The following is a 56,248-nucleotide window of genomic DNA, read 5'->3' on the forward strand; positions in this document are numbered from 1 at the left end:
GAGAACCCGCCGATACGCCGGCCTGCGGCATCCGAGAGGCCGACCAGGTCGAGCACCTCGTCGACGCGGGTCCGCGCGATGCCGGCCGCCTGCGCGTAGACGGTGAGATGGTTCGCGGCGGTGCGGCCCGGGTGGAAGCTCGAGGCCTCGAGGACGGCTCCGACGCTCTGCAGCGGATGCCGGAGCCTGCGGTACGGCGTGCCGCCGATCGTGGCGGTGCCCGACGTCGCCTTCACGAGGCCCAGCAGGATGCGCATCGTCGTCGTCTTGCCGGCACCGTTGGGGCCGAGGAAGCCGGTGACGCGTCCTGGTTCGACGCGGGCGGTGAAATCCGACACCGCGGTGATGCCGCCGAATCGCTTGGTGACTGCGGAGAACTCCAGCACCTGTCCTTCGGGCATGCCGAACCTCTCGTTGTCGTGGCCGTTCACCCTATCCTGACCCACAACGGCCGTCCGGCCCGGGATTCACGGCGGCCCGGTGGTGCAGCCGGGTAACGTGGCGGGGTGACCGCGAACGACGAACCCCGCGTGCTGGCTCGCACCGGCGACGGGGTCGGGCATCTGACACTCAACCGGCCGCGTGCGATCAACGCCCTCGACCTGGGGATGATCCGCGACCTCGCCGATGCGCTGAACCGGTGGCAGGACGACACCGAGGTGGATCTCGTGCTGCTGGACGGCGCCGGTGAGCGCGGACTGTGCGCCGGCGGCGACGTGCGTGGCCTCGCCGAGCAGATCCGCGGGGGCCGCCCCGAGGCCACCGCGGAGTTCTTCCGCGCCGAGTACGCGCTCAACGCCCGGATCTCGGAGTACCGCAAGCCCATCGTCGCCCTCGCCGACGGCGTCACCATGGGGGGCGGCATCGGGCTGGCCGGACACGCGACCATCCGCATCGTGACCGAGCGCTCGCAGCTGGCGATGCCCGAGACCCGCATCGGCTTCACGCCCGACGTCGGCGGCACGTGGCTGCTCGCGCACGCCCCGGGCCGGCTGGGGGAGTACCTCGCCCTCACCGGTGCGGTCATCGGCGGCGCGGACGCCGTCTACGTCGGACTTGCCGATCACGTCGTCCCCTCGGATCGCCTCGCGAGCCTCGCGGACGCCCTGCGCACCCGGGCCGATCCGGCGACGCCGACCGAGCTCGTCCTGCTGTTCGACGAGACCCCCGAGCAGGCGCCGCTCGAGCGCGCCCGTTCGTGGATCGACGACGCGTTCGCCGCCGACACCGTGCCCGACATCATCGCGCGACTGCGCGAGCACGGAGACGCTGCTGCCGCGGATGCCGCATCCACCCTCGAAGAGCTGTCGCCGACCGGGCTGGCCGTCACGCTCGAAGCGGTCCGACGTGCGCGGACCCTTCCCGATCTGCGCGCGGTCCTCGCGCAGGAGTACGGCCTGGTGATGTGGTTCGCGGCCACTCAGCCCGACCTCGTCGAGGGGATCCGGGCGCAGTTGATCGACAAGGACCGCACCCCGCGGTGGCAACCGGCAACCTTCGCAGACCTGGATCCGGCGACCGTCGACCAGGCCTTCGGTTTCGTGCCCGACCAGCCGCTGTGGGCGGACGACTGACCCGTGTTCGACAGTCCGCTCTCGGCATCCGCATACGACGTGCTCGGCGTCGCGCCCGACGTCGACGACGAGGCGCTCCGCAAGGCGTATCGGCTGCGGCTGCGCCAGACCCACCCCGACACCGGCGGGGACGCCGCCGTCTTCGTGCAGGTGCAGCGGGCGTGGGAGCTCGTCGGCACTGCCGAGGCGCGGGCGGCCTACGACCGCGGCCACGGGTTCGGTGCGAGTGCGCCCCCGGAGTGGTCGGAGTGGTCGCCGCCGCGCACGGCGACGCGTGACACGCGCCCCCGCGCCCGCTCGTTCGGGCACCCCGGCGGCTGGCGCCGGGAGCGCTACCTGTCGCTCATCCGCGAGTGGGCGGGCCGCGGGGTGACCGTGGCGGATCCGTACGACCCGGCGCTCGTGCGCTCCGCGCCCCACGCGGTCCGGCGCCTGCTCGCCGACGCGCTCGCAGAGGAGGCCACCGCGCGCATCGTCTCCGACCTCGGCATGGGCTACACCGTGTGGCACGACGTCGCGGCCGCCGGGCGCGGCGGCCACGCCGACGACAAGCTCGACCACATCGTGCTGGGCCCCAGCGGGCTCTATGCAGTGCTGTCGGAGGACTTCGGCGGACCGGTGCGCTCGCGCCGGGGCGAGCTCGTCGGCGAGGGTGTCGGCGAGCCGCCGGTGGCGACCCTCGTCGCGCGCATGCGGGTGATCGCCCGCGCGGCCGGCGTGCGCTTCAGCGGCGCGATCGTGGTGCTCCCCGACGAGGACGTGCTCGACCCGATCGACGAGATCGGAAAGGTCCGGGGGATGCCGGTGGCTGTGGTGTCTCGCAGCGCGCTGTCCACCGTGCTGCGACGGGGGATCACCGGCGCCCGTGACGTGGGCGGCAACGAGGTCTTCGACATCCGCACGCGCCTCCAGCGCGCCGTCGTCTTCGTCTGAGCCGGCTCGCCGTCAGCCGTCGAGGCCGAACAGCTCGAGCGGGTGCGTCAGGCGCCACCACGCGCTCGGGTCGTCGACGTCGTCGGTCAGGACCAGATCGACGGTGGTGTCGTTGAGGGGCCCGTCGACGGTCAGGGTTCCGACCGTCGCGCCGTCGGCGCGCGCGTCCCCCAGATCGAAGGTCGTCGAGACGATCCCCGCCGCGCCGTTCCACAGCACCACGTCGGCGTCGGCGTCGGCCACGATCTCGACGCGCTCGCCCCACACGGTCTCGACGGTGCCGACGACCGAACCGGCGGCCACCGTCGGCTCGGTCTGCAGCTCGCGCTCGACGTCCGCGTACAGCGTGCGGGTGGCCGCGTTGCGGGCGTCGTCGTCGGCCTGGCCCAGAACGGCGGCGTAGACGCGGACGGGGGTGTCGTCGACGGTGATGTCCTTCGCCGACAGCAGGTTCCACGCGGCGAGCGTGCCCGTCTTGATCCCGACCACGCCCTCGTCCGCCAGCAGCGCGTTGGTGTTCTCGACGCGGCCGGCGCCGGGGAGCTCGATCACCCGCTGCGACACGATGTCGGCGATGACCGGATTCGCCATGGCCCTCTGCGCGAGGGTGATCAGCGCGGCGGGGCTCGCCCGGTTGCCGGCATCCATCCCCGTGGGCTCGACCACCGTGACACCGGGCACGCCGTGGGCGCGCAGCCATTCGTTCGCAGCATCGGCGAAGACCGCATCCGAGGGCCACAGGTTGCCCGCGAGCCGGTCGGCGTAGTTGTTCGCCGACCCGACGAGCATCCCCGCCAGCAGCTGTCGCTGGGTGAGGACGCCGTCGACCGGGACGTCGAGGGCCGACTCGCCCCGGGAGCGGTAGTTCCAGTAGTCCACCGAGTCGGCGTAGGTGAACCGGAACTCCGGTCCGTCCTCGCCGGCCGGAAGCGGCATCTCGTCGAGGACCACCAGGGCGGTGACGACCTTGGTGATGCTGGCGATGGCGTCCGCGGTGTCCCCGGATGACGTGGTCCCGTCCGCGGCAGCGGGAGACACCACGGTGCCTCCCGCGCCCGCCACGGCGACGGCGGCGCTTCCCTCGCTCGGCCAGCTGAGCTCGGCCGCGGCCGCCGGGACCGGGGCGACCTCGACGTCGGCGATGGTGGGCTCGACGGCCGACAGCGGCCACAGCAGGGTGGTCGCGGTGTAGACGAGGGCGACGAGCACGGCGATCGCCAGCGGCACCAGCACCCCGGCCCGCAGGGGCGACCGCCACGGCGGACGATCCAGCAGTCCCGACGCGACGAGGGTGGGCGTGGTGATGGGTCGGGGCGTGACCGTGCGATCGTCGAGCCACGTCAGGGCGATGCGCCCCGAGGTCGAGACCACCGGCCCCCCGTCGCCGGTCGCGCCGGTCGCGGCATCCGGGTCTTCGTCCGCCGGCCACTCCGCCTGGTTCTGTGCGCGCGCGTCACGGCGCGACAGCAGGGAGGCGTCATCGACGGTCACGCGACAAAACTACCGCTCCCGTACGCCGGTATACTCATCGCCACAACCACGGGAGTCCGGTGAGCCGGGCTGAGAGGAAGCGATCCACGCTTCGACCGTCGAACCTGATCCGGATCATGCCGGCGCAGGGAGGAGAGAAGATGCACACGTCCACGTCCGCATCCACCGCCGAGAAGGCGACCACCGCTGGGAAGCGGAGCCTGCGTTGGCGCGTCGTCGACATCGTCGTCGCCAGCGTCATCGGCGTCGCTTCGGGCCTGATCTTCCTGGCCTGGAACGTCGGATACCTCGGGCCCAGCGCACTGCTCGAACCGCTGCTGCCCGGCCTGCAGGGTCTGCTCGACGGTCCGTGGCTGTTCGCCGGAGTGCTCGGCGCGCTGATCATCCGCAAGCCCGGTGCCGCGATCTACACCGAGACCCTCGCCGCCGTCGTGTCGGCGCTCGTCGGCAACCAATGGGGCGGCTTCCTCACCATCGAGGCCGGCCTCGTGCAGGGGCTCGGCGCCGAGCTGATCTTCCTGCTCTTCCTGTACAAGCGCTGGAGCCTGCCGGTGGCCGTCCTCGCGGGCGCGGGTGCGGCGCTCGCCGGCGGCATCAACAACCTGGTGCTGTGGTACGCCGGCGCGGACACCACCTTCACCCTCGTGTACCTCGCCTCGACCATCGTCTCGGGAGCGGTCATCGCCGGTGCCCTCTCGTGGCTGCTGGCGCGCGGGATCGCCGCCACCGGCGCGCTCGACCGGTTCGCGTCGGGGCGCGATGTGCGCGCCCGTGTCTGACGCGTGAACACCGCCGGGCTCCGCGCGGCCGCCGTCCAGGCGCGAGGGTGGGGCTGGCGGCACGCGTCGCGGCGCGCGTGGGCGGTGAGCGGTGTCGACCTCACCATCGAGCCGGGGGAGCGCGTGCTGCTGCTGGGCGCCTCGGGGGCCGGCAAGTCGACGCTGCTGCACGGCCTCGCCGGCGTGCTCGGAGGCGACGAGGAGGGTGAGCAGGCGGGCGAGCTCCTCATCGACGGGATGCCGGCCTCCGGCGCCCGCGGGCGCGCCGGGCTCGTCCTTCAGGACCCCGATTCGCAGGTCATCCTCGCGCGCGTCGGCGACGATGTGGCCTTCGGGTGCGAGAACCTCGGCGTCCCGCGGGAGGAGATCTGGCCGCGGGTGCGTCACGCGCTCGACGCCGTCGGTCTCGACGTGCCCCTCGACCGGCCGACGAAGGCGCTGTCCGGCGGTCAGAAGCAGCGCCTCGCGCTCGCCGGAGTCCTCGCCATGCGCCCCGGGCTCGTGCTGCTGGACGAGCCGACCGCCAACCTCGATCCGCACGGCGTCGTCGAGGTGCGGGAGGCCGTGCGGGCGATGCTCGATGCCCACCCGGCAACCCTCGTGGTGGTCGAGCACCGCGTCGAGGTGTGGCTGCCGCTGATCGACCGCGTGATCGTCCTCGGTGCCGGAGGCGGTGGCATGGTCGCGGACGGCACGCCGGATCAGGTGCTGCGCGGAGAGGGGCCGCGGCTGGCCGAAGCCGGGGTCTGGGTGCCCGGCATCCGCCCCCCGCTTCCGCCGCCGCCCGCCCGCGCGCCCGGCGAGCCCTTGCTGGTGGCCCGTGACCTGGCCGTCCAGCGGGTGACCGGAAGGCCTGTCGCCTCGGGGATCGACGTCACCGTCGACGCGGGCTCCGCGCTGGCGATCACCGGACCCAACGGCGCGGGCAAGTCCACGCTCGGCCTCACCCTCGCCGGACTCATCGCCCCGGCATCCGGGGACGTGTCGGCGGCGGGCGCGCTGGGCGACGGCGTCGCGGCGGCTCCCATCCGGTGGTCTTCCCGCCAGCTGCTCACGCGCATCGGCACCGTGTTCCAAGACCCGGAGCACCAGCTGCTGACGACGACGGTGCGCGCCGAGCTCGAAGTGGGTCCCCGCGCGCTCGGGCTCGACGCGGACGAGACGTCGCGCCGCGTGGACGAGCTTCTCGAGCGCCTCCGCCTCGCACCGCTGGCGCGGGCGAATCCCTACACGCTGTCGGGCGGCGAGAAGCGGCGGCTGACCGTGGCCGCGGCGCTGGCGACCCGGCCTCGCGTGCTGATCCTGGACGAGCCGACCTTCGGTCAGGACGCCCGGACGTGGGCGGAGCTGGTGGCCATCCTGGCGCGCCTGCGAGACGAGGGGTCGGCGATCGTCACGATCACGCACGATCTCGACGTCGTGACAGCGCTGCATTCCCGGCGGTTCGAGCTGCCGGCATCCGCGGCGGAGGGGGCGTCGTGACCCTGCTCGACTCCCGCGCTCGCACCGGTGTGGTCGCGGGCATCAACCCCGTCGCCAAGCTCGCTGCCGCGGCGGTCATCGCCATCCCCCTCGTCTTCACCCTCGATGTGGTCTCGGCAGCGGTGGCGCTCGTGCTCGAGCTGCTCCTCATCCCCTTCGCCGGCCTGGCGTGGCGGGAGTTCTGGACGCGGACGTGGCCGGTGTGGCTGGCCGCGCCGCTCACCGCCCTCACGATCGCGCTGTACGGCGAGACCTCGGGACAGATCTACGCGGAATGGTTCGTCGTGCGCATCAGCGAGGGCTCCCTCGCCCTCGCCGCCGCCACCCTTCTGCGGGTCCTCGCGATCGCCCTCCCGTCGGTCGTGCTCTTCGTCACCGTCGACCCGACCGATCTCGCCGACGGGCTGGCGCAGGTGCTGCGCCTGCCGGCGCGTTTCGTGCTGGGTGCGCTGGCGGGGCTGCGCATGGTCGGGCTGTTCATCGACGACTGGCGCGCGCTCGAACTCGCCCGCCGCGCCCGGGGCGTGGCGGATCGGGGACGCCTGCGCCGCTTCTTCGGCATGGCGTTCGCGCTGCTGGTGCTGTCGATCCGGCGCGGCTCGAAGCTCGCGACCGCCATGGAGGCCCGCGGGTTCGGCGCGGACGGGACCCGCACGTGGGCGCGTCGCTCCCGATTCGGCGCACCGGAGTGGGCGCTCATCGGGCTCGGGGCCGCCATCGCTGCGGTCGCCGTGGTCGCCGCAGTGGCGGCGGGCACGTGGAACTTCATCCTCGGGCCCGGCTGACCTACCCTGGGGCGAGCACCCCGGCACCCGCAACGCGTGAGACGCGGTCCCGCGTATGCTGGAACCGGATTCCGTTTCGCGCCGGTTCGGCGGTGGTTCGAAGGAGAACAGCATGGAGCTCACGGGCGCATCGGCCCTCGTCACCGGCGGGGCCAGCGGCCTCGGTCTCGCGACCGCGCAGCGACTGGCGGCCGCCGGCGCCGCCGTCACGATCGTCGACCTGCCCTCGTCGGCCGGTGCCGAGGTCGCCGGCGAGTTCGGCGGGTCCTTCGCCGCGGCCGATGTCACCGACCCCGGACAGGTCGCCGGCGCCGTCGCGCACGCCGCGGCATCCGGGCCCCTGCGGGTCGTTGTCAACTGCGCCGGGATCGCCCCGCCGGCGAAGGTGCTCGACCGCGACGGCGAGCCGACGCCGCTCGCCGACTTCGAGCGCATCGTGCGTATCAACCTCATCGGCACCTACAACGTCATCGCGCAGGCCTCGGCCGCCATGGCGCGCACTGAGCCGACCGCCGGCGGCGATCGCGGCGTCATCGTCAACACCGCCAGCGTCGCCGCCTTCGACGGGCAGATCGGGCAGCCCGCGTACGCGGCGAGCAAGGGCGGAGTGCACGCCATGACGCTGCCGATCGCGAGGGAGCTGGCGCGCCACGGCATCCGCGTCGTCACGATCGCCCCCGGCATCATGGAGACCCCGATGCTGAAGGGCCTGCCGCAGGCCGCGCAGGACTCGCTGGGGCAGCAGGTGCCCTACCCGCAGCGTCTCGGCCGACCCGACGAGTACGCACGACTGGTCGCGGCGATCGTCGACAACGGCTACCTCAACGGCGAGACCATCCGCCTCGACGGCGCGATCCGCATGGCGCCGAAGTAGCCGCCACCCCCGTCCCCCTTCACCCCACCCCGAGGAGCACCGCCATGAGCGAATCGATCCTGGTCTCGCGCGAGGGCGCCCTCGCCGGCGTCACCTTCAACCGGCCGGCCTCGCTGAACGCGATGGGGTTCGAGATGGGGCGCCGCTGGCGTGACCTCGCGCACGAGCTGACCGCCGATCAGTCGGTCGAGGCGATCCTGCTGGATGCCGCCGGTCCTGCTTTCTGCGCCGGAGGCGACGTCGTCGAGATGTCGACGTCGGGCGCGTCCGGCGCGGACGTCACCGCCGCAGCCGACGTCATCCACGACGGCATCCGCACCTTCGTCGAGTCCGACAAGCCGATCGTCGCCGCCGTTCAGGGCGCGGTGGCCGGCGGCGGGCTCGGGCTGATGCTGACCGCGGACTACATCGTCGCCTCGGAGCAGGCCCGGTTCGTGAGCAAGTACGCCAACATCGGGCTCACCCCCGACCTCGGCGTCTCGACGCTGCTGCCTGCGGCGGTCGGGCAGCGGCGGGCGCTGCAGCTGCTGTTGCAGGACCTCACGATCGACGCCGCGACGGCCCTCGACTGGGGGCTTGTGACCGAGGTCGTCGCCGCGGATCAGGTGGCCGACCGCGCCCGCGCGGTGGCGGACTTCTGGCTCGCCGGTGCCTCGGCGGCGTTCGGTCAGGCGAAACGTCTCGTCCGATCCGGCGCGGGACGGACCTTCGCCGACAATCTCGCGGACGAGGCGCGCTCGATCGGCGCCGCGTTCGACACCCCGCAGTCCCGTGCCCGCGTCGCCGCGTTCGCCGCGGCATCCACCACCTCGAGGAGACCCGCATGAGCGAGAAGCACCTTGCCGGAAAGACCATCCTGATGTCGGGCGGCAGCCGGGGGATCGGCCTCGCGATCGCCCTTCGCGCCGCCCGCGACGGTGCGAACATCGCGCTGCTGGCGAAGACCGACACGCCGCATCCGAAGCTCGAGGGCACGGTGCACTCGGCCGCGGACCAGATCCGCGCCGCCGGCGGTGACGCGCTGCCGATCGTGGGCGACGTGCGCAACGACGACGACGTCACCGAAGCGGTGCTGAAGACCCAGGGCGAGTTCGGCGGCATCGACATCGTCGTCAACAACGCCTCGGTGATCGACCTCTCGCGCTCGCTCGACCTGCAGGCCAAGAAGTACGACCTCATGCAGGACGTCAACGTGCGCGGCACGTTCATGCTCTCGCGCGCCGCCGTCCCGATCCTGCGGGATGCCGCCAACCCGCACATCCTGTCGCTGTCGCCGCCGCTGAACCTCTCACCCAAGTGGCTCGGCGCGCACACGGGCTACACGCTCGCGAAGTACGGCATGACGATGGCGACGCTCGGGCTCGCCGCGGAGTTCGCGAAAGACGGCATCGCCGCCAACACGCTGTGGCCGCAGACGACGATCGCCACCGCCGCGGTGCGCTACGCGCTGGGCGGCGAGGCGATGATGGCCGCGAGCCGCACGCCCGAGATCTACGCCGACGCCGCTTACGAGGTCCTCACGCGGCCGGCCGGCGAGCTCACGGGGCAGACCCTCATCGTCGAGGAGGTGCTTCGGGAGGCGGGGGTCACCGACTTCTCGCGGTACGCCGCTGTCGCCGGCACCCCCGACGACCAGCTCTTCCCCGACATCTTCCTGGACTGACCGGCTCGGCGCCGACCGGTCACGGGGCGAGCGACGTGCCGACGGACACCGTGACCGTCGCGTCGGCATCCCACCGGAAGGCGAGCTGGTCGCCGGGGCTCATCGGCTCGGGCCGCTCGCGTGGATCCACGAGGCTGTAGGGCACCGAGACGATCAGAGTGCCCTGCGCGCGCTGCTGCGCCGAGACGCAGCGCGCACGGACGATCAGCTCCTGTTCTATGAGCAGGCAGTACTCCCGCTCCGAAGCACCGTCCGCCCCGGCGATCCACATCTCCCAGCCGTAGTAGTCCCCGAGGGCGGATGCCCACTGGACCGACCCGGTCGTCGGGAAGTCCGGGACGTCGCTCGCAGAGTCGACGTCGACGTCGTTGTCGAAGAAGCCGTCGAGCGGGATCCGAAGCGCCACGGCGTCGTCGTCATCTGCAGCGCCCGCGCCGGAGTCCGGGGGAGCGGCCGATTCGCCCGCGGCCGGGGGGCGCTCCGCGACCGGCTCGTCGAGGGCGTCGAGCGCCACCCCCGCCGCGCCCGCGCCCACCACGAGCGCGCCCGCGATCGCGAAAGCGACCGCCACTCGACGGCGAGGACGGCGCGACGGAGCGAGGGAGGCGGAAGCGGCGTCCTCCGCCCGTTCGGCGGTGGGCGCCCCGCGCTCGAAGGCGGCATCGGGTGCCGTGCGGCCGACGGCGGAAGCACCCGGGACACGGCTCTCGCCGCCTGCAGATCCCGTGGTCGCCGACTCCGCGCGCAGCGACGCCTCGAGTTCTTCCAGCCGCGCCATGGCGGCGACATCCTCGGCGATGTCCGCGCGGGGGCCGTAGGCGCGGCGCCTCAGCTCGTCCAACTCGGCGCGGTCACCGGCGTCCATCACGTGCTCACAGGGGCTTTCGCAGGCGGACCTGCTCGATCGCGAGGCCACATCGCCCGCCCGTTCACCGTACCGCCGCGGCGAGGGCGTCGGGCTGCCGTCCAGGCGCGTCCCCTACCCTGAGGGGGTGACCACCGAATCCGAGCGCCCTCGCGCGGGCGCCGTCCGCGCGACCGGCCGGCAGGTGCGCCCCGCGACCGAGGGCTGGTCGCAGAAGAAGGACGCCGAAGGCCGCCCCCTGCTGCAGTTCGCCTCACCCAAGCGGGGCAAGCCTCCCGTCCACCTTGCCGACCTGACGCCGGAGGCGCGCGCCGCGAGGATCGTCGAGCTCGGCATGCCCGCCTTCCGCGCCAAGCAGCTCGAGAAGCACTACTTCACCCATTACACGACCGACCCGGCGCACATGACCGATCTGCCGGCATCCACGCGCGACGAGGTCGTCCACGGGATGCTGCCGCCGCTGCTGACGCTCGTGCGCAAGCTCGAGACCGACCGCGGCGACACGATCAAGTTCCTGTGGAAGCTGCACGACGGTGCGCTCGTCGAGTCGGTGCTCATGCGCTACACCGGACGCATCACGCTGTGCGTGTCGAGCCAGGCAGGATGCGGCATGAACTGCCCGTTCTGCGCGACCGGGCAGGCGGGCCTCACCCGCAACATGTCGGCGGCCGAGATCGTCGACCAGGTGGTGCGCGCCAACCGGCTCATCGCCGAGGGCGGACTCGGTGACCCCCGTCGCGTCGGGCACGAAGGCGAGCGCGTCACAAACATCGTCTTCATGGGGATGGGCGAGCCGCTGGCCAACTACGCCCGCGTCATGCAGGCGGTGCGCGTCATGACCGACAAGAAGCACGGCATGGGCATGAGCGCCCGCGGCATCACGGTGTCGACCGTCGGGCTCGTTCCGGCGATCACGAAGCTCGCCGACGAAGACATCCCGGTGACCTTCGCACTCTCCCTGCACGCGCCGGACGACGAGCTGCGCGACGAGCTCATCCCGGTCAATTCCCGCTGGAAGGTCGACGAGGCGCTCGACGCCGCCCGCGGGTACTTCGAGCGCACCGGACGACGCGTGTCGATCGAGTACGCGCTCATCAAGGACATGAACGACCACGGCTGGCGCGCGGACCTGCTCGGCGACAAGCTCAACGCGCGCGGGCGCGGCTGGGTGCACGTCAACCCGATCCCGCTGAACCCGACGCCCGGCTCGATCTGGACCGCGTCCGACCCGGAGGTGCAGGACGAATTCGTCCGTCGCCTCGAGGCGAAGGGCGTCCCCACCACCCTCCGCGACACCCGCGGCAAAGAGATCGACGGCGCGTGCGGTCAGCTCGTGGCCACCGAAGAGGACGAGGCCGTCGCGGCGGCCACTCCGGCCGAGGTGTGAGAAAGCGGATGCCGCACCCGCCGGCATCCGCGACGAGCGCCGAGGCTGCATGACAGCGCACGGCCCCGTCGTCAAGACCCCGCCCGCCGTCGCCTCGCGCGTCTAGCCTGGTCCGATGGTTGAATATCGATACCTCGGCAACAGTGGTCTCAAAGTCACGGAGATCACCTACGGAAACTGGGTGACCCACGGCTCGCAGGTCGAGAACGACGCGGCGATCAAGACGGTCCACCGCGCGCTGGATCTCGGCATCACGAGCTTCGACACCGCGGACGTGTACGCCAACACCGCGGCCGAGTCCGTGCTGGGCGAGGCGCTCAAGGGGCAGCGCCGTGAGGGTCTCGAGATCTTCACGAAGGTCTACTGGCCCACCGGGCCCGGCGGCCCCAACGACCAGGGCCTCAGTCGCAAGCACATCCTCGAGTCGATCAACGGCTCGCTGAAGCGGCTCGGCACCGACTATGTCGAGCTGTACCAGGCGCATCGGTACGACTACGAGACGCCGCTCGAAGAGACGATGCAGGCCTTCGCCGACGTCGTGCGCTCGGGGAAGGCCATGTACATCGGCGTCTCGGAGTGGACCGCCGAGCAGCTGCAGGCCGGGCACGAACTGGCCAAGGAGCTGAAGTTCCAGCTCGTCTCGAATCAGCCCCAGTACTCCGCGCTGTGGCGCGTCATCGAAGGCAAGGTCGTCCCCACGTCGGCCGACCTCGGAATCTCGCAGATCGTCTGGTCGCCGATGGCGCAGGGCGTGCTCAGCGGAAAGTACCTCCCCGGACAGGAAGCGCCGGCCGGTTCGCGCGCGACCGATGAGAAGAGCGGCGCGAACTTCATCAAGCGGTTCATGTCTGACGAGGTCCTCACCGCGGTGCAGAAGCTCAAGCCGGTCGCCGAGCAGGCGGGGCTGACGATGCCGCAGCTCGCGATCGCCTGGGTCCTGCAGAACGACAACGTCGCGGCCGCCCTGGTCGGCGCGTCGCGTCCGGAGCAGCTCGACGACAGCGTCAAGGCCTCGGGCGTGAAGCTCGACGCCGACACCATGTCGGCCATCGACGAGGCGCTCGCCCCCGTCGCGGTCACCGACCCCGAGGAGACGTACTCGGTCTCGCCCAAGTCGCGCCCGGCCTGAGTCATGCCGACGACCAGCGCCGGCATCCTGCTGTACCGCCTGTCACCCGGCCTCGAGGTGCTCATCGCGCACATGGGCGGGCCGTACTGGGCGAAGAAGGATGCCGGCGCCTGGTCCATCCCGAAAGGCGAGTTCGACGCGGACGCCGAGTCGGCACTCGACGCCGCCCGGCGGGAGTTCCGTGAAGAGCTCGGCGTGGACCCTCCCGAGGAGGACTACGCCGAGCTCGGGACGTTTCCCTACTCCTCCGGCAAGCGCGTCACGGTGTACGTCGCCGACGGCGCCGGACTCTCGCTCGAGGGCCTGTCGTTCGGTGAGTTCGAGGTCGAGTGGCCGCCCCGCTCGGGACGGACGGCGCGCTTCCCCGAAGTGGATCGCGTGGAATGGATGAGCGCGGATGCCGCACGCGAACGACTCGTGAAAGGACAGCGCGCGGCCCTCGACGCGCTGACCGAGCGTCTGGCAGAGGCCGCCGCCCCCTCTTGAGGCCGTCGCCGTTCACGGCCAGACTGGCGGCGGATCGCGCCCGGATGGAAGCCGGGTGCGGAAAGGACGGCGATCATGGCGCACGGCGACATCACCCACATCGACATCCCGGTCGCGGACATGGAGAAGGCGAAGCAGTTCTACTCCTCGCTCTTCGGCTGGCAGATCGCCGAGGTGCCGGGCTACGAGGGCTACCCGATGTGGCAGGCTCCCAACAAGATCTCGGGCGGGGGCCTCGCCCCGCGTGAGGACGGCTTCACCCAGCCCCGCTCGTACGTCGAGGTCGACTCCATCGACGAGACCGTCGCGGCAGCGACCGCGGCAGGTGCCACGGTGCTGATGGAGAAGTCGCCGATCAGCGAGTCGAGCTGGTGGGCCGTCATCGCCGATCCGGACGGCAACGCCATCGGCCTGTACGAGGGCGCTGAGCCCGGCGAATCCTGAGCGGGCTCGCGCGTCACCGCTGCGCGCGCCACTCCTCCACGAGTTCCGGCATGCGCGTGGCGAGGAACCGCAGGAAGTCCGCGGTGTCGCGCGCCCGCGCGACCGACAGCGGAGCGTCGACGTTCTCGTCGGCGATGCGCTCCATCAGCTCCGCGAGACGGCCGTAGAGAGGCGCGTTGCCTGTCACGACGCCCCCGAACGCGTCGTCGGCGAGGTCGTAGCGGTCCCGCCGCTCGCCGGGCCGCGACAATCGCTGCGCGATGTGCATCGACTGCAGGTAGCGCACGGCGCCCGACACGGCTCCGGCCGATACGCCCAGCCGCTCCGCCAGGTCGGCGGCGGTGTAACCGTCATCCGGCGAGCCGATGAGCGCCATCATCACGCGTGCGGGCATGCGCGCCATCCCCGCGGCCGCCATGAGCGCCGCCGCCTGTTCGGCTGCCTCGGCACCCGGATGATCCGAACCCATCTCGTCCCTTCCCCTCGAACCTATCCGGCGGGCGCGAGCTCGCGGCGGCGCATCAGCGTCAATGCGGTGACGCCGCCCACCAGCACCACGGTCGCGAGTGCCCACACGCCGCCGGGGTCGATGCCGTCGCCGTCCGGCGTGGGGACGGCGGCGAACGGCGACAGCTGGATGAGCGCCTCATCGAGACCGAAGATCGTCCCGAACAGCGCCAGCGCGGCCGCGGCGACCACCAGCGCCCAGCCCGACGCGATCGTGGCTCGCGGCAGCAGAGTGAACACCACCGCTGTGAGCACGACGAACACGGATGCCGCCGCCACCTGCCCGGCACCCGACACGATCGCATCGCGCAGCCGGTCGGACTCGCCACCGGTGACGGCCAGGGCGATCGCCGACGCCGCGACCGCCGACGCCACGATGACGAGGATGCCGCACACCGCGGCCACCAGGAACGCCGCCAGCCATGTCGAACGGTGCACCGGTGTCGCGAGGGTCGGCTCCGCCGTGCCGTGGATCTCCTCCTGGCGCGCCCGTTGCACGGTCTGCACGCCGAAACACGAGGCGAGGACGCCGACCATGACGTAGAACGTGACGAGCACCCCCTGGTCCATGGATCCCTGCGCGGCGATGCGGCGCAGGATCTCGGCGACGGCGGGGTTGTCGGTCGCCATCTCTCCGACGACCGAGCCGAGCGACGTCGACAGGCCGCCGACGACCGCCGCGCCGATCGCCCAGGCGACGACCGACCCCGCGCTCAACCGCCAGGCGAGCCCCCACGGGGTCGACAGGAGCGCGCCGGCCTCGGCGCGAGCGGCGCGGGCCTCGACGACGCCCGCGCCCACGTCGCGTCGGGAGTGGATCAGCGCGGCGGCTCCGATCAGCAGCGCGGCCACGACCACGCCGGGGACGAGGGGACGCAGGTCGTCATCGGCGAACGGGCGCACGTTCTCGGCCCACCCGAACGGCGATGCCCACGTCAGCGGCGAACTCTGCATGCGGGTGAGGTCATCGCTCGGAGTGCCCAGCGCGTTGCCGATGCCGGCCAGCAGGAAGGTCGTCAGAAGCACCGCCACCGTGAGCGAGTTCGCCGCCCGAGACGAGCGCACCAGCTGCGCCCAGAAGGCGCCGAGCGAGAAGAAGGCGAGGCCCGTCGCCAGAAGGGCGAGCCCGGTCGTCGCCGCACCCGAGGCGGGCAGCCCCGTCGCCATCAGTGCCAGCGCGACCGCGACGGCGAACAGCACGCACGCGATCACACCGTGGATGCAGGTGGCGATCAGCGGAAGGGTGCGCGCCGCCGGCGTGGCCGATACGAGGTCGGCGCGCTCGGTCTCCTCCTCGGCGCGGGTGTGCCGCACGGCGAGGAAGCCCGCCATGATCGCGATCATGAGGCACAGGAACGGGAGGATGAGGAAGATCAGGAAGGCCCCCTCCTCCGCGCCCGAGGGAAGCCCGCGGAAGAGGAGGATGACGGGATTGGCCAGGGCCAGAGCGAGGAGCGACCGTCGCTCCTCGTCGGTGCCGAACGTGTCGGCCACGCCGAACGCGGAGCCGTACGTGAGGAGCGCCGCCGCGGCGGCCCACACCGCCAGCTGCACGGCGTCGCGGCGCAGTCGCTGATCGAGCAGAGAGACCAGCATCGCCGTCACCGTCGCCGCAGTGCGGGGGCGGATGCGGCATCCTCCCCGTAGTGGCGGAGGAACAGCTCCTCCAAGGACGGCGGCGCGATCCGGAGCCCCGCCGCCCCGCGCTGGGCGAGCGCGGGCAGAACCCCCGCGAGGGCATCGCTGTCGACGGTGAAGCGGACACGTCCGTCTGCGGAGGCCACATCGTGTACCCCCGGGATGCGCGACAGACCGTCGAGATCGCCGGGAGCGGCGTCGAGCGAGACCTCCGTGCGGGTCAGGTGGCGCAGCTCGGTGAGCGTCCCGGTCTCGACGATGCGCCCTGCGCGGATGATCGACACGCGGTCGCACAGGTGCTCGACTTCCGAGAGGATGTGGCTCGAGAGCAGGACGGTCGCACCGGCATCCGTCGCCCGTTTCACCTCCTGGCGGAAGACGACGTCCATGAGGGGGTCCAGGCCGCTCGTCGGCTCGTCGAGCACGTAGAGCTCGGCGGGAACGGCGAACGCGCTGATGAGCGCCACCTTCTGCCGGTTGCCCTTTGAGTATGCGCGACCCTTCTTGCGCGGGTCGAACTGGAACGCCGACATCAGCCGCTCCTTGCGCTCGCGGTACGCCGCGTCGTGCCGTGCGACGCCGCGCAGGCGTGCGAGGAAGTCGATCGCCTCCCCACCCGAGAGGTTGGGCCAGACGCTCACGTCGCCGGGCACGTACGCGATGCGCCGGTGCAGCGAGGACGCCCGTCGCCACGGATCCTCGCCGAACACGGCGACCTCACCCGAGGTGGCGCGCGCGAGGCCGAGCAGGATGCGAATGGTGGTGGACTTGCCGGCCCCGTTCGGACCGAGGAAGCCATGAACCTGACCAGCGCTCACGCGAAGGTCGAGGCCGTCGAGGGCCTGGACGCGGCCGTAATGCTTGGTCAGGCCGCGGGTGAGGATGACATCGGTCATGACGGCGAGGCTACGCCTGTTTCACAAATTTGTGAATACTCATGCCGACGACCGTCCTCGCGGCGCAGTGTATACGGTCTCAGGTGCAGATGGCTTCGAGTATCGACATGGGCGGGTTTGTGTATACACTGGCGCGGTCGGCATCCTGAGACGACCAACCCAGCGGGACGGGGGAACGCGTGCGAGCCAGTGACCGTGCCTACGCGACACTCCTCGACGAGATCCAGCGCGGCGCGCTGCCGCCCGGCGCCGTCCTCGGCGAGGTGGAGCAGGCGGCGCGCCTGGGTGTCAGCCGCACACCCCTGCGCGAGGCTCTCGGGAGGCTCGCGGCCGACGGCCTGGTGGTGCAGCAGTCACCTCGTGTGACCGCCGTCAGCGATGTCGACGCCGACGACATCCGCGAACTGTTCGAGGTGCGTCGCGCTCTCGAAGAGGCCGCGGTCCGGCTCGCCGCCGAGCGCGGCGATGCCCGGGTGTTCGCGGCGCTCGCCGCTGATCTCACCGACGATCTCGTCGCGGACGGCGAGCAGCGGGACGCGTACTACGCGCTCATCGCCCGCTTCGACGCCGCCATCGACGCCGCCGTCGCCAACGATTACCTCGTCGGGGCGCTGCGCACCGTGCGCACGCACCTCGTGCGCGTGCGCCGGCTCGCCCGCGACAACCCCGCACGTCTGGCCGCGTCGGTAGCCGAGCACCGGCTCATCGCCTCGGCGATCGCCGCCGGGGCTCCCGACCTCGCGGCCCACGCCACCCACGTCCACCTCCACCACGCGCTCGAGAGCATCCTCTCGTCCCTCGAAGGCCAGGCGCACTCGGCGCCTGCGCCCCGTCCGGCCTCTTCCGCCCGCAGCCGCGGATCCGCAGCAACACAAGGAGCAGCATGACCATCACGCATCACCTGCGCGTGCACCGCAGCGACGAGAGCCTCCCCCGCGAGGGGCAGCTCGCGTGGCACATCGCCGAGGTCGCCGCCGACGCGGTCGAGGTCGAGGCGGATGTCGTCGACATGATCATCAACCGCGTCATCGACAACGCGGCCGTGGCCGCGGCATCCCTCACCCGCGCCCCCGTGAGCGCGGCCCGGCAGCAGGCGCTCGACCACGCCGTGTCGGTCAGCGGCACCGGCGCGACGATCTTCGGCTGCGCGCTCGAGCGGCGCACGTCACCGGAGTGGGCGGCGTGGGCCAACGGCGTCGCCGTGCGTGAACTCGACTACCACGACACCTTCCTCGCCGCCGACTACTCGCACCCCGGCGACAACATTCCGCCCATCCTCGCGGTCGCCCAGCACGTCGGCGCCGACGGCGCCGCCGTGGTGCGGGGCCTGGCCACCGGGTACGAGGTGCAGATCGACCTCGTGCGCGCGATCTGCCTGCACAAGCACAAGATCGACCACGTCGCCCACCTCGGTCCGTCGGCGGCGGCCGGAATCGGCACCCTGCTGAACCTGCCGGTCGAGACGATCTACCAGGCCGTCGGTCAGGCGCTCCACACCACGACGGCGACGCGCCAGTCGCGCAAGGGCGAGATCTCGACCTGGAAGGCCCATGCTCCCGCCTTCGCCGGCAAGATGGCGATCGAGGCCGTCGACCGTGCGATGCGGGGCGAGACATCTCCGTCGCCGATCTACGAAGGCGAGGACGGCGTCGTCGCATGGATGCTGGACGGGCCGGACGCCTCGTACGACGTGCCGCTTCCCGCGGCGGGCGAGCCCAAGCGCGCCATCCTCGACTCGTACACGAAGGAGCACTCCGCCGAGTACCAGGCGCAGGCCTGGATCGACCTGGCCCGCAAGCTCCACGGCGAACGACCCGACCTCGCCGACCCCGCCAACGTCGAGTCGATCGTGCTGCACACCTCGCACCACACCCACTACGTCATCGGCTCGGGCGCGAACGACCCCCAGAAGTACGACCCGACGGCGTCGCGCGAGACGCTCGACCACTCGATCCCGTACATCTTCGCCGTCGCGCTGCAGGACGGCGGCTGGCACCACGTCGACTCCTACACCCCGGAGCGCGCGGGTCGCGGCGACACCGTCGAGCTGTGGCACAAGATCACCACCGCCGAGGATGCCGAGTGGACGCGCCGCTACCACTCGGAGGACCCGGACGAGAAGGCCTTCGGCGGCCGGGTGGTCATCACCCTGACCGACGGGACCACGGTCGAGGACGAGATCGCGGTCGCCGACGCGCATCCGCTCGGAGCCCGCCCGTTCGCGCGAGCGGATTACGTCCGCAAGTTCCGCATCCTGGCGGAGCCGGTGCTCTCGTCCGACGAGATCGACCGCTTCCTCGCTCTCGCCGAGCGACTGCCCGAGCTCACCGCCGAGGAGGTCCTTCAGCTCACGATCGTCGCCGCCCCCGGCATCCTGGCCAACGCTCCGGCACCCAAGGGCCTCTTCTGATGCTGTATTCGACCGTGCCCGCGCACGAGAAGCGCCGCCGGTTGCGCGAGCGCCTCGCCTCGGGCGAGCTGCTGCGCTTTCCGGGCGCCTTCAATCCGCTGTCCGCGCGGCTCATCGAGGGCAAGGGCTTCGAGGGCGTCTACATCTCGGGCGCGGTGCTGTCGGCAGACCTCGGACTGCCCGACATCGGGCTGACGACGCTCACCGAGGTCGCCGGCCGGGGGCAGCAGATCGCACGGATGACCGACCTGCCCGCGATCATCGACGCCGACACCGGTTTCGGCGAGCCGATGAACGTCGCGCGGACCATCCAGACGCTCGAGGACGCGGGTCTGGCGGGCATGCACATCGAGGACCAGATCAACCCCAAGCGCTGCGGCCACCTGGACGGCAAGTCGGTCGTCGACGAGGACACCGCCGTCAAGCGCATCCGTGCCGCCGTCGACGCCCGCCGCGATCCGGATTTCCTCATCATGGCGCGCACCGACATCCGCGCGATCGACGGCCTCGATGCAGCCGTGGATCGTGCCAAGGCGCTGGTGGATGCCGGAGCCGACGCGATCTTCCCCGAGGCGATGCGCACGCTGGACGAGTTCGCCGCGGTCCGCGCGGCCGTCGACGTGCCGATCCTGGCGAACATGACCGAGTTCGGGAAGTCCGACCTGTTCAGCGTGGACCGGTTGCGGGACGTCGGTGTCAACATCGTCATCTGGCCGGTCTCGCTGCTGCGGCTGGCGATGGGCGCGGCATCCCGGGGGCTCGATACGCTCCTCGACGAAGGGCATCTCACCTCGCGACTGGGTGAGATGCAGCACCGCGCCGATCTCTACGACCTGCTGGACTACGAGCAGTACGCCCACTTCGACCAGGACGTCTTCACGTTCACGATCACCAAGGAGTGACATGACCGCCACCGAGATCAGGAAGGGCCTTGCCGGCGTCGTCGCCGACGAGACCGCCGTGTCGAAGGTCAACCCCGAGACGAACTCCCTGCTGTACCGCGGCTACCCGGTGCAGGAACTGGCCGGAACCCAGCCTTTCGAGGCGGTGGCATGCCTGCTGTGGCACGGCGAGCTGCCCACGCCCGACGAGCTCGCCGCGTTCCGCGCGACGGAGCGGCAGCACCGCGGCCTTCCCGACGACGTCCGCGCCGCGATCGACCTCGTCCCGCTCGATGCGCACCCCATGGACGAGGTGCGCACGGCCCTCAGCCTCATCGGCGCCCGCGACCTGGCGGGCTCCGGGTCGGTCATGGATGTCAGCGGCAGCGCCGAGGACAACCTCGAGCGCAGCATCCGTCTCTTCGCCGTCCTGCCCGCGATCGTCGCCTACGGGCAGCGCCGACGGCGGGGCGAGGACCTCGTCGCGCCGCGGGACGACCTGGACTACTCCGCGAACTTCTTGTGGATGGTCTTCGGCGAGGAGTCCCACGATGTCGTCGTCGACGCGTTCAACCGCTCGATGATCCTCTACGCCGAGCACTCGTTCAACGCCTCGACCTTCACCGCTCGCGTGATCGCGTCGACCCTCAGCGACCTGTACTCGGCGGTGGTCGGCGCCGTCGGCGCGCTGAAGGGTCCGCTGCACGGCGGCGCGAACGAGGCGGTGCTGCACATCTTCGACGAGATCGGCTCGGCGGACCGCGTCGACGAGTGGCTGGACACCGCGCTCGCGCAGAAGCGGAAGATCATGGGGTTCGGCCATCGCGTCTACAAGCGGGGCGACTCGCGTGTGCCGACGATGAAGGCGGCGCTCGACACGCTCGTCGCCCACTACGACCGGCCCGACGTGGCGGACCTCTACGACACGCTCGAGAGCGCGTTCGTCGAGCGCAAGGGCATCTACCCGAACCTCGACTATCCGTCGGGACCGGCGTACAACCTGATCGGGTTCGACACCCTCACCTTCACGCCCCTGTTCGTCGCCGCCCGGGTGACGGGGTGGACCGCCCACATCATGGAGCAGCTCGCCTCGAACGCGCTCATCCGGCCGCTGTCGGCGTACAACGGACCCGACGAACGCCACGTGGACGGCTACGTGCCCGACACCGCCGAGTTCGAGGTCGCCGAGCGTCCCGAGGAGGCCGCCGGCTGACGGCGGTCCGACCATGCGATCCGCCGTCATCGTCGACGTCGTCCGAACACCGGCCGGGCGAGGCAAGCCCGGGGGCGCGCTCAGCGCAGTGCACCCGGTCGACCTCGCCGCCGGGGTGCTCACGTCGATCCTCGAGCGCAGCGGACTGGAGTCCGTCCAGGTCGACGACGTGCTCCTCGGGTGCGTGAGCCAGATCGGCGATCAGGCGATGAACATCGCCCGCCAGGCGGTGCTCGCGGCCGGGTTCGACGAGCGGGTCCCCGCCACCACGATCGACCGGCAGTGCGGCTCCAGCCAGCAGGCGGCGCACTTCGCCGCTCAGGGGGTGATGGCCGGCGCGTACGACATCGTGATCGCGGGCGGGGTGGAGTCCATGAGTCGGGTTCCGCTCGGCTCTTCGCGCCAGGGAGGGACGCCGGCCCCCGGCATCCGTCATCGGTACCCGGACGGGCTCGTGAACCAGGGCGTGTCGGCCGAGCTCATCGCCGCGCGCTGGGGGCTCGGTCGCGCCGAGCTCGACGCCTATGCCGCCGAGTCGCATCGGCGCGCGGCCGAGGCGTGGGCGGCGGGCCGGTTCGACAGTCAGGTGCTGCCCGTCCAGGCGGGCGAGGAGGCGGTGGCGTTCGACGAGACCGTGCGCGAGGGCACCACGGCGGAGCGTCTCGGCGGTCTCGCGCCGGCCTTCCGCACCGACGAGCTCGCCGCGCGCTTCCCCGAGATCGGCTGGCACATCACCGCCGGCACGTCGTCTCCGTTGACGGATGCCGCTTCCGCCGTCCTCATCATGTCGGAGGAACGGGCGACCGAACTCGGGCTCACCCCACGTGCCCGGTTCCACGCGTTCGCGGTCGTGGGAGACGACCCGCTCATGATGCTCACCGGGCCCATCCCCGCCACGCGTCGGATCCTCGAGCGCAGCGGGATGGGACTGGACGACATCGACGCGTACGAGGTGAACGAGGCGTTCGCCTCAGTGCCCCTCGCCTGGCAGCGCGAGCTCGATGCCGATCCCGACCGGCTGAACCCCTGGGGCGGCGCGATCGCGCTCGGCCACGCGGTGGGCGCATCGGGCACGCGGCTGCTCGGCACGCTCGTCGCACACCTCGAGTCCACGGGCGGACGCTACGGGCTGCAGACGATGTGCGAAGGCGGCGGCATGGCCAACGCCACGATCATCGAGCGTCTCTGACCTCGGGGCCTCCCACCGCCGGTGTCCTCCCGTCGACGCGGCCGGGGGAGGGCTTGTCGGCCACGGGAGGACGATTCGCCCGCCAACCTCCTCCCTTCGCCGACATCTCCCCCCTCGACGCGGCGGGCGGAGGGTAGGGGATGCGTGCGCACGCGGCACCCTGGCCGCGGAGGCCGGGATGTGTGCGCACGCGGCACCCTGGCCACGAGGGCCCGGGATGCGTGCGCACGCGGCACCCTGGCCACGGGGTCGGGGATGCGTGCGCGCGCGGCACCCTGGCCACGGGGGTCGGGGATGCGTGCGCGCGCGGCACCCTGGCCGCGGAGGGCCGGGGATGCGTGCGCACGCGGCACCATGGCCCGCATCGACCGGGCGCGTCAGTGCGCGTCGATCCGCCGCGCGAGACCCGGGTAGTCGCGGACGATGCCAAGTTCATCGACGGTGAGCTCGGCCTGGAATCCCGCGCTGCGGTAAAGCACGCGCCCCGGTGAGACCGCGCGGTAGATCTGCTCGCTGCGTACGACGCGCAGCGACGGGACCTCGACCCACGCCATGGCCAGGTGCACGTCCCGCGGTTCTCCGAAGCCCACTTCGGCGAGCGCGTGCCGCCGGATGGGCATCGTGTTGGTGACCGGGCACAGTCCCAGGTCGCAGTCGAGTGCATCCTCGAGGGATGCCGGGTCGTGCAGTCCGGCCAGCGGCAGGGTCCTCCCGCCCTGAGACCGCGCCTCGGCCGACCAGGAGCCGCGCGCGTCACGGCCGAGGCGCAGCGCGCGCGACCAGCCGTCGGCGTGGACGGCCACCTCGATCACACGCGTGCGCCACCCCCGACCCGGGCCGGAACCGTCGGCGGTCTCCACGCCCGTCGCATCGAGTCGCCACGACAGCGAGTACTCATCGGTCATCGACGTGCCGTGACCCGCCATGCCGAGATCGCCCACCTGCAGCACCGCGCGGTCCATGCGGGACGGATCGTCCTCTCCTCGCCACGCACAGGACACGGATGTCATCCCGACATGCTCTCCGCACCCTCCGACACCCGCCGTTCAGCGCACGACGACGATCTCGGTGGAGGCCTCGTCGAGATGCGGATGCCGGAACCCGCAGCCCGCGCACTCGAGCGCCTCCGGGTGCGCCGACCCGCTCTTGAGGACGAGCTGGGGTTCCGTGCGCAGCATCCACATTGTCGGCTCGAGGCTCGGGCGATCCTGCGCCGGTCGCGACGAGCGGAGGTGATGTCGCCCGGGGGAGGATGCGGGCCGCGAGATCGCCCTCCGCCCGGCGCACCCTCCTCCCGTGGGTGCGGCGGGCGGAGGGCCGGGGATGCGTGCGCACGCGGCACCCTGGCCGCGGAGGGCCGGGGATGCGTTGCGCACGCGGCACCCTGGCCGCGGAGGCCGGGATGTGTGCGCACGCGGCACCAGGGCCCGCATCGGCCGGGGACGCAGCCGCACGCGCGGAACGCGGCGGCGCCCCGCGGGTTCGACCGGGGACGCGTGCGCACGCGCGGAACGCGGCGGCGCCGCGCGGGTGCGGCTGCGGCAAGATGCTGCAAGCGTTTGCGCTGCGGGGCCCCGCACACCGCGCCGGCCACGCCGCAACCGGCAGATGAGAGCCTTCTCATGATGTAAGCGCTTGCATTAACCGCTGACGCCCCCGTAATGTCGGCGGAACACCGCAGACTCGGCACGTTGTCGTGCCACCGCGCCACCAGGAGCACCATCCGTGTCGAAGACGACTCACTCACGTGTCCGCCGAGCTGCCGCAGCGCTGGCTGCGGTCGCCCTCATCGTCACCGGGGGCGCCGTCGCTGCGGCCCCCGCCTCGGCCGCCGAGCGGTCCTTCGCCCTCGTCGGCAGCCTGCAGAGCGAACTCGGGTGTCCAGGAGACTGGCAGCCCGACTGCGGCGCCACCGAGCTGGCAGCCACCGACACCGCCGGCCTGTACGCGGCCGAGTTCGAGGTGCCCGCAGGTTCGTACGAGTACAAGGTCGCCGTCAACGACGCGTGGGACGAGGCGTACGGGCTGAACGGCGGCGGCGACAACATCCCGCTCGTGGTCGACGGGCCCGCGACGCTGCGGTTCCTCTTCGACGACGTCGCGCACCGCGTCGGCGTCGAGGTCGTCTCGACGCGCGGGGACTACACCGCCGACGACGACGCCCTGGTCGCCGAGCCGGTGCGCCAGCCGGGCAGCGACGAGCAGTTCTACTTCGTCATGACCGATCGCTTCGCCAACGGCGACACGTCCAACGACACCGCCGGCATCGCGGGCGACCGCCTCGACCACGGGTTCGACCCGACCGACAAGGGCTTCTTCCACGGCGGCGACATCGCGGGGCTCCACGCCAACCTCGACTACATCGAGGGCCTCGGCACGAGCGCGATCTGGCTCACCCCGAGCTTCAAGAACCGTCCCGTCCAGGGCGACGGCGACAACGCCAGCGCCGGCTACCACGGCTACTGGGTCACCGACTTCACCCAGATCGACCCGCACCTCGGCACCAACGCCGAGCTCGAGGCCCTCATCGCCGATGCGCACGCCCGCGGCATGAAGGTGTACTTCGACATCATCACCAACCACACCGCCGACATCATCGGGTACGAAGAGGGCCAGTACTCCTACATCGACAAAGCCACGAGCCCCTACCTCGACGCGAGCGGGAACGCCTTCGACCCCGCCGACTTCGCGGGCACGGGCGACTTCCCCGAACTCGACGCGGCCACCAGCTTCCCGTACACGCCGGTGATCGACGAGGCGGATGCCGCGGTCAAGGTGCCCGGATGGCTCAACGACCCGACGCTCTACCACAACCGCGGCGACTCGACGTGGGAGGGCGAATCGGTCACGTACGGCGACTTCGTCGGCCTCGACGACCTGATGACCGAGCACCCGACGGTGGTCGACGGCTTCGTGGACGTCTACCAGACGTGGGTCGACCTCGGCATCGACGGCTTCCGCATCGACACCGCCAAGCACGTGAACTTCGAGTTCTGGGAGGAGTGGTCGGCGCAGGTGCTCGACTACGCCCACGCCGCCGGCAAGCCCGAGTTCTTCATGTTCGGCGAGGTCTACGATGCCGACCCGGCCAAGCTCGCCCCCTACGTCCGCGACACCGACATGAACTCGGTGCTCGACTTCACCTTCCAGTCCGCCGCCGTCGCCTACGCCGCCGGCAACAGCGCCAAGGGCCTGCAGAACCTCTACGCGGGCGACGACCGCTACACGACGCCGGACTCGTCGGCCACCGCGCTGCCGACCTTCCTCGGCAACCACGACATGGGACGCGTCGGGTACTTCCTGCAGAACCAGTCGCAGCCCCTCGAACGCGACCTGCTCGCGCACGACCTGATGTTCCTCGGCCGCGGCCAGCCGGTGGTCTACTACGGCGACGAGCAGGGATTCGCCGGCGCCGAGCCGGGCAACGACAAGAGCGCCCGTCAGAGCCTGTTCGCCAGCCAGGTCGCGGAGTACACCGACCAGAAGCTCCTCACCGGCGAGACCGTCGGCGCCGTCGACCGTTTCGGCACCGACGAGCCGGTGTACCAGCACATCGCCGGCCTCGCCCAGCTGCGTGCCGAGCACCCCGCCCTCGTCGACGGCGCCCAGATCGAGCGCCACGCGACCAACGGCCCCGGCGTCTACGCCTTCTCTCGCGTCGACCGCGATGACAAGGTCGAGTACCTGGTGGCGCTGAACAACGCCACCGAGGCCAAGACTGTCGAGCTGTCGACCCTCACGGCCGATGCCGCGTTCGCTCCCGTCTACGGTGATGCCGCCGCATTCGACACGGATGCCGCAGCCGCAGCATCCGTCACCGTGCCCGCTCTGTCGGCGACGGTGTTCCGTGCCGACCGGTCCGTGACGGCTCCCGCTGCCGCGAACCCGCTGACCGTGGCCGCCCCCGCCGCCGGTGCGGCGCTCGCCGGTCAGGTCGCCGTGTCGGCGGATGTGGACGACGCGACCTGGGCCGAGACGAGCTTCGCGTGGCGCGTGGTCGGCTCCGACGAGTGGACCGCGCTCGGTACGGCCGAAGACACCGAGCCCCGCGTCTTCCACGACATCCGCGGGCTCGCCGCGGGGACCCTCGTGGAGTACCGCGCGGTGACGACGGACGCCGCAGGGCAGCGCGCCGCGGCGTCCACCTACGCCTCGGTGGGGAACGCCGTCGCACTGACGGTCGAAGAGGAGCCGGAATCGTCGATCGACATGGTGACGGTCCCCGGCAGCTTCAACTCCGAGATGGGCTGCGCCGGAGACTGGGCGCCCGGCTGCGAGCAGGCCAAGCTGGCGCTGCGCGCCGACGGGATCTGGGAGGGCACCTTCGACCTGCCCGCCAGCTCGTGGGAGTACAAGGTCGCGATCAACGGATCGTGGGACCTCAACTACGGCGCGAACGGCGAGCAGAACGGCTCGGACGTCGCGCTCACCCACGACGGCGGGCCGGTGACGTTCTACTTCGACCCGCGGTCGAACGTCGTCCAGACCACCGCCGACGGACCCATCGTGACCCTGCCCGGCTCGTTCCAGAGCGAACTGGGGTGCCCCGGTGACTGGCAGCCCGAGTGCCTCGCGAGCCTCATGGCCGACGGCGACCGCGACGGCGTGTACACCTTCTCGACCGACGCGATCCCCGCGGGTTCGTACGAGGTGAAGGTCGCCCACAACCGCAGCTGGAGCGAGAACTACGGCGAGGGCGGAGCGCCCGGCGGCGCGAACCTGTCGTTCACCGTCGCCGACGGCGAGCTGATCGTCTTCCGCTACGACATCGAGACGCACGTGCTCACGATCGAGGTCGAGAACCCGCCGCTCGCGGGCATCGGCGAGGAGCGCGCGCACTTTATCGACGCCGAGACCCTGGCCTGGCCGGCGAACCTCGGCGGCGACGCGGACGCGTCCGCGTGGCAGCTTTACGCCTCGGCCGACGCGGGCCTCGAGATCGCCGACGGCGACGTCGTCGGCGCCGAGCCGATCACCCTCGAGCGCATCGAGGGAGGCCTCACCGACGCACAGGCGGCGCGCTTCCCCGCGCTCGCCGAATACGTCGCCCTGAGCCTGGACGGGCAGACCCGCGACGAGGTCGCGGCGCTCGTGAAGGGCCAGCTGATGGTCGCCCAGCGCGACGATTCCGGCGCGCTCACCGGTGCGACCGGGGTGCAGATCCCGGGCGTCCTCGACGACCTGTACGCGGATGCCGTCGCCGACGTCGAGCTGGGGGTGACCTTCCAGGGTGCGAAGCCGACCTTCCGCCTGTGGGCGCCGACGGCGCAGCAGGCGACACTGCTGACCTGGCCGTCCGGTGCCGACGGCGACCCGCAGCGCCACGAGGCGGCGTGGGACGCGGCCTCGGGTGTGTGGACGGTCAAGGGCAAACCCCAGTTGAAGGGCGCGGAATACCTGTGGGAGGTGGTGGTCTATGCGCCGGCCACCGGGGTGATCGAGACCAATCAGGTCACCGACCCCTACTCGGTCGCGCTCACGCTCAACTCCGAGCGTTCGGTCGCCGTCGACCTCGACGACAAGAAGCTGCGTCCGAAGGCGTGGGAGAAGACCCCCGCGCCCAAGATCGCCCGCGCAGTGGATCGTGCGATCTACGAGCTGCACATCCGCGACTTCTCGATCACCGACGAGTCGGTTCCGGCGGACGAGCGGGGGACGTACCGGGCGTTCACGCGCGACAGCGCCGGCACCGCGCAGCTGCGCGAGCTGGCAGGCGCGGGCATCAACACCGTGCACCTGCTCCCGTCGTTCGACATCGCCACGATCGAGGAGGATCGCGCCGCTCAGGCCGAGCCCGCGTGCGACCTCGCTTCGTTCGCGCCCGATTCGACCGAGCAGCAGGCGTGCGTCGAAGCGGTCGCCGACGCGGACGGCTTCAACTGGGGATACGACCCGTACCACTTCTCGGTTCCCGAGGGCTCGTACGCAGTCGACCCTGAGGGCGGCGCGCGCGTCGCGGAGTTCCGGGAGATGGTCGGCGCGCTGCACGGCATGGACCTGCAGGTCGTCCTCGACCAGGTCTTCAACCACACCGCGCAGTCCGGGCAGGGCGAGAAGAGCGTGCTCGACCAGGTCGTGCCCGGCTACTACCACCGCCTGAACGCCGCAGGCGCCGTCGAGACCTCGACGTGCTGCCAGAACGTGGCCACCGAGCACCAGGTCGCCGAGAAGCTCATGGTCGACTCGGTCGTGACGTGGGCCCGCGACTACAAGGTCGACGGCTTCCGCTTCGACCTCATGGGTCACCACTCCAAGGCCAACATGCTGGCCGTTCGAGAGGCATTGGACGCCCTGACGCTGAAGAAGGACGGCGTCGACGGAAAGAGCGTCTACCTGTACGGCGAGGGGTGGAACTTCGGCGAAGTGGCCGACAACGCGCTGTTCGAGCAGGCCACGCAAGGCCAGCTGGGCGGCACCGGCATCGGCACGTTCAGCGACCGGCTGCGCGACGCCGTGCACGGCGGCAGCCCCGTGGACGGCTCGTCCACGTTCTACCAGGGCTTCGGCACCGGACTGGCCACCGACCCCAACGGCCGCGACGCCTCGGCGCCCGGCGACCCGTTCGCCGACCTGGCCGCCAAGACCGACCTCGTCAAGCTGGGACTCGCGGGCAACCTCCGTGACTTCGAGATGACGGCGGCGGACGGCTCCACGAAGGCCGGCGACGAGTTCGACTACAACGGCTCACCCGCCGGCTACGCCGATCAGCCCGACGAGATCATCACCTACGTCGACGCGCACGACAACGAGACGCTCTACGACCTCGGTGTGCTGAAGCTCCCGGTCGACACGTCCATGGCCGATCGCGTGCGCATGAACACGCTCATGCTGGCCACCACGACGTTCTCGCAGACCCCGTCGTTCTGGCACGCCGGCACCGAGCTGCTGCGCTCGAAGTCCCTCGACCGCAACAGCTACAACTCCGGCGACTGGTTCAACCGCATCGACTGGACCGGGCAGGAGTCGACGTTCGGCTCGGGCCTGCCGCGCGCGGCCGACAACGAGGCCAAGTGGCCCGTCATGGCGCCGCTGCTGGCGAACCCCGACCTCAAGCCCGGCGCCGGCGACATCGCCGCGGCCGAGGCTGCCGCCCTCGACCTGCTGCGCACGCGCGACGAGGTGTCGCTGCTGCGTCTGGGGTCGGCCGACCTCATCCGGCGGAAGGTCTCGTTCCCGGGCAGCGGGCCGGATGCCGCACCCGGCGTCGTGACGATGCTCATCGACGACCAGGTCGGCGCCGACACCGATCCCACCCGCGATGCGGCGCTGGTCGCGTTCAACTCCTCGCCCGAGCCGGTGACGGTCGAGCTGTCGCAGCTCGCCGGGCGTGAGTTCGCCCTCGCGGCGGCGCAGGCCGGCGGCGCGGATGCGGTGGTCAAGACCACGACGTGGGATGCGGCATCCGGGACGATCACCATCCCCGCCCGCACCGCCGCCGTGCTGGTCGACGCGCAGGCGAAGCTACCCGCCCGCGTGCGCTGACGATTCCGCGGCTCGGACGACCCGACCGCGGACTCGACAAGGCCCCCTCGTCCCGTGTGCCGGGCGAGGGGGCCTTGTTCTTCGGGCGGGACGGCGTCAGCCCCGCGCCGCCAAGACATCGGCCCCCCGTCCTCGCGGGACGGAGGGCCGACGTTCGCGGCGGGTGCTTATCGCACCGTGCTCACGCCGCGGCGGCGGGTCACCAGCAGCAGGCCGCCGATGGCGATCAGCGCGGCAGCGGCGAGGGCGACGCCCCACGGTGCGGCGGCACCGGTCACGGCCAGCGCGTCGTCGTCGCGTCCGGCGTCGTCGCCGGCGCCGCCGTCGGGGCCGGAGCCCGGACCGCCGGACGGAACGATGGCGGCGGTGGCCGGGAGCGGGGCGAGGGCGACAGCGCACACAGCGGCGGTCACCGTCCCCACAGCGGTCCAGCGGCGCGCCGGGCGGCATGCGAGAAGAGAAGGCATCGATGTCCTCGGGTCGGGTCGGAGGTAAGTGACCCGCGCGATCGCACGGGCTCCTTCGTTCGTACTCACCCGGGGTGTGCACCCGGTGTGGCCGGGGTGAACGGAGGGAGAACACATCGATGCGTGGACGGCCTGCGGATTGATAGGACGTCCATGTAAAATGAGCACGGTGCCGAAGACGGCACCCCCGTGCTTGTCAGGATGGCCCCACGAAGGCCTCCTGGAAGAGAAGGAGACCAGGTGTCGACGACGATCACCAGCCCCACGACCGCCACCGCGCCCGACGCCATCAGCGACGACGAGCGTGCCGCCATCCTCGAGGCCGTGCGCGATTTCGCCGAAGCTGAACTGGCCCCGCATGCGCGGGAGTGGGATGCCGAGAAGCACTTCCCCGTCGACACGCTCGCCCGGGCGGGCGAGCTCGGACTCGGCGGCGTCTACGTCCGCGAGGACGTCGGCGGCTCTGCTCTCACGCGATCCGACGCGGCCGCGATCTTCGAGGTGCTCGCCGAGGGTGACACCACGATCGCCGCCTACATCACCATCCACAACATGGTCGCGTGGATGATCGACACCTACGGCAGCGACGACCAGCGGCAGCGGTGGCTGCCGCGCCTGGTCACGATGCGGGACCTCGGCAGCTACTGCCTCACCGAGCCGGGCGCCGGCTCCGATGCCGCCGCCATCACCACGACGGCGATCCGCGACGGCGACGAGTACGTCCTGACGGGCGTGAAGCAGTTCATCTCGGGCGCGGGTGCGGCAGCCGTCTACATCGTCATGGCGCGCACGGGCGAGCCGGGAGCACGCGGCATCACGGCCTTCCTCGTGCCCGACGGCGCCGACGGCCTGTCGTTCGGGACGCTGGAGCGCAAGATGGGCTGGAACGCGCAGCCCACCCGGCAGGTCATCCTCGACGAGGTGCGGGTGCCTGCCTCGAGCATGCTCGGCGGTGAGGGGCAGGGCTTCAAGATCGCGATGTCGGCCCTCAACGGCGGGCGCATCAACATCGCCGCGTGTTCCCTGGGCGGTGCGCAGTGGGCACTCGATCAGGCCACCCGCTATGTCAAGGAGCGGTTCACCTTCGGCGAGCCGCTGGCGGACAAGCAGTCCGTCGTGTTCACCCTCGCCGACATGGCAACCGAGCTCCGGGCCGCGCGTGCGCTGGTGAGGGATGCCGCCGCCGCCCTGGACGCGCAGGCGCCGGACGCGGTGATGCAGTGCGCGATGGCCAAGCGCTTCGCCACCGACGTCGGGTTCCGCGTGGCCAACGACGCTCTGCAGCTGCACGGCGGCTACGGCTACCTGCAGGATTACGGCATCGAGAAGGTGGTGCGGGACCTGCGCGTGCACCAGATCCTCGAGGGCACGAACGAGATCATGCGGGTCATCATCGGCCGCGAACTGCTGGGAGGCTGACGTGCGCATCGCATTCCTCGGCTTGGGGCACATGGGACTTCCGATGGCGCTGAATCTGGTCGCCGCCGGTCACGACGTCGTCGGCTTCGACGTGTTCGAACCCGCGCGAGAGAACGCGCGTTCGAGCGGACTGGAGGTCGCCGTCTCGGGTGCTGAGTCGGTGACCCGTGCGGACATCGTCATCACGATGTTCCAGACCGGCAGGCAGGTGCTCGATGCCTACAGCGGCGTCGACGGGCAGACGGGTCTCCTGGATGCCGCTCCCGCCGGCACGCTGTTCATCGAGTGCTCGACGATCGCCGTCGACGAGGCCCGGCAGGCGCACGCCCTCGCCGAGGCCGCCGGTCACCGCGCCCTCGACGCCCCGGTGTCGGGCGGCGTCGTCGGAGCCGAGAACGCCACCCTCGCCTTCATGGTCGGAGGCACGGCCGAGGACTTCGCGTCGGCGTCGCCGGTGCTCGAGGCGATGGGGCGAAGAATCGTGCATTGCGGTGAGGCGGGCCTCGGGCAGGCCGCGAAGGTCTGCAACAACATGATCCTCGCGGTGTCGCAGATCGCCGTCGCCGAGGCCTTCGTCCTCGGTGAGCGCCTCGGCCTCAGCCACCAGGCGCTCTTCGACGTCGCCTCGAACGCGTCGGGGCAGTGCTGGGCGCTGACGACCAACTGCCCCGTGCCCGGGCCGGTGCCGACGAGCCCGGCGAACCGGGACTACGCTCCGGGGTTCGCCGGCGTGCTCATGGACAAGGACCTGGGGCTCGCCGAGCACGCGATCGCGGCGACCGGGGTCGAGGCCCGCATGGGGCTGCTGGCCCGCGAGCTGTACCGCGAGTATGCGGAGGGTCCCGGCGCCCAGCGGGACTTCTCGGGCATCATCGAGACGATCCGTTCCGCGTGAGGGAGAACATGACCGACTACGAGACCATCCTCGTCGACACGCGCGGGCGCGTCGGCTGGATCACCCTGAACCGCCCGCAGGCGCTCAACGCCCTGAACTCGCAGATCATGCACGAGATCGTGGCCGCGGCATCCGCTTTCGACGACGATGACGACATCGGCGCGATCGTCGTCACGGGGTCCGAGCGGGCCTTCGCCGCCGGAGCCGACATCAAAGAGATGGAGGCCAAGACCGGACTCGACATGATCATGGGCGACCACTTCGGACAGTGGAGCCGGTTCGCCGCCCTTCGCACGCCGGTGATCGCCGCGGTCTCGGGGTACGCGCTCGGCGGTGGCTGCGAGCTCGCGATGATGTGCGACATCATCCTCGCCGCCGACACCGCGACCTTCGGGCAGCCCGAGATCACGCTCGGCGTCATTCCGGGCATGGGCGGCTCGCAGCGGCTCATCAGGGCGGTCGGGTACTACAAGGCCGCCGAGCTCATCCTCACCGGCCGCATGATGGGTGCCGAAGAGGCCGAGCGCGCCGGCCTGGTCTCGCGCGTCGTCCCGGCATCGGAACTGCTCGACGAAGCGGCGAGGACGGCCGACGCGATCGCCGCGAAGTCCCTGCCCTCGGTCTATGCCGCCAAGGCCGCCCTGGACGCCGCGATGGAGACGAGCCTCGCCGAGGGGCTGCGGTTCGAGCGGCACGCGTTCGCGTCGCTGTTCGACACGGTCGACCAGAAGGAGGGCATGGCCGCCTTCCGCGAGAAGCGGTCGCCGGAGTTCCGGAACCGGTGATCCGATCAGAGCGGGTCGGGCAGCGGGCGCGGATCGGTGAAGTCGCCCGCGCCCTTGCGCAGCCGCGCGATGATGCGCACCAATTCGGCCGTGTCGTCATCGGCGAGTCCCGGGCTCTCGAACACGTTCGTGTTCAGCGCCGCCGTGGCGCGCTCCACGAGCTGACGACCGGATGCCGTGAGCACCAGCATCGCCGCGCGACCGTCGCCCGGGTGGGGCTCGCGCTCGACCAGGGCGTCCTTGACCAGACGGTCGACGGTGTTGGTGACGCTGGTGGGATGAACCTGCAGTCGGGCGATGGCGCTGGCCATCGGCATCCGGCCCGCTCGCGTGAAAGCCAGCAGCCGCAACATCTCGTAACGCGCGAACGACAGACCGAAGGGCTTGAGGGTGGCGTCGATGCGAGCCAGCAGCAGCTGGTGCGCGCGCATGACCGACGTCACCAGAGTCATGCCGGCCGCGGCATCCTCCCATCCGTGGGCGGTCCACTGGCGCTTGGCTTCGGCGATCGGATCCACCGGAAGGGGCGTGTTCCTGGGCACGTGGCGCCTCCTCTCGCGCAGAACCACGCTAGCGCGTGCCCATAGACTCGTTGCGTTGAAGGAGCGGATGCGGAATGAAGATCGTCGTCCTGGTCAAAGAGGTCCCGGACACCTGGGGTGACCGCAAGCTGAACCTCGAGACGGGCCTGGCCGAACGCGACGCCGGCGACCGTGTCATCGACGAGATCGGCGAGCGCGCCCTCGAGGTCGCACTCTCGTACGCCGACGCCCACGCCGGCACCGAGGTCGTCGTGCTCTCGATGGCGTCCGAGGCCGCCGCCGCCAACGTGCGCAAGGCCCTCGCCATGGGCGCGGGCTCGGCGGTGCAGGTCGTCGACGAGGCGCTTCGCGGAGCGGATCTGGGCCTGACCGCCGAGGTGCTGGCCGCGGCCCTGACGCGGATCGGCTACGACCTCGTGATCACCGGCAACCTCTCGACCGACGGATCGGGAGGGGTCATCCCCGCGATGCTCGCCGAGCTGCTGGATGTGCCGGCGGCCACCATGCTCAACGCCGTCGAGATCTCGGACGACGAGGTTTCGGGCACGCGCGCGACCGACGGCGGCACCGCACAGGTGTCGGCCGCCCTTCCCGCGATCATCTCCATCACCGAACGCCTTCCCGACGCGCGCTTCCCCAACTTCAAGGGCATCATGGCGGCCAAGAAGAAGCCGTTCGAGACCCTGACGCTCGCCGATCTCGGCATCGACGCCGACGACCCCGCGGCCGCGCGCTCCATCATGATCGCCATCGCCGAGAAGCCGCCGCGCGAAGCGGGCGTGAAGATCGTCGACTCCGGAGACGCCGGCGAGCAGCTGGCGGACTTCCTGATCCAGAACCGGCTGGTGTGAGGTGACCGACATGACATTCGCCGACGACGCGATCCTGGTTCTGCTCGATGTGACACCCTCGGGCCAGCTGGCGGCCTCCGCAGCGGGGCTCCTCGGCGCCGCCGCCCAGGTGGGCACCCCCGTGGCGCTCATCGTCGGCAGCGAAGAGCTGGCCGCGGGGGCCGCGGCACTGGGGGCGGCATCCGTTCTCATCGCGCCGGGCGGCGACGGGCTCGTGGTCCCCGTGGTCGACGCGCTCACCGCAGCCGCAGATCTCGTGAAGCCCGATGCCGTCCTCGCTTCGCACTCGGTCGAGGGACGCGAGGCCGCCGCGCGGTTCGCGGCGCGCACGCGGTCGGGATTGTGCGTCGACGCGGTCGGCGTCTTCCGCGACGACGAGGGCGTCGGCGCCCGCCACTCCGTCTACGGCGGGGCGTACAACGTCGACGCCGCCGTCACCTTCGGCGCCCCCGTGATCACCGTGAGGCAGGGCGCGATCGATGCGCGGGCCGAGGCTGTCGCATCGCCGCAGGTGCAGACGCTGCAGGTGTCGGCATCCGGTCGTGCCGCAGCCCGGGTGGGTGCGGTCGACGCCGCAGTGGTCTCGTCGACCCGGCCCGAGCTGCGCGGTGCCGCGCGGGTCGTCGCCGGCGGCCGTGGTCTGGGATCCGGAGACAAGTTCGCGCTGGTCGACGAGCTCGCCGACGCGCTCGGCGCCGCCGTGGGCGCCTCCCGCGCCGCCGTCGACGCCGGCTATGTGCCGCAGTCGTACCAGGTCGGCCAGACCGGGGTGTCGGTGTCGCCCCAGCTGTACGTCGCCCTCGGCATCTCGGGCGCGATCCAGCACAAGGCGGGTATGCAGACGGCCAAGACGATCGTCGCCGTCAACAAGGACGCGGACGCCCCGATCTTCGAGATCGCCGACTTCGGCGTCGTCGGCGACATCTTCACCGTCGTGCCGCAGCTGATCGCGGCGCTCGAGGCGAAGAAGAAGTAGGGCCCGGCGGAATGGCGACGTACGGCGGCACGGTTCGGCGTGGTCTTCCGCGGGTTTCCGGTGGAGAGGCGTGGCCGCCCGCGGGGGCGGCTGACCCGGGTGCGGTCGAGGCTGGGGCGGTCGAGCCGGGCGCGGCCGGCGTAGCTGGCGTGGGTTCGGGCGCGGCGCCGGTCGCCGAGCCGTCAGCTGTGTCGGGTGCCGAGGACGCCACGTCGACATACGTGACGTCTCACGACTCCGCGGGCGCCGTCGAGCCGCTCGGCCCCGCCGCGTCGGAGGATGAGGCGGTGGCGACGGTTCAGGTCGCCGAGACGGCGGGTTCCGCTCGGACCGCCGGTGCCGGCATCCGTCGCGGTCTGCCGCGGGTGGCGGGCGGCGAGCCCTGGCCGCCCGCACGCCTCGCCCCGGCCGCGGAGGCATCGCCCGCGGCCGCGCCGAGCTCGGATGTGGCGGCTCTCGTCGCTTCGGATGCCGCCACCCCGCCAGACGTGCCAGCCACCGCGGGAGGCGACACCGCCCCCGTGCGTCGGGGGCTGCCGCGCACTCCGGGTGGCGATCCCTGGCCTTCGTCGGACTTCGCCCCCGCGCCGCAGGCCGAGGTGCCGGCGGTCGCCGCTTCGGCGCCTGCAACGCGGCAAGACGCGCCACCTTCGGCGCCAGATGCTGAAGCCGGGGTCGCAGCTGCCGCCTCGGCGCCCGTGACCCGGCAAGAAGTGCCACCATCCACGGGCGGAGGCGACACCGCCCCCGTGCGTCGGGGGCTGCCGCGCACTCCGGGTGGCGATCCCTGGCCTCCGGCGGACTTCGCCCCCGCTCCGCAGGCCGGGGTGGCGGCTGCCGCCGCTTCGACGCCCGCGACCCGGCAAGAGGTGCCACCTGCCGCGCCGGCTGCTGAAGCCGGGGTGGCAGCTGCCGCCGCTTCGACGCCCGCGACCCGGCAAGAGGTGCCATCTGCCGCGCCGGCCCCGGCCGCCACGCCGACCCGCGACCTCTCGAAGCCGCTGCCCTTCACCCGCACGGTATGGCCCGGCGAGGCCGCCCGCACACGCCCCGAGCGGCGCCCCGAGCCGCAGCGCATCGGTCCGTTCACGAAACTGCAGTGGCTCGGCGCGGCGATCGTGGGCGGCGGCGGACTGCTCGTCGCTGCGGCGATGGCGGTGCTGGCCGTGCGGTGGCTGCTCAGCGTCCCGCCGCTGTCGGACTTCGTCGCAACCTACCCCGGCGAATACCACCTGCCCGAGACTGCGCCGGTCGGCATCCCTGCGTGGCTCGGCTGGCAGCACTTCTTCAACGTGTTCCTCATCGTGCTGATCATCCGATCGGGCTGGCGCATCCGGAACGAGAAGCGACCGACCGCGTTCTGGTCGCCGCGCAGCAACGGGCGGCGCAAGATGAGCCTCACGATGTGGTTCCACCAGGCGCTCGACGTGCTCTGGGTGGTCAACGGACTGGTGTTCATCGCACTGCTGGTGGTGACCGGGCACTGGATGCGGATCGTCCCCACCTCGTGGGAGGTGTTCCCGAACGCCCTGTCGGCCGCCCTGCAGTACGTGTCACTGGACTGGCCCACCGAGAACGGGTGGGTGAACTACAACTCCCTGCAGCAGCTGGCCTACTTCACCACGGTGTTCATCGCCGCGCCGCTGGCCATCGTCACCGGCATCCGCATGAGCATGTGGTGGCCGAAGACGGCCCCCACCCTCAACAAGCTGTATCCGGTCGAGTGGGCGCGCAGGATCCACTTCCCGGTGATGCTCTACTTCGTGCTGTTCATCATCGTGCACGTCGCGCTGGTGTTCGCCACCGGAGCCCTCCGCAACCTCAACCACATGTACGCCGCGCAGGGCTCGGTCGACCCTGACGCCTACGCGGCGAACTGGACCGGGTTCTGGATCTTCGCCGTCTCGATGCTCGTGATCGTCGGCGGGTGGGTCGCGGCGCGGCCCCTCGTGATCGCGCCGATCGCGCGCCTGTTCGGCAGCGTCTCGAGTCGCTGACGACCGGATGCCGCGGCATCCGGTGCGGGGGATAACCCGAAGTCAACTGTCCGGATGACTCGGGGGCGCCGCCCGCGCGTCCGCCGTACCGTGAGGGTATGACCACCCCCACGCCTGACAACCCCGCGCCGGCGGCCGGCTCCGCGCCCGCGACGGCGCCCACCGGACCGCCCGCCGCCACCCCGCCCGTCGCGTCGCACCCCGCCGCCCCGGCCGCCGCGTCGAACCCCGCCATCCCGGCCGCCGCGTCGTACCCCGCCGCACCGGCCGCCGCGTTGTACCCCGCCGCACCTGCCGCACTTCAGACCCCCGCACCGGGGACGCCCGCCGGCCGTGCCGCGGCATCCTTCGATCACGACCCCACTCCCGTGCGCACGCATCGCCCGCTGCTCGTGGGCGGTGCCATCCTGCAGCTGGCCGCCCTCGGCGTGGTCGGCCCCGGCATCTTCGCCGGCCTCGGGACGCTGCTCGGCGTCGGCATCGGGCTCGTCCCGGTGCTCGGCGTCGGCCTGCTGCTGCTCGTCGGCCTCGTGTACGCGCTGTTCGCCGTCGGCTGGCTCGAGGCGGCGCGTGTGGACGGGCTCTACGGCTTCGGCCTGCCGCCTCGGCGCCTCCGCTCCAGCGGTCGGCCCGGATTCGGCGGCTGGCTGCGGAGCCTCTGGCTGCAGTTCATCGACCCGACGATGTGGCGCGGCGTCGCCAGCGCGGCCATCGCGACGGTGCTCGGCTGGCTCGTGCTGATCGGCATCGGCGTCTTCGTCTCGGGGATCGCCGTCGCCTTCGCCCCGCTCTACGCCGCCGGGCAGGACAGCATCCGCCTCGACCGCACCTGGTTCGACGTGCCCCTCGCCCTCGCCGTCCCCCTCGGCATCCTCGCCAGCCTGCTGGCCGCCGCCGCCGTCATCGGGCTGGCGCTGCTGCACGGCGTGCTCGTGCGGGCGATCCTCGTGCCGTCCCGAGAGGCGCAGCTGGCCGAACAGGCCCGCACCTCGCACGCTCAGCGCGCCGGAGCCGTTCGCGCCGCCGACGTCGAGCGCACGCGCATCGAACGAGACCTGCACGACGGCGTCCAGCCGCGGCTGGTGTCGGTCGGCATGACTCTCGGACTCGCCCAGCAGAAGATCGACACCGATCCTGCCGCGGCGAAGGCGCTCATCGACGAGGCGCACACCTCGACCAAGGCCGCCATCACCGAGCTGCGGCAGCTGGCGCGGGGGATCCACACCTCCGTCCTCGACGACCGTGGCCTGGATGCCGCGCTGTCGGCGCTCGCGTCACGCTCGCACATCCCGGTGTCGCTCGATGTCCGCATCAACGAGCGCTGCAGCCCCGAGGTCGAGGCGGCCGTGTACTTCGTGATCGCCGAATCCCTCACCAACGCCGCGAAGCACTCCCGCGCCGCGGAATGTCGCGTCCTGGTGAGACAGCGCGAGGGCGGGATGCTGTGGGCCAGGGTCGAGGACAACGGGCTGGGCGGCGCGACCGTCGTGCCCGGCGGCGGACTCGACGGCATCGCCAACCGCGTCCTCGGTGCCGGGGGCACATTCCGCCTCGACAGCCCGGCCGGCGGCCCGACCACGGTGGAGGTGAGCATCCCGTGCGCGTTCTGATCTGCGAGGACTCCGTCCTCCTGCGCGAAGGACTCGTGCGCCTTCTCGAGGACGCAGGCCACACCGTCGTCGCGGCGCTGCCGGACGTGACCGACCTCGACGAGTCCGTCGCCCGCGAGGAGCCCGACCTGTGCATCCTCGACGTCCGGCTGCCGCCGACCCGCACCGACGAGGGCATCCGCGCCGCGGTGCGGCTGCGGGCGGCGCGGCCAGACCTCCCGGTCCTGGTCCTGTCGCAGTACGTCGAGGAACGCTACGCCAGCGATCTCATCGCCGGGCGAGGCGGGGCGCTGGGCTACCTGCTCAAGGACCGCGTCGCCGACGTCGCCGACTTCCTCGACACCCTCGAGCAGATCGCGGCGGGTTCGACCGTGTTCGACCCCGAAGTCGTGGCGCAGCTGCTGAGCCGCCGCACCCGCGACGAGCGCATGCAGCGCCTCACCGATCGCGAATCCACCGTCCTCGCCCTGATCGCCGAGGGCAAGTCCAACCAGGCCATCGCCCGAGCCCTGCACGTCAGCGAGGGCAGCGTCGAGAAGCACATCACCGCCGTCTTCCAGAAGCTCGATCTCGAACAGGACGACTCCGGCAACCGCCGCGTCCTCGCCGCGCTCGCGCACATCGCACACGGCGGCACCACCCGAACAGGAGACCCCTCATGAGCACCGTCCTCACGCCACCGCCGGCCCCGCCCGCCCCCGAGCCCGCACCGTCCTCCGATGCGCCGTCGCACAAACCCGGGGGCGCGGCGAAGGTCATCGCCATCCTGACCATCGTCCTCGGCGGGATCATCGTTCTGGGCACCATCGCCAGCACGATCTTCGCCACTGTGGGTGCGGCATCCACCCAGACATCGGGTCGAACCATCGCGGTGTCGGGTGTCGACGAGGTCGACGTCGAACTGGCCGCCGGATCGCTGCGCGTCGAATTCGCCGACATCGACGAGGCCGAGCTGACCGTGACCTCCGCCTTCGGTGCGGATCGCTGGACCTTCGACCGCGACGGCGACCGCCTCGTGGTCGCCTCGCCCCGGTGGATGTGGGGGATGGGCTGGATGCAGCAGGGCGACGCCGTGCTGCGGCTGCCCGAGGGCCTCGACGGAACCGACGCCGTCATCGACGTCGCCGCCGGCGACGCGGTCGTGGACGGCGGGTTCGGCGACCTGCAGGTTCAGCTGGGCGCCGGTCGCATGCAGGTCTCGGGCACCGCAGACACCTTCGGCGCCGAGGTGTCTGCCGGCCGCGGCGAGTTCGACCTCGCCGACGTGAACGAGGCCACGCTGTCGGTGAGCGCGGGCTCGCTCGACGGGGTGCTCACGGGCGACCAGCCGCGCACGGTCGACGTCGACGTCAGCGCCGGCGGCCTGCGCCTGACCGTCCCCGACGGCGAGTACGACATCACCTCCGACGTGTCCGCGGGCTCGTTCGACGACCGGGTGGGCTCGACCTCGGGCGCCGCCAGCACGATCGCCGTGCAGGTCTCCGCCGGTCAGGCCGTCCTCCGCGCCGACTGACCCCACGGCGCCAGCCCAACCCGGGGCCGCGTGCGCACGCGCCCCTCCCGTGCGGGGGATTCACGCACGGCGGGGGCTCGTGCGCACGCGTCCCCGGCGCGAGTGTGACCACCGCCGTTCCGCGCGACCGGCCCAACCCGGGGTCGCGTGCGCACGCGCCCCTCCCGTGCGGGGGATTCACGCACGGCGGGGGCTCGTGCGCACGCGTCCCCCGCGCAACTGACACACACCGTCCGCGCGCGAGCCGCGAGGGGTCAGGATGCCGGTGCGGCGGCGGCTGCGCGGGCGGCGGCGGTGCCGGCTTCGAAACCCGCCGCGTAGGCCTCATCCGCGCCGACCCGGAACATGTCGCGCTCGAGCGGACGGACGATCGAGCGGGCGCCGGGAAGGTCGAGCACCCCCACGAGGTCGCCGCGACCGCGGACGACGGCGACGGGCAGTCGCGCGGCCTTCCCTTTCACGAGGTCGGCCGCCCCCGCCAGCTCATCGGCCACGCACGGCATCGTGACCATGAGCGGCCGGCCCTCGGCGTCGGTCTGACCGCGCAGATCCTCGAAGACGTGCACGCCGGCGGCCCCGATCGCGTGGTCGGTCTGCCCCTCGCGCCAGGCACGACCGAGCGTGTCGGTGATCAGAACGCCCACCGACACCCCGAAGCGGTCCCGCAGACCCGACGCGAGAGCCCGCGCCGACGCGTCGGGGTCGACCGGCAGCAGCAGGATCGTGCCGTCGGGGGTGTTCGACGCATCGACACCCGCGGCGGCCGACACGATGCCCAGGCGGTTCTCGACGATCCGCGTGACGTGCCCGGTCGGGCCGGTGCGCGCCGCGACGAGGCGCACGGTCTCGGCGGTGATCGCGTCTTCGCGGTCGTCGGCGCGCAGCATCCGGCCTTCGGCCTTCGACACGATCTTCGAGGTGACCACCACGATGTCGCCGTCGCGCAGGGCGAGATCCGCGGATGCCGCAGCCTGCGCCGTCGTCGCGTCGGCGATCACCGCCACCAGGTCATCGCCCGCGGCGATCTCGCCGATCCCCGGAAGGGCCCAGACCTGCAGCACGGACGATCGAAGACGGCTCAGCGGACGAAGCGGACCTCGGTGAGGGTCTCACCGAGGAAGGGCTCCGTGTGCGTGGCGCCGTCGAGGCCGAAGCCGTTGCGCGCGTAGAACCGGTGCGCGCGCGGGTTGTCGTCGGCGACCCACAGGTACAGGGGTTCGTCGGGCCCGGCCACCGCGTCGAACAGGCGCTGTCCGATGCCGGTGCCGTGGAACTGGTCGAGCAGGTAGATGAAGTACAGCTCGCGATTGCGCGGTGCATCCTTGTCGCGCGCGGGGCCTGAGCCGGCGAAGCCGACGATCTCACCCTCGACGAGGGCGGCGAACATCTTGAAGTCCGGGCCCTGCACCGCCCAGTGGGTCCACAGCTCGGCGAGACGCTTGGGAGAGACCTTCTCGAGCGCGGCCTTGCTGATGAGGTGGTCGTACGTCTCGTGCCAGCACGTGGCGTGCACGCGGCCGAGGGCCTCGGCATCCACGTCGCGCACCGGACGGACGACGATGTCGGTCTGGAGTTCGGCTTCCATGGCCAGACTCTACGCGGACCCCGCCGGGACGGGAAATCGAGCGGATGCCGCCGAAGGACCGCCGACCGGATGCCGGACCGCACTGTGGGAATCGCACAACCGTGTGGGTGCATTCGTCATGGAACACTACGATCGCTCCTCGTGAACGTGCTCTGGCGGACCCTCCTCGTGATCTTCCGCGCGCGCCTCTCGGTGCGCCGACACGGCACGGCGCCGCCCGAGACGGTCGGGCGCGTTCGGGTGACGACGCTGCCGACCGACATCGACATGCTGATGCACATGAACAACGGCCGATACCTGTCGCTGTTCGACCTGGGCCGGTGGGATCTGCTGACGCGCACCGGCTTCCTGAGGACCATGCGCGACAACGGCTGGTACGCCGTGGTCTCGAGCGAGACGGTGACCTTCCGCAAGTCCCTGGAGCTGTGGCAGCGGTTCGAGGTCGAGTCCCGGTTCCTGGGCCACGACGACCGCGCGCTCTACGTCGAGCACCGGGCCGTGGTCCACGGCGAGGTCTACGCGCGCGCGATCGTGCGGGCCCGCATGCTCAAGCGCTCGGGTGGCACACTGCGACACGAAGAGCTGTTCGCCGCGATGGGGCGTCCCGACAACCTTCCCGACGTCGAGCCGTGGGTGCACGACTGGGCGGTCGCCTCCGCACTGCCGTCGACGCGGGATGCCGCACCCAGCGTGTGGAACTGACGACCGGGACGCAGGGCGAGGCTACCGCGGTGCGGCGGGGTCGTCCGGCTCGGGAACGAGGGTGAGTCCGTTCGGCGAGTTGGCGGCCTTGGTCAGCGCCTCGAGCCAGGCCGGATTCAGCCGCGGCTGACGGCCGCCGAAGTACTCGAACACCACCGAGATGTTGGGGCTCAGCCACACGGACGTCCGGCCCAGTCCGCTTCGCATAGGATCTGTCCACGTGAAAGCGAACTGCTCCCCGCGTCGCAGCTTCGACCAGATCACCACCTGCAGGTGCGCGAGAATACGGTCGTCGAACGAGACGGTGACCTTGGAGTCGTATGTGAGCGTGCCCATCGGTTCCACCCTAGTGGCCATGGCCCGTACCGGCGACGGAAGTCGGGTGCGAAGTATACACACTTCGAAAATCTCTGTCGGGTGTTGCAGACAAGTGCTAGGGAGCGGATCGTGGAGCGCATGACTGGCTTCCCCACGCTCGCCGACGACCTGCGTCTCGCTGTGTCCTCGGGCCTGCTGACAGTGGCCTATCAGCCGCTGTTCGACCTATCCACCGACCCCCGCGACCATGGCCCCGTGGCTGTGGAGGCGCTGTGCCGGTGGGACCACGCCGTGCACGGGGCGATCGGCCCCGACCTGTTCATCCCCCTCGCCGAGAGCGAGAACATCGTCAGCGACATCGACGACGTCGTGCTGTCGGCGGCGGCCGCCCAAGTCGCCGAATGGCAGCGCGAGGGGCACGATCTGTCCTTGTCGGTGAACGTATCGCCGACGCACGTCTCGCCCAGCTTCGCGAGCGTCGTGGTGGAACGTGCCGACCAGACCGGGCTGCGGCCGGGCACTCTGACCGTCGAGGTCACCGAGACCCCGTCACCGCAGCTGCTGCCGACGGTCGTGGAGATCCTGCCGGTGCTGCGTTCCGCAGGCGTCGGCGTCTCGCTCGACGACTTCGGCGGCGGTGACACCACGATGGCGATGCTCGATCAGCTGCCGATCGACGAGATCAAGATCGACCGGTCCCTCACGCAGCGCCGCGATACCGCGTCGGAGGACGCGATCGCGGGCGTCGTCGCCTTCGCCAAGCGCTACGGCTGGCGTGTCGTGGCCGAGGGCATCGAGACGATGGACGATTTCGAACGAGCACGGCGACTCGGCTGCGATCGTGGCCAGGGATTCCTGCTCGGCGCGCCGATGTCAGCCGATCGCCTAGGCCGTCTGCTGAGCGCCGCGGGTTAGATCTCGGGGTAGTCGTCGACGATCGTGGGGTCGTCATCGGCCGCGTGGTCACCTGCGCCGGCGGGTGCCTCACCGCTTCCCACGTCGAACTGCGACCAGGTCACGGGCATGCCCGGCGAGAAGAGGATGTCGATGCCGGGCCCTCCGCGCAGCGGCGGAATCGTGACGTAGCCGCCACCGTCCTTGATGGCCTCGAGGATCTGCTTCTTCAGCTCCGTCACGGGGTCGGGAAGGAAGTAGTCGCGTCCGTCGACGGTGAGTCGGTTCACTTTTGCCATCCCGTCAGCCTACCCGCGGCGGGCGACCGCCACCGGGCATCATAGGATTCTCTCGATGGGTACTCTGCATTACGGGTCGCCTGCCGTCGACTTCCCGATCGACGATCGCACGCTGGCTCACCTCGAACTGGTCATCGTCGCCAAGCTCCGGCGCCACGAGAGCCTCTCTTTCGCGATCACCGACGAGAAGACGGGCCTGCGACAGGCGCTGTGGATCTCGCCGGCGTCGACGGTTCGCTTCGCGTACGACGCGCCGATGCCCGAGATCAACCGGGTGTGGCTGCAGGAGCTGGTGGACATCGCCAACTCTCCGGGCGGGCTGCGGATCCTTCCCGAGCCCGAACCGGCCGCACGCTGAGGTCACCCGCCGCGTTCGCCGTGTGAGCGCTGCCTCAGCGCGACACCCGGCCGCGTCCCGCGCGCTTGGCGCGGTACATCGCCGCATCCGCGGCACCCAGGAGTTGCGCCGCCGTGGATCGGCCGTCCTCGGTGGCGATGCCGGCCGACGCGCCGATCTCGACGATGACATCGCCGACCTTGATCGGCTCGCGCAGCGCGTCGACGGCGCGCTGCGCGATCAGCGACGCCTCTTCTTCGTGCACATCCAGGCAGATCACGACGAACTCGTCACCGCCCAGGCGCGCCACGATGTCGGTCGAGCGCGCCGCTCCGAGCAGACGCCTGCCCACCGTGGACAGGACGGCATCGCCCAGTTCGTGCCCGTGGGTGTCGTTGACCGCCTTGAAGTTGTCGAGATCGAGGAAGACGACCGACACCTGCCGGGCGCCCTCTGCGAGAACCTGGCTCAGACGCTCGTCGAGGAACCGGCGGTTGTGCAGGCCCGTCAGCGCGTCGTGCAGGGCGAGCTCGGCGAGTTCCGCCTGCGCTCGCGAGAGCAGCGCGGTGCGGATGTCGGCGCCGAGGTCGAAGGCGTCCTGGGCGTACTCGCCCCACGGAAGGCTCCGGCCGGTCACGCTTTCGACCCATGCCGAGAACGAACGGCGCGGTGAGAGGGGGGTGTCGCGATTGGCGGCGGACTGGTCGCCGAGCCATTGCACTTCCCGCGCCGCCTCGCCGCGGACGAAGACCAGTCGGTCCCCGTCGTCCGACAGGGGAACGATCAGCAGGCCCGCGACGCCCGTGATCTCGACGGCGAGCTCGGGACGTTCGATCGGCAGGGCGTCCGACACGAAGCCCGAGGGCCCGAGGTCGTCGATGACGGGGTCCAGGCGCTCGGGAGCGGGCACGACGCCCATCGTGCTGACCACCCCGTCGACGCGCAGGTACACGCCGTCCGCGGGTACGACGTCCAGGACGGTGCGGCGGCCGCGGATGAGCGCGTCGGCGATGTCGGCCCGTCCGTACAACGGGGCGACGACCGCCGCGCGTCGCTCGCGGGCTTCGAGCTGGCGCCGCAGCGCCTGGATCTGCCGGGCCGAGATCAGCTGCGTGCCGACCTGCGTGGCGAGCACCTCCAGCGCGCGACGCAGCAGCACGGGAAGGCGGCGCTGCGTGCGGTGAGCGCACGTGAACATGCCGACCAGGCGCCCTTCGGCGACGACCGCGAAGGAGACAGTGGAGGCCTGACCCATGTTGCGCATGAACTGGAGGTGATGCGGCGACACCGCGCGCAGCTCGGTCATGCCGAGGTCGATCGGCTGGGACTCCGGCAGCAGCGTCCGGATGCCGAGGCCGGGATCCTCGGTGTCGACGATCGCGCGTGAGCGCTTCTCGAGATAGAGCATGCGCGCCTGCGGTGGGATGTCGGACGCGGGGAAGTGCAGCCCGAAGTACGACTCCATGTCGGGTTCGCGCTCGTCCGCGACGATCTGGCCGTGCCCGTCCTCGTGGAACTCGTAGCACATGACCCGGTCGAAGCCGGTGATCGCCTTGATCTCGCGAGCGGCCTGGATGCGCAGCTCGTCGGGATCGGTGATGTGCGCAAGGCGCTGGATCGCCGTGACGACTCCGGTGCGGACGTACTCGAGGTCGGGAATCACCGGCTCCAGTTCGAGCACGAGCGGCGCTGTTCCGCGGTGGGCGATCACGTCGTACGCCGTGCCGTCGAGCTCGGCTCTTACGGGGTCCACCGCCACACCGTGGTTCATCGCCCAGGTCAGCATCTCGCTGCCGACATCGGTCAGGGGCGAGCCGAGCCACTGCTCGGCGTTGGCGCTGGCCGCCACGACGGTGCCGGTGAATTCGTCCACAGCGAAGAGAATGCCGTGGGACTGGATGCGGCCGATGAGCCGCAGCTCCTCGGTCGCGCATTCCTGCAGACGGCGCAGCTCTGCGGCGTCGCGGGTGCGTCCTTCGTCGTAGGAAACGGTGGGGAGATCGGTCATGGCACCTCCTCAAGGGGTGCTCGAAGGGCGGATTGCACACGCCCAGGGAGAAACAATCCTATGCACGCGGTGGAGAAAAGCGGAATACGCGCGGGTATCGGAGATCGGCCTGCCGCGCAAGACCATTGCCGGGACAGGCCCGGGATGGTGAGGTGACGGCAACGCGGCCGCGAGGGAGCGGCCATGACCGAGGGAGCGCGACATGGACACTTCCACACTGATCTGGATCATCGTCGGGGTCGTCGTCGTGGCCGCCATCGTCGTGGGGATCTTGGTCTTCACGGCGCGAGGCCGTGACCGCCGCCGTGAGCAGGCCCGGGTCGACAAGGCGGAGGAGCTTCGTGCTCAGGCGCGCGAGACCGATCTCGCGGCTCAGGAGAAGGAGGCCGGCGTCGCGAAGGCGCGTGCCGAGGCGGCGGCCGCCACAGCGGCCGCCGAGAACGCCCGCGCCCAGGCCGCGCAGGCCGAGGTCGACGCGCGCCGGGTGGCTGAGCAGGCCGGCGACCATCAGGCCGAGGCCGACCGCCTGCGCGCAGAGCAGGCCGAGCGGATGCGGAAGGCCGACGAACTCGACCCGCGCGTGCACGACGACGACCGCCCGGTCGGCCAAGCGCACGACCGCCCGGTCGAGGAAGCCCCCGACCGCCCGGTCAGGGAGGCCCACGACCGCTCGGTCGGCGAGAACGACCGTCCGGTCGGCGCCGCCCACGACCAGACGGCGGGTGAAGCGCACGACCGCCCCCACGGCGACGACGACCGGTACGACACGACGCGTCGGCCGCGTTCCGAGGACGTCTGACGCGCGGCATCCATCGGCGAGGGCGACGACCGGCGCGGCGCGCGCGGCGCGCGGATCCGCATGCCGCAACCTGGTGTCGTGAGCGACATCGAGGTGCAGTCTGGAGACGTGCCGATGAGTGAGTTTCCGTCCGAGTCCGTCGAGCCCGAGTCCCGGCCTCTCGCGGACGCCGCGATCGCGCTGGCCGAACGGTGGGTCGCCGAGGCTGCGGAAGCAGACGTGGATCCCGCTGCGGCGCGGTTGGCGGGGGTGCTGAAGGATCCCCGCGGACTGCCCTTCACGATGGGTTTCGTCGACGGCGTGATGCGGCCCGAGAGCCTGTGGGCGGCGGCATCCCGGTTGCACGATGTCGCGCCCATCGTTCCTGAGTTCCTGCCGTGGTACCTGCGCGGCGCGGTGCGGGTGGGCGGTGCGCTGGCCCCCGTCCTGCCGACGCCCGTGGTGCCGATCGCGCGGCGGGTGCTGCGCGAGATGGTCGGGCACCTCGTCGTCGACGCGCGTCCCGACAAGCTGGGGCCTGCGATCGAGCAGCTCCGCGCTGCGGGAGCGCGGCTCAATCTGAACCTGCTCGGCGAGGCCGTGCTCGGCGAAGACGAGGCTCGACGCCGCCTGCACGGCATCCACGAGCTCATCCGACGCCCGGACGTGGACTACGTGTCGGTCAAGGTGTCGGCGATCATGAGCCATCTGTCGATGTGGGCGTTCGACGAGACGGTCGAGCGCGTCGTCGAGCGGCTCCGCCCGCTGTACCTCACCGCCGTCGCCGACAGCACCTTCATCAACCTCGACATGGAGGAGTACCGCGACCTCGACCTGACCATGGCCGTCGTCATGCGCCTGCTCGAGGACCCGCGACTGGCCGGGCTCGAAGCCGGCATCGTGCTGCAGGCCTACCTGCCCGACGCACTGCCGGCGCTCGAGCGCCTGACGGCATGGGCGCAGGAGCGGGTCGACAGCGGCGGCGCGCGCATCAAGATCCGCCTCGTCAAGGGGGCGAACCTGGCGATGGAGCGCGTGGACGCCCGCATGCACGGCTGGACGCTCGCCACCTACGACTCCAAGCTCGACACCGACGCGAACTACGTGCGGTGCCTGCGCTTCGCGCTCGACCCCGTCCGCACGGGCGCGGTGCGGATCGGCGTCGCCGGGCACAATCTCTTCGACATCGCCTACGCGTGGCTGCTCGCGAACGAGCGCGGTGTCACCGATGACATCGAGTTCGAGATGCTGCTCGGCATGGCACAGGGACAGGTCGAGGCCGTGGCCGACGAGGTCGGTCCGGTGCTGCTGTACGTGCCGGTGGTGCGTCCCGACGAGTTCGACGTCGCCATCAGCTACCTGGTGCGACGGCTCGAGGAGAACGCTTCGAGCGAGAACTTCCTCTCGGCCGCGTTCGACCTCGCCGACGATCCCGCCCTGTTCGAGCGCGAGCGCGACCGCTTCGCGGCGTCGCTCGCGCGCGCCGACGATCCCGCGCTGCCCCTCGGGGCGCGTCGAGTCCAGCACCGCGATGCGCGGGCGGATGCCGCGACCGCCGGCCCCGGCATCCGTGTCGCAGACGGCGACGACGACGATGCCGGTCTCACCCGCGCGGTGCTCGGCATCGCACGCTCGTCCTCGGCCGACCCCGGCGAGACCGCACCGCTGGAGCCGTCGGTCCAGGAGCAGTTCTTCGGCGGGCAGCCGTATGTCGAGACGGCGGTGTTCGCACCGCGCGAGTCCGCGTCGACCTCGCTCGGCGCACCCGGCTTCACCGCGGCGACGGACTCCGACCCGGCGCTGCCTTCCACGCGGGCCTGGGCTCGGGATGTGCTCGCACGGGTGGCGGATTCGACGGCGGGCGAGGTCGCCATCGCCGCGGCCCGGGTCGCCGACGCCGACGCGCTCGAACGCGTCATCACCCGCACCAAGGACGCCGGGGTCCGCTGGGGTCAGCGGCCGGCTGCGGAGCGCGCCGAGATCCTGCACGCCGCCGGCCGGGCGCTCGAAGCCCGGCGCGGCCGGCTGATCGAGGTCGCGGCGTCCGAGACCGGCAAGGTCTTCGGCGAGGCGGACGTCGAGGTCAGCGAGGCCGTCGATTTCGCCCACTACTACGCGGCGACCGCGCGCGAACTCGACCGCGTGAGCGGCGCCGTCTTCGTGCCCGATGCGCTGACCCTGGTCACGCCGCCGTGGAACTTCCCGCTGGCCATCCCCGCCGGCGGGGTCCTCGCAGCCCTCGCGGCGGGATCCGCGGTGCTGTTCAAACCCGCGCCGCAGGCGCGACGCTGCGCGGCGGCGATCGCGGAGGCGCTGTGGGAGGCGGGGGTGCCCCGAGCGGTGCTCGCCCTCGTGGACGTCGATGAGGGCGACCTCGGCCGGCAGCTGGTGTCGCATCCCGACGTCGACCGGGTGATCCTCACGGGTTCGTGGGACACCGCCGCCCTCTTCCGCTCGTGGCGACCCGAGCTCGACCTGCTCGCCGAGACCAGCGGCAAGAACGCCATCGTGGTCATGCCGTCGGCAGACCTCGATCTGGCGGCATCCGACCTCGTGAAGAGCGCGTTCGGCCACGCGGGTCAGAAGTGCTCCGCCGCGTCCCTCGCGATCCTCGTCGGACCGGTCTCGCGCTCCCGGCGGTTCACGAGGCAGCTCGTCGACGCCGTGCGGTCCCTGCGCGTCGGGCCGCCCACCGACCCCCTGGCCGAGGTGGGGCCGGTCATCGAGCCGCCGCAGGGGAAGCTGCGCTGGGCGCTCACGACCCTCGACGAGGGCGAGCAGTGGCTCGTCGAGCCGCGCGAGCTCGACACCGATCCGGTGTGGGAAGGCCGACTGTGGACGCCAGGCATCCGCACCGGAGTGCAGCCCGGCTCGCGCATGCACCTGGAGGAGTTCTTCGGGCCCGTCCTGGGGATCATGCACGCGCACTCGCTGCGGCACGCCATCGAGCTGCAGAACGCCGTCGCCTACGGCCTGACCGCCGGCCTGCACACGCAGGACCCGACCGATCTCGCGCTGTGGCTCGACGAGGTGCAGGCGGGCAACCTCTATGTCAATCGCGGCATCACCGGCGCCATCGTGCAGCGGCAGCCGTTCGGAGGATGGAAACGCTCGTCGGTGGGTCCGGGGGCCAAGGCCGGCGGTCCGAACTACCTCGTCGGCCTCGGGTCGTGGCGCGCCAGCGCGGGCGGAGCCACGTCGTCGACGCTGCACCTGCGGGGGCTCGACTCGCGCATCACGAACGTCATCGAAGCGGCTCAGCCGTCGCTGGACTACGAGTCCTTCGAGTGGCTGCGACGCGGCGCCTTGTCTGACGCGCTGGCGTGGAACCGTGAGTTCGGACAGGTCAAAGACGTCTCGCGGCTGGGGGTGGAGCGCAACCTCTTCCGCTACCGGCCCGTGCCCCAGGTCGCCGTGAGAGCCACGGGCGACGCGACGTGGCAGGCGCTGCTGCGTGTGGTGGTCGCCGGCGTCCGCGCCGGTACGGCGATCACCGTGAGCGCCCCGGTGGGGCTTCCCGCGGCCGTGCGACGGGCGCTCGGCGAGAGCGAGATCACCGTGCACGTCGAGTCGGACGAGCAGTGGATCGAGCGGATGCAGGTCGCCGACCCGCGCCCGCCGCGCGCGCGGCTGGTCGGCTCCGCCGCGGCGGTCGCGACGCTGAGCCTTGCGGTGTCGGCCGCGCTCGAGGGCGATCCGGACTTCGCCGTGTACGACAACGAGGTCACGACCGCCGGGCGCCTGGAGCTGCTTCCGTTCCTGCGCGAGCAGTCCGTCACGATCACCGCCCACCGCTTCGGCAACCCCGATCCCTGGAGCGCCGAGGTCATCTGACGAGGGCCGGACGACGGCGGCCGGGCCGGGAGCGGCATCCGGGTGTAAAGAATTATTGACACGGATGCCGCGACCGGCGTACTCTCCGAATGTCAAAGATTCTAGACATCGGAGCTGCCATGGTCTACGAAGAGCGCAACGTCTGGGCGGGCCTGATCGTGTCGGTGGTCGGCGTGGCGATCTACACCGTGCTCGTCCTGCCCCGGGCGATCGGCGGTGATCCGACGCAGGTGGACTGGGTGGCGCCGATGCTGTGGACCATCGGACTGAGCATCGTGGTGTCGATCGTCGTCAGCACCGTGTGGGGCATCGTGGCGGGCATGCGCGATCCGGACGGGACGAATGCGAGCGATCAGCGCGACCGTGACATCGCGCGGATGTCGAACCGCGTCGGGCAGGCGTTCCTGGTGCTGGCCGGCCTCGGAGTCATCGTGCTGTGCGCGCTGCAGGCCCACTGGTTCTGGATCGCCCACACCATGTTCTACGGCTTCGCCGTCTCGGCGATCGTCGGCGGCGTCGCCAGTGTCATCGCCTACCGACGAGGACTCGCGTGATGGTCAAGCCCACCAGGGTCACCAACAGCATCCGTGCGGTGCGCGAGGACGCCGGGCTCACGCAGGCCGAACTCGCCGGGCGCGTAGGCGTCACGCGCCAGACCCTCATCGCCATCGAACAGGGGCGATACTCTCCGTCGCTCGAACTGGCGTTCCAGATCTCCCGCGTCTTCGATCGCCCGATCGACGACCTCTTCCAGTACCCGAAGGACCACTCATGAACGCGAACGACACTCCTTCGCCCGCCGCCGCCGAGGCGGCGCTGCCCGCGACGATGATCGCCTGGCGGCAGTCCCGCTACGGCGGCCCCGACGCCATGGCGGCCGAGACCGTGCCCGTGCCGACGCCGCGTCGCGACGAGGTGCTCGTACGATTCACCGCCGCCTCGATCAACTCCGGCGACGTCCACATCATGCGAGGCGACCCACGGCTCGTGCGCCTGTTCTTCGGGCTCCGCCGGCCGCGGGTGCGCGGGCGCGGGATCGACCTCGTGGGCACGATCGTGGCGCGGGGGGACGGAGTCGACGGTTTCGCACCCGGCCAGCGGGTCGTCGCGGGATGGCGCGACACCCTCGCCGAGTACGTGGCCGTTCCGGCATCCCGTCTTTCGCTCCTCCCCGACGCGGTCGACCCGGTCACCGCGGCCGCGCTGCCGGTGGCGGGCAACACCGCGGTCACGGTGCTCGACGCGTGCGAGGTCGCGGCGGGCTCCCGCGTGCTCGTGGTCGGAGCCGGCGGCGGCGTGGGCACGCTCACCGTGCAGCTGGCCGCCGATCGGGGGGCCGAGGTGTGGGCCACGTGCGGCGCCCGCGCCGAAGAGGTGCTCCGCGGCCTCGGCGCGGCGCGCACATTCGACTACCGCGCGGTCGCGGTCGCCGACCTGCCCGCCGACCACTTCGACGCCGTCGTCGACATCGCCGGCGAAACGCCTCTTGCCGTGCTGCGCGAGCGACTGCGCGCCGGCGGCGCCGTCGGACTCGTGGGAGGCGAGGGCGGGCGCGTGCTCGGGCCCATCCCGCGGATCCTCCGGTCGATGTTCGCCCGGCGCGGCGGTCGCCGGTTCCGCCCCGTCACGGCATCCACGAAGGCCGACGTCACCGCGGGGCTGCTCGACCTGGCCGCCGCCGGACGGCTCACGCCTGTGATCGCCGCCACCTTCCCGCTGACGCGCGCGGGCGAGGCGCTCGCCGCGGTGGACGCCGGGCGCACCGTCGGCAAGGTCGTCGTCACCCGCGACTGAAGGCGCCCGGCGGCCCGCCCGATCCGGCATGCGAGAATGGATGCCGGCGTGCCCGAGTCGTTCCTTCCACGCCGTGGCGGCACCGCCACGTGCAGGGGGGCCGGCGGGCCTCGAGGACAGCGTCCGCCACCCTTCGTGAAGGAGCACAGTGTCCACGCAGAACACCACGGCGGATGTCCACATCACCGGTGAGCACCAGCTGGAGGCCGCGGCCGCCGGCCGCATCCAGCAGCACCGGTCGTACCTGATGTGCCGCCCCGACCACTTCACGGTCAGCTACACCATCAACCCGTGGATGGAGCCGGCCAACCCGACCGACACCGCCAAGGCCGTCGCCCAGTGGCAGACGCTGTACGACACCTACGTCGCCCTGGGGCACGACGTGCACCTGATCGACCCGATCGCCGGACTCCCCGACATGGTCTACACCGCCAACGGCGGCTTCGTGATCGACGGAGTCGCGTACGGCGCGAAGTTCCGCTTCGCCGAGCGCGCACCCGAGGGGCCCGCGTTCATGGACTGGTTCCGCGACGCCGGATTCGACGTCGCCGACCCCGCCGAGGTCAACGAGGGCGAAGGCGACTTCCTGCTCGTCGGCGACACCATCCTCGCCGGCACCGGCTTCCGCTCCACCGGCGACAGCCACCGCGAGCTCGGCGCCGTCTTCGGCAAGGAGGTCGTGTCGCTGAACCTCATCGACCCGCGCTTCTACCACCTCGACACCGCGCTGTCGGTGCTCGACCCCGTCGAGGGCCCGGGCGGGGCAGAGCGGGCCAACATCGCCTACCTCGAGCACGCGTTCGACGAACGCAGTCAGGCGATCCTCGCCGAGCGCTACCCCGACGCGATCCGCGTCTCGGACGCCGACGGCGCCGTGTTCGGCCTGAACTCCGCCAGCGACGGGCTGAACGTCGTCATCTCGCCCCGCGCCACCGGCTTCGAGGCGCAGCTGCGCGAGCGCGGGTACAACCCGATCCTCATCGACCTGTCCGAACTCCTCCTGGGCGGCGGCGGCATCAAATGCTGCACCCTGGAGCTGCGCCGCTGAAGGAGCCGCGCCCGATGACCCCCTCGCACTCCCCGACGCTCGACACCGGCACGATGCGCATCATCAGCGCCGAAGAGACCCACGTCGCCCAGAACTACCGTCCCCTGCCCGTCGTGCTCGCGCAGGGCGAGGGCGCGTGGGTCACCGACGTCGAGGGCAAGCGGTACCTCGATCTGCTGGCGGCGTACTCGGCCGTGAACTTCGGGCACCGGCATCCGGCCCTCGTCGCGGCGGCGCAGGAACAGCTCGGGCGCCTCACCCTCACCAGCCGCGCGTTCCACAACGACCGGCTCGGGGCCTTCGCCACGGCGCTGGCCGACCTGTGCGGCAAGGAGCTCGTGCTGCCGATGAACACCGGCGCCGAGGCGGTCGAGACCGGCATCAAGGTCGCGCGCGCGTGGGGCTACCGGGTGAAGGGCATCGCACCCGATGCCGCGACCGTCGTCGTGGCGAACGGCAACTTCCACGGCCGCACCACCACCATCGTCGGCTTCAGCGACGACCCCTCGGCCCGCAGCGACTTCGGCCCGTTCGCGCCGGGGTTCGTCTCGGTCCCGTTCGCAGACGCCGCCGCCATCGAGGCCGCGATCAACGAGAACACCGCCGCCGTGCTCATCGAGCCCGTGCAGGGCGAGGCCGGCGTGGTCGTCCCGCCCGAGGGCTACCTCGCGGCCGTGCGCGAGATCTGCACCGCGCACAACGTGCTGATGATCGCCGACGAGATCCAGTCCGGACTCGGCCGGGTCGGCACCACGTTCGCGTGCGACCGCGAAGGGGTCGTTCCCGACGTCTATCTGCTCGGGAAGGCGCTGGGCGGCGGCATCCTGCCCCTGTCGGCCGTCGTGGCCGATCGCGACGTGCTCGGCGTGATCCGTCCCGGCGAGCACGGCTCGACCTTCGGCGGCAACCCGCTGGCGGCGGCCGTCGGGCTGAAGGTCGTGGAGCTGCTGGCGACCGGCGAGATCCAGGCGCGCGCCGCCGCCCTGGGCGAGCACCTCGAGGCGCGGCTGGCCGAGCTGGTCGGGCACGGCGTCACGGGCGTGCGGGTCGCGGGGCTCTGGGCCGGGATCGACATCGACCCCGCCGTCGGCACGGGGCGCGAGGTCGCGGAGCGGCTGCTCGCCCGGGGTGTGCTGGTCAAGGACACGCACGGCCAGACGATCCGCATGGCGCCGCCGCTCGTCATCCGCGCGACCGAGCTGGACTGGGCGATCGAGCAGCTGAAGGTCGTCCTCGCGGGCTGATTACGGGATTCGGGACCCCGGTGGGCGATGCCTGCGGATCATAACTCCTGCACCGCACGCGGTCCCGGCGGACCCTCGCCGCGGAAACACGCGGGCGCCGCCGAGGCCGGCGCGCAGGGTGCAGGAGTTGTGATCCTCGCGACCGGGAGACCCGCGGCGGACGCGCGGATGCGTCCACCGGCAGGGGTCAGTCCACGTCGATCCGGATGCGGTGCAGGCCCTGCGCGCCGTTCGGTGCGGGCGG

General features: G+C 71.5%; 53 protein-coding genes and 1 riboswitch (2 of these 54 running past the window's edge). Of the genes, 37 read left to right on the forward strand and 16 right to left on the reverse strand.

All coding sequences use genetic code 11. The features are described from left to right. A protein-coding gene (locus tag Q9S36_RS15960) for an ATP-binding cassette domain-containing protein (protein ID WP_311285952.1) crosses the window boundary here: on the reverse strand, nucleotides 1-401 show its 5' end (the start). The gene continues 1,114 nt to the left of window position 1, outside the view; only the first 401 of its 1,515 coding nucleotides appear in the window; its start codon is at nucleotides 399-401; its stop codon lies off the left edge, out of view. A 105-nt stretch (nucleotides 402-506) separates the two neighbouring features. Here Q9S36_RS15960 and Q9S36_RS15965 point away from each other — a divergent pair, with 105 nt between their 5' ends. Beyond that, nucleotides 507-1,574 (forward strand): enoyl-CoA hydratase/isomerase family protein, encoded by a 1,068-nt coding sequence (locus Q9S36_RS15965; RefSeq protein WP_311285953.1) that lies wholly within the window; start codon nucleotides 507-509, stop codon nucleotides 1,572-1,574. A 3-nt stretch (nucleotides 1,575-1,577) separates the two neighbouring features. After that, nucleotides 1,578-2,507 (forward strand): DnaJ domain-containing protein, encoded by a 930-nt coding sequence (locus Q9S36_RS15970; RefSeq protein ID WP_311285954.1) that lies wholly within the window; start codon nucleotides 1,578-1,580, stop codon nucleotides 2,505-2,507. A 12-nt stretch (nucleotides 2,508-2,519) separates the two neighbouring features. On the opposite strand, the gene Q9S36_RS15975 is transcribed toward Q9S36_RS15970, so the two are convergent. Further along, the gene (locus tag Q9S36_RS15975) at nucleotides 2,520-3,998 is read right to left on the reverse strand and encodes a D-alanyl-D-alanine carboxypeptidase (protein ID WP_311285955.1); all 1,479 of its coding nucleotides are present in this window, start codon (nucleotides 3,996-3,998) and stop codon (nucleotides 2,520-2,522) included. Between the two features lie 38 nt (nucleotides 3,999-4,036). Continuing rightward, nucleotides 4,037-4,146, forward strand: a riboswitch (TPP riboswitch). Here Q9S36_RS15975 and Q9S36_RS15980 point away from each other — a divergent pair. From Q9S36_RS15980 to Q9S36_RS16005, 6 genes are all read left to right on the forward strand, one after another. After that, on the forward strand, nucleotides 4,139-4,777 hold the full coding sequence (locus Q9S36_RS15980) for an ECF transporter S component (RefSeq protein WP_311285957.1): 639 nt from the start codon (nucleotides 4,139-4,141) through the stop codon (nucleotides 4,775-4,777). It overlaps the preceding riboswitch by 8 nt. Before the next feature lie 3 nt (nucleotides 4,778-4,780). Further along, the gene (locus tag Q9S36_RS15985) at nucleotides 4,781-6,259 is read left to right on the forward strand and encodes an ABC transporter ATP-binding protein (protein ID WP_311285958.1); all 1,479 of its coding nucleotides are present in this window, start codon (nucleotides 4,781-4,783) and stop codon (nucleotides 6,257-6,259) included. Further along, complete coding sequence (locus Q9S36_RS15990; RefSeq protein WP_311285959.1) at nucleotides 6,256-7,044, forward strand: energy-coupling factor transporter transmembrane component T; 789 nt, start codon at nucleotides 6,256-6,258, stop codon at nucleotides 7,042-7,044. Before Q9S36_RS15985 ends, Q9S36_RS15990 begins: the two co-directional genes overlap by 4 nt. 112 nt (nucleotides 7,045-7,156) lie before the next feature. Further along, on the forward strand, nucleotides 7,157-7,918 hold the full coding sequence (locus Q9S36_RS15995; protein WP_311285960.1) for an SDR family NAD(P)-dependent oxidoreductase: 762 nt from the start codon (nucleotides 7,157-7,159) through the stop codon (nucleotides 7,916-7,918). 44 nt (nucleotides 7,919-7,962) lie between these two features. Continuing rightward, nucleotides 7,963-8,745 (forward strand): enoyl-CoA hydratase/isomerase family protein, encoded by a 783-nt coding sequence (locus Q9S36_RS16000; RefSeq protein WP_311285961.1) that lies wholly within the window; start codon nucleotides 7,963-7,965, stop codon nucleotides 8,743-8,745. Further along, a complete protein-coding gene (locus Q9S36_RS16005; RefSeq protein ID WP_311285962.1) occupies nucleotides 8,742-9,581 on the forward strand; it encodes an NAD(P)-dependent oxidoreductase in 840 nt (279 codons plus the stop codon). Before Q9S36_RS16000 ends, Q9S36_RS16005 begins: the two co-directional genes overlap by 4 nt. 19 nt (nucleotides 9,582-9,600) lie before the next feature. On the opposite strand, the gene Q9S36_RS16010 is transcribed toward Q9S36_RS16005, so the two are convergent. Next, nucleotides 9,601-10,446: a hypothetical protein gene (locus Q9S36_RS16010; protein ID WP_311285963.1), complete on the reverse strand. Its 846-nt coding sequence runs from the start codon at nucleotides 10,444-10,446 to the stop codon at nucleotides 9,601-9,603. Between the two features lie 127 nt (nucleotides 10,447-10,573). Here Q9S36_RS16010 and rlmN point away from each other — a divergent pair, with 127 nt between their 5' ends. The 4 genes from rlmN to Q9S36_RS16030 all read left to right on the forward strand — a co-directional run bounded on the left by rlmN (nucleotide 10,574) and on the right by Q9S36_RS16030 (nucleotide 13,892). Further along, on the forward strand, nucleotides 10,574-11,833 hold the full coding sequence (gene rlmN, locus Q9S36_RS16015) for a 23S rRNA (adenine(2503)-C(2))-methyltransferase RlmN (protein WP_311285964.1): 1,260 nt from the start codon (nucleotides 10,574-10,576) through the stop codon (nucleotides 11,831-11,833). Nucleotides 11,834-11,948: 115 nt separating this feature from the next. After that, nucleotides 11,949-12,962, forward strand: a complete 1,014-nt coding sequence (locus Q9S36_RS16020) for an aldo/keto reductase family protein (protein ID WP_311285965.1) — start codon at nucleotides 11,949-11,951, stop codon at nucleotides 12,960-12,962. Between the two features lie 3 nt (nucleotides 12,963-12,965). Continuing rightward, nucleotides 12,966-13,448: an NUDIX domain-containing protein gene (locus Q9S36_RS16025; protein WP_311285966.1), complete on the forward strand. Its 483-nt coding sequence runs from the start codon at nucleotides 12,966-12,968 to the stop codon at nucleotides 13,446-13,448. A 75-nt stretch (nucleotides 13,449-13,523) separates the two neighbouring features. Further along, entirely contained in the window at nucleotides 13,524-13,892 is a 369-nt protein-coding gene (locus tag Q9S36_RS16030; protein ID WP_311285967.1) for a VOC family protein, read from the forward strand. 13 nt (nucleotides 13,893-13,905) lie between these two features. Here Q9S36_RS16030 and Q9S36_RS16035 read toward each other — a convergent pair whose 3' ends face one another. The 3 genes from Q9S36_RS16035 to Q9S36_RS16045 form a co-directional block, all read right to left on the reverse strand. Beyond that, nucleotides 13,906-14,286, reverse strand: a complete 381-nt coding sequence (locus Q9S36_RS16035; protein ID WP_311285968.1) for a MarR family transcriptional regulator — start codon at nucleotides 14,284-14,286, stop codon at nucleotides 13,906-13,908. A gap of 95 nt (nucleotides 14,287-14,381) precedes the next feature. Next, the gene (locus tag Q9S36_RS16040) at nucleotides 14,382-15,995 is read right to left on the reverse strand and encodes a polyketide antibiotic transporter (protein ID WP_311285969.1); all 1,614 of its coding nucleotides are present in this window, start codon (nucleotides 15,993-15,995) and stop codon (nucleotides 14,382-14,384) included. A 5-nt stretch (nucleotides 15,996-16,000) separates the two neighbouring features. After that, nucleotides 16,001-16,933: an ABC transporter ATP-binding protein gene (locus Q9S36_RS16045; protein WP_311285970.1), complete on the reverse strand. Its 933-nt coding sequence runs from the start codon at nucleotides 16,931-16,933 to the stop codon at nucleotides 16,001-16,003. A gap of 179 nt (nucleotides 16,934-17,112) precedes the next feature. On the opposite strand from Q9S36_RS16045, the gene Q9S36_RS16050 reads away from it, so the two are divergent. Genes Q9S36_RS16050 through Q9S36_RS16070 form a run of 5 tightly spaced genes read left to right on the forward strand, consistent with a single transcriptional unit; the run spans nucleotide 17,113 to nucleotide 22,626 of the window. After that, on the forward strand, nucleotides 17,113-17,820 hold the full coding sequence (locus Q9S36_RS16050; protein ID WP_311285971.1) for a GntR family transcriptional regulator: 708 nt from the start codon (nucleotides 17,113-17,115) through the stop codon (nucleotides 17,818-17,820). Then, entirely contained in the window at nucleotides 17,817-19,343 is a 1,527-nt protein-coding gene (locus Q9S36_RS16055) for an MmgE/PrpD family protein (protein ID WP_311285972.1), read from the forward strand. The genes Q9S36_RS16050 and Q9S36_RS16055 overlap by 4 nt, the downstream gene beginning before the upstream one ends. Next, nucleotides 19,343-20,245, forward strand: coding sequence for a methylisocitrate lyase (gene prpB / locus Q9S36_RS16060; RefSeq protein WP_311285973.1), 903 nt, complete (start codon nucleotides 19,343-19,345; stop codon nucleotides 20,243-20,245). The genes Q9S36_RS16055 and prpB overlap by 1 nt, the downstream gene beginning before the upstream one ends. Nucleotide 20,246: 1 nt before the next feature. Further along, nucleotides 20,247-21,437, forward strand: a complete 1,191-nt coding sequence (locus tag Q9S36_RS16065) for a bifunctional 2-methylcitrate synthase/citrate synthase (protein ID WP_311285974.1) — start codon at nucleotides 20,247-20,249, stop codon at nucleotides 21,435-21,437. 13 nt (nucleotides 21,438-21,450) lie between these two features. Continuing rightward, the gene (locus Q9S36_RS16070) at nucleotides 21,451-22,626 is read left to right on the forward strand and encodes a thiolase family protein (protein WP_311285975.1); all 1,176 of its coding nucleotides are present in this window, start codon (nucleotides 21,451-21,453) and stop codon (nucleotides 22,624-22,626) included. Nucleotides 22,627-23,003: 377 nt separating this feature from the next. Here Q9S36_RS16070 and Q9S36_RS16075 read toward each other — a convergent pair whose 3' ends face one another. Both Q9S36_RS16075 and Q9S36_RS16080 read right to left on the reverse strand, forming a co-directional pair. After that, on the reverse strand, nucleotides 23,004-23,636 hold the full coding sequence (locus tag Q9S36_RS16075) for a putative glycolipid-binding domain-containing protein (protein ID WP_311285976.1): 633 nt from the start codon (nucleotides 23,634-23,636) through the stop codon (nucleotides 23,004-23,006). 36 nt (nucleotides 23,637-23,672) lie between these two features. Next, nucleotides 23,673-23,804: a DUF1731 domain-containing protein gene (locus tag Q9S36_RS16080; protein ID WP_311285978.1), complete on the reverse strand. Its 132-nt coding sequence runs from the start codon at nucleotides 23,802-23,804 to the stop codon at nucleotides 23,673-23,675. A gap of 547 nt (nucleotides 23,805-24,351) precedes the next feature. On the opposite strand from Q9S36_RS16080, the gene pulA reads away from it, so the two are divergent. Next, nucleotides 24,352-30,108: a pullulanase-type alpha-1,6-glucosidase gene (gene pulA / locus Q9S36_RS16085; protein ID WP_311285979.1), complete on the forward strand. Its 5,757-nt coding sequence runs from the start codon at nucleotides 24,352-24,354 to the stop codon at nucleotides 30,106-30,108. Nucleotides 30,109-30,275: 167 nt separating this feature from the next. Here pulA and Q9S36_RS16090 read toward each other — a convergent pair whose 3' ends face one another. Then, entirely contained in the window at nucleotides 30,276-30,575 is a 300-nt protein-coding gene (locus tag Q9S36_RS16090) for a hypothetical protein (RefSeq protein ID WP_311285980.1), read from the reverse strand. Between the two features lie 240 nt (nucleotides 30,576-30,815). Here Q9S36_RS16090 and Q9S36_RS16095 point away from each other — a divergent pair, with 240 nt between their 5' ends. The 3 genes from Q9S36_RS16095 to Q9S36_RS16105 are packed head-to-tail and all read left to right on the forward strand — an operon-like array spanning nucleotide 30,816 to nucleotide 33,674. Then, nucleotides 30,816-31,994 carry an acyl-CoA dehydrogenase family protein gene (locus Q9S36_RS16095; protein WP_311285981.1) on the forward strand — a complete coding sequence of 393 codons (1,179 nt, stop codon included), beginning with the start codon at nucleotides 30,816-30,818 and terminating at the stop codon, nucleotides 31,992-31,994. Nucleotide 31,995: 1 nt separating this feature from the next. Continuing rightward, the gene (gene mmsB, locus Q9S36_RS16100) at nucleotides 31,996-32,889 is read left to right on the forward strand and encodes a 3-hydroxyisobutyrate dehydrogenase (protein ID WP_311285982.1); all 894 of its coding nucleotides are present in this window, start codon (nucleotides 31,996-31,998) and stop codon (nucleotides 32,887-32,889) included. An 8-nt stretch (nucleotides 32,890-32,897) separates the two neighbouring features. Next, the gene (locus Q9S36_RS16105; protein ID WP_311285983.1) at nucleotides 32,898-33,674 is read left to right on the forward strand and encodes an enoyl-CoA hydratase; all 777 of its coding nucleotides are present in this window, start codon (nucleotides 32,898-32,900) and stop codon (nucleotides 33,672-33,674) included. Between the two features lie 5 nt (nucleotides 33,675-33,679). On the opposite strand, the gene Q9S36_RS16110 is transcribed toward Q9S36_RS16105, so the two are convergent. Then, a complete protein-coding gene (locus Q9S36_RS16110) occupies nucleotides 33,680-34,216 on the reverse strand; it encodes a MarR family winged helix-turn-helix transcriptional regulator (RefSeq protein ID WP_251452336.1) in 537 nt (178 codons plus the stop codon). 74 nt (nucleotides 34,217-34,290) lie between these two features. Here Q9S36_RS16110 and Q9S36_RS16115 point away from each other — a divergent pair, with 74 nt between their 5' ends. The 6 genes from Q9S36_RS16115 to Q9S36_RS16140 all read left to right on the forward strand — a co-directional run bounded on the left by Q9S36_RS16115 (nucleotide 34,291) and on the right by Q9S36_RS16140 (nucleotide 41,163). Next, nucleotides 34,291-35,067: an electron transfer flavoprotein subunit beta/FixA family protein gene (locus Q9S36_RS16115; RefSeq protein WP_311285984.1), complete on the forward strand. Its 777-nt coding sequence runs from the start codon at nucleotides 34,291-34,293 to the stop codon at nucleotides 35,065-35,067. Nucleotides 35,068-35,077: 10 nt separating this feature from the next. Next, nucleotides 35,078-36,043, forward strand: coding sequence for an electron transfer flavoprotein subunit alpha/FixB family protein (locus tag Q9S36_RS16120; protein WP_311285985.1), 966 nt, complete (start codon nucleotides 35,078-35,080; stop codon nucleotides 36,041-36,043). Nucleotides 36,044-36,987: 944 nt separating this feature from the next. Further along, nucleotides 36,988-38,040, forward strand: a complete 1,053-nt coding sequence (locus Q9S36_RS16125; protein WP_311285986.1) for a cytochrome b/b6 domain-containing protein — start codon at nucleotides 36,988-36,990, stop codon at nucleotides 38,038-38,040. Between the two features lie 98 nt (nucleotides 38,041-38,138). Then, nucleotides 38,139-39,650 carry a sensor histidine kinase gene (locus Q9S36_RS16130; protein ID WP_311285987.1) on the forward strand — a complete coding sequence of 504 codons (1,512 nt, stop codon included), beginning with the start codon at nucleotides 38,139-38,141 and terminating at the stop codon, nucleotides 39,648-39,650. Next, a complete protein-coding gene (locus Q9S36_RS16135; RefSeq protein ID WP_311285988.1) occupies nucleotides 39,638-40,312 on the forward strand; it encodes a response regulator transcription factor in 675 nt (224 codons plus the stop codon). Before Q9S36_RS16130 ends, Q9S36_RS16135 begins: the two co-directional genes overlap by 13 nt. Next, nucleotides 40,309-41,163: a hypothetical protein gene (locus tag Q9S36_RS16140; RefSeq protein WP_311285989.1), complete on the forward strand. Its 855-nt coding sequence runs from the start codon at nucleotides 40,309-40,311 to the stop codon at nucleotides 41,161-41,163. Before Q9S36_RS16135 ends, Q9S36_RS16140 begins: the two co-directional genes overlap by 4 nt. A gap of 254 nt (nucleotides 41,164-41,417) precedes the next feature. Here Q9S36_RS16140 and cofE read toward each other — a convergent pair whose 3' ends face one another. Next, on the reverse strand, nucleotides 41,418-42,224 hold the full coding sequence (gene cofE / locus Q9S36_RS16145; protein WP_311285990.1) for a coenzyme F420-0:L-glutamate ligase: 807 nt from the start codon (nucleotides 42,222-42,224) through the stop codon (nucleotides 41,418-41,420). A gap of 17 nt (nucleotides 42,225-42,241) precedes the next feature. After that, entirely contained in the window at nucleotides 42,242-42,748 is a 507-nt protein-coding gene (locus Q9S36_RS16150; protein WP_311285991.1) for a GNAT family N-acetyltransferase, read from the reverse strand. 141 nt (nucleotides 42,749-42,889) lie between these two features. Here Q9S36_RS16150 and Q9S36_RS16155 point away from each other — a divergent pair, with 141 nt between their 5' ends. Next, nucleotides 42,890-43,450, forward strand: a complete 561-nt coding sequence (locus Q9S36_RS16155; RefSeq protein ID WP_311285992.1) for an acyl-CoA thioesterase — start codon at nucleotides 42,890-42,892, stop codon at nucleotides 43,448-43,450. A gap of 21 nt (nucleotides 43,451-43,471) precedes the next feature. Here Q9S36_RS16155 and Q9S36_RS16160 read toward each other — a convergent pair whose 3' ends face one another. Further along, entirely contained in the window at nucleotides 43,472-43,786 is a 315-nt protein-coding gene (locus Q9S36_RS16160) for an ATP-dependent DNA ligase (protein ID WP_251452317.1), read from the reverse strand. Between the two features lie 120 nt (nucleotides 43,787-43,906). Here Q9S36_RS16160 and Q9S36_RS16165 point away from each other — a divergent pair, with 120 nt between their 5' ends. Then, nucleotides 43,907-44,683: an EAL domain-containing protein gene (locus Q9S36_RS16165; RefSeq protein ID WP_311285993.1), complete on the forward strand. Its 777-nt coding sequence runs from the start codon at nucleotides 43,907-43,909 to the stop codon at nucleotides 44,681-44,683. On the opposite strand, the gene Q9S36_RS16170 is transcribed toward Q9S36_RS16165, so the two are convergent. Beyond that, entirely contained in the window at nucleotides 44,680-44,961 is a 282-nt protein-coding gene (locus tag Q9S36_RS16170) for a hypothetical protein (protein ID WP_311285994.1), read from the reverse strand. The two genes, Q9S36_RS16165 and Q9S36_RS16170, sit on opposite strands and share 4 nt — an antisense overlap. A gap of 55 nt (nucleotides 44,962-45,016) precedes the next feature. On the opposite strand from Q9S36_RS16170, the gene Q9S36_RS16175 reads away from it, so the two are divergent. After that, complete coding sequence (locus Q9S36_RS16175) at nucleotides 45,017-45,319, forward strand: hypothetical protein (RefSeq protein WP_251452312.1); 303 nt, start codon at nucleotides 45,017-45,019, stop codon at nucleotides 45,317-45,319. Between the two features lie 34 nt (nucleotides 45,320-45,353). On the opposite strand, the gene Q9S36_RS16180 is transcribed toward Q9S36_RS16175, so the two are convergent. Continuing rightward, entirely contained in the window at nucleotides 45,354-47,306 is a 1,953-nt protein-coding gene (locus Q9S36_RS16180; RefSeq protein ID WP_311285995.1) for a diguanylate cyclase domain-containing protein, read from the reverse strand. A 202-nt stretch (nucleotides 47,307-47,508) separates the two neighbouring features. On the opposite strand from Q9S36_RS16180, the gene Q9S36_RS16185 reads away from it, so the two are divergent. The 7 genes from Q9S36_RS16185 to rocD all read left to right on the forward strand — a co-directional run bounded on the left by Q9S36_RS16185 (nucleotide 47,509) and on the right by rocD (nucleotide 56,004). Beyond that, nucleotides 47,509-48,105, forward strand: coding sequence for a hypothetical protein (locus Q9S36_RS16185; RefSeq protein WP_311285996.1), 597 nt, complete (start codon nucleotides 47,509-47,511; stop codon nucleotides 48,103-48,105). A gap of 114 nt (nucleotides 48,106-48,219) precedes the next feature. Beyond that, a complete protein-coding gene (locus Q9S36_RS16190) occupies nucleotides 48,220-51,918 on the forward strand; it encodes a bifunctional proline dehydrogenase/L-glutamate gamma-semialdehyde dehydrogenase (RefSeq protein ID WP_311286175.1) in 3,699 nt (1,232 codons plus the stop codon). Between the two features lie 119 nt (nucleotides 51,919-52,037). Next, entirely contained in the window at nucleotides 52,038-52,472 is a 435-nt protein-coding gene (locus tag Q9S36_RS16195) for a hypothetical protein (protein ID WP_311285997.1), read from the forward strand. Then, on the forward strand, nucleotides 52,472-52,693 hold the full coding sequence (locus tag Q9S36_RS16200) for a helix-turn-helix transcriptional regulator (RefSeq protein WP_311285998.1): 222 nt from the start codon (nucleotides 52,472-52,474) through the stop codon (nucleotides 52,691-52,693). Before Q9S36_RS16195 ends, Q9S36_RS16200 begins: the two co-directional genes overlap by 1 nt. Next, the gene (locus Q9S36_RS16205) at nucleotides 52,690-53,712 is read left to right on the forward strand and encodes an NAD(P)-dependent alcohol dehydrogenase (protein WP_311285999.1); all 1,023 of its coding nucleotides are present in this window, start codon (nucleotides 52,690-52,692) and stop codon (nucleotides 53,710-53,712) included. The genes Q9S36_RS16200 and Q9S36_RS16205 overlap by 4 nt, the downstream gene beginning before the upstream one ends. A 199-nt stretch (nucleotides 53,713-53,911) precedes the next feature. Continuing rightward, on the forward strand, nucleotides 53,912-54,760 hold the full coding sequence (gene ddaH / locus Q9S36_RS16210; RefSeq protein ID WP_396653789.1) for a dimethylargininase: 849 nt from the start codon (nucleotides 53,912-53,914) through the stop codon (nucleotides 54,758-54,760). 14 nt (nucleotides 54,761-54,774) lie between these two features. After that, nucleotides 54,775-56,004 (forward strand): ornithine--oxo-acid transaminase, encoded by a 1,230-nt coding sequence (gene rocD / locus Q9S36_RS16215; protein WP_311286000.1) that lies wholly within the window; start codon nucleotides 54,775-54,777, stop codon nucleotides 56,002-56,004. Nucleotides 56,005-56,191: 187 nt separating this feature from the next. Here rocD and Q9S36_RS16220 read toward each other — a convergent pair whose 3' ends face one another. Then, nucleotides 56,192-56,248: the final stretch of a molybdopterin-dependent oxidoreductase gene (locus Q9S36_RS16220; protein ID WP_311286001.1), read on the reverse strand. 1,602 nt of this gene lie beyond the right edge of the window; the window shows 57 of its 1,659 coding nt (coding positions 1,603-1,659); the start codon falls outside the window, past its right edge — the gene reads right to left on this strand; it ends in the stop codon at nucleotides 56,192-56,194.

This window comes from Microbacterium sp. ARD31, from assembly GCF_031844425.1.

What these genes read in the sequence shown, in the direction of transcription:
- Q9S36_RS16020 (WP_311285965.1), top strand. Translation starts at nt 11,949, where the DNA reads ATGGTTGAATATCGATACCTCGGCAACAGTGGTCTCAAAGTCACGGAG.
- prpB (WP_311285973.1), top strand. Translation starts at nt 19,343, where the DNA reads ATGCTGTATTCGACCGTGCCCGCGCACGAGAAGCGCCGCCGGTTGCGC.
- Q9S36_RS16150 (WP_311285991.1), bottom strand. Translation starts at nt 42,748, where the DNA reads ATGGAAGCCGAACTCCAGACCGACATCGTCGTCCGTCCGGTGCGCGAC.
- Q9S36_RS16030 (WP_311285967.1), top strand. Translation starts at nt 13,524, where the DNA reads ATGGCGCACGGCGACATCACCCACATCGACATCCCGGTCGCGGACATG.
- Q9S36_RS16040 (WP_311285969.1), bottom strand. Translation starts at nt 15,995, where the DNA reads ATGCTGGTCTCTCTGCTCGATCAGCGACTGCGCCGCGACGCCGTGCAG.
- Q9S36_RS16140 (WP_311285989.1), top strand. Translation starts at nt 40,309, where the DNA reads ATGAGCACCGTCCTCACGCCACCGCCGGCCCCGCCCGCCCCCGAGCCC.
- Q9S36_RS15980 (WP_311285957.1), top strand. Translation starts at nt 4,139, where the DNA reads ATGCACACGTCCACGTCCGCATCCACCGCCGAGAAGGCGACCACCGCT.
- Q9S36_RS16065 (WP_311285974.1), top strand. Translation starts at nt 20,247, where the DNA reads ATGACCGCCACCGAGATCAGGAAGGGCCTTGCCGGCGTCGTCGCCGAC.
- Q9S36_RS16035 (WP_311285968.1), bottom strand. Translation starts at nt 14,286, where the DNA reads ATGCCCGCACGCGTGATGATGGCGCTCATCGGCTCGCCGGATGACGGT.
- Q9S36_RS16075 (WP_311285976.1), bottom strand. Translation starts at nt 23,636, where the DNA reads ATGACATCCGTGTCCTGTGCGTGGCGAGGAGAGGACGATCCGTCCCGC.
- Q9S36_RS16170 (WP_311285994.1), bottom strand. Translation starts at nt 44,961, where the DNA reads ATGGCAAAAGTGAACCGACTCACCGTCGACGGACGCGACTACTTCCTT.
- Q9S36_RS16190 (WP_311286175.1), top strand. Translation starts at nt 48,220, where the DNA reads ATGAGTGAGTTTCCGTCCGAGTCCGTCGAGCCCGAGTCCCGGCCTCTC.
- Q9S36_RS16115 (WP_311285984.1), top strand. Translation starts at nt 34,291, where the DNA reads ATGAAGATCGTCGTCCTGGTCAAAGAGGTCCCGGACACCTGGGGTGAC.
- Q9S36_RS16070 (WP_311285975.1), top strand. Translation starts at nt 21,451, where the DNA reads ATGCGATCCGCCGTCATCGTCGACGTCGTCCGAACACCGGCCGGGCGA.
- Q9S36_RS16205 (WP_311285999.1), top strand. Translation starts at nt 52,690, where the DNA reads ATGAACGCGAACGACACTCCTTCGCCCGCCGCCGCCGAGGCGGCGCTG.
- Q9S36_RS16105 (WP_311285983.1), top strand. Translation starts at nt 32,898, where the DNA reads ATGACCGACTACGAGACCATCCTCGTCGACACGCGCGGGCGCGTCGGC.
- Q9S36_RS15995 (WP_311285960.1), top strand. Translation starts at nt 7,157, where the DNA reads ATGGAGCTCACGGGCGCATCGGCCCTCGTCACCGGCGGGGCCAGCGGC.
- Q9S36_RS16000 (WP_311285961.1), top strand. Translation starts at nt 7,963, where the DNA reads ATGAGCGAATCGATCCTGGTCTCGCGCGAGGGCGCCCTCGCCGGCGTC.
- Q9S36_RS16080 (WP_311285978.1), bottom strand. Translation starts at nt 23,804, where the DNA reads ATGCTGCGCACGGAACCCCAGCTCGTCCTCAAGAGCGGGTCGGCGCAC.
- Q9S36_RS16005 (WP_311285962.1), top strand. Translation starts at nt 8,742, where the DNA reads ATGAGCGAGAAGCACCTTGCCGGAAAGACCATCCTGATGTCGGGCGGC.
- Q9S36_RS16185 (WP_311285996.1), top strand. Translation starts at nt 47,509, where the DNA reads ATGGACACTTCCACACTGATCTGGATCATCGTCGGGGTCGTCGTCGTG.
- Q9S36_RS16160 (WP_251452317.1), bottom strand. Translation starts at nt 43,786, where the DNA reads ATGGGCACGCTCACATACGACTCCAAGGTCACCGTCTCGTTCGACGAC.
- Q9S36_RS16195 (WP_311285997.1), top strand. Translation starts at nt 52,038, where the DNA reads ATGGTCTACGAAGAGCGCAACGTCTGGGCGGGCCTGATCGTGTCGGTG.
- Q9S36_RS16200 (WP_311285998.1), top strand. Translation starts at nt 52,472, where the DNA reads ATGGTCAAGCCCACCAGGGTCACCAACAGCATCCGTGCGGTGCGCGAG.
- Q9S36_RS16175 (WP_251452312.1), top strand. Translation starts at nt 45,017, where the DNA reads ATGGGTACTCTGCATTACGGGTCGCCTGCCGTCGACTTCCCGATCGAC.
- Q9S36_RS16180 (WP_311285995.1), bottom strand. Translation starts at nt 47,306, where the DNA reads ATGACCGATCTCCCCACCGTTTCCTACGACGAAGGACGCACCCGCGAC.
- Q9S36_RS16010 (WP_311285963.1), bottom strand. Translation starts at nt 10,446, where the DNA reads ATGGACGCCGGTGACCGCGCCGAGTTGGACGAGCTGAGGCGCCGCGCC.
- Q9S36_RS16055 (WP_311285972.1), top strand. Translation starts at nt 17,817, where the DNA reads ATGACCATCACGCATCACCTGCGCGTGCACCGCAGCGACGAGAGCCTC.
- Q9S36_RS16120 (WP_311285985.1), top strand. Translation starts at nt 35,078, where the DNA reads ATGACATTCGCCGACGACGCGATCCTGGTTCTGCTCGATGTGACACCC.
- Q9S36_RS16130 (WP_311285987.1), top strand. Translation starts at nt 38,139, where the DNA reads ATGACCACCCCCACGCCTGACAACCCCGCGCCGGCGGCCGGCTCCGCG.
- rocD (WP_311286000.1), top strand. Translation starts at nt 54,775, where the DNA reads ATGACCCCCTCGCACTCCCCGACGCTCGACACCGGCACGATGCGCATC.
- Q9S36_RS16045 (WP_311285970.1), bottom strand. Translation starts at nt 16,933, where the DNA reads ATGACCGATGTCATCCTCACCCGCGGCCTGACCAAGCATTACGGCCGC.
- Q9S36_RS16025 (WP_311285966.1), top strand. Translation starts at nt 12,966, where the DNA reads ATGCCGACGACCAGCGCCGGCATCCTGCTGTACCGCCTGTCACCCGGC.
- Q9S36_RS16090 (WP_311285980.1), bottom strand. Translation starts at nt 30,575, where the DNA reads ATGCCTTCTCTTCTCGCATGCCGCCCGGCGCGCCGCTGGACCGCTGTG.
- Q9S36_RS16165 (WP_311285993.1), top strand. Translation starts at nt 43,907, where the DNA reads ATGACTGGCTTCCCCACGCTCGCCGACGACCTGCGTCTCGCTGTGTCC.